Source organism: Burkholderia sola (assembly GCF_905400185.1).
Lineage (GTDB): Bacteria > Pseudomonadota > Gammaproteobacteria > Burkholderiales > Burkholderiaceae > Burkholderia > Burkholderia sola.
Genome location: NZ_FR989676.1, coordinates 1,021,170 through 1,076,349, shown reverse-complemented (window position 1 = coordinate 1,076,349; position 55,180 = coordinate 1,021,170). Strand labels below are relative to the sequence as shown.

Here is a 55,180-nt window from a genome sequence, read left to right as displayed (position 1 = left end):
AACGTAGCCGTACAACGCGACGTCGGCGATGGTCGGCTTCGGCCCGACGATGAAGTCGCGCCCCGCGAGTTCGGCGTCGATGAGCGCGAGGATGCGATGCGCGCGGGCGATCACTTCGTCGGCATTGAACTTCGCACCGAAGACCGTGATGAGCCGCGCGGCGGCCGGCCCGAATGCGATCTCGCCGGCCGCGACCGACAACCAGCGCTGCACGGCGGCTTCCTGCACGGGCGATTGCGGGAGGAAGTCGCTGTTGCCCGACGTGCGGGCGAGATACACGAGGATGGCATTCGAATCGGCGATCACGGTGTCCCCGTCGACCAGCACCGGCACCTGACCGAAGCGGTTCAGCGCCAGAAATTCAGGCGACTTGTGCGCGCCGGCGGCCAGGTCGACTTCGACCAGTTCATGCTCGATGCCGAGCAGCGAGATGAGCAGGCGGGCGCGGTGCGAGTGACCGGAAAGCGGATGAACGTAGAGCTTCACGACTGTGTCCTTTTGGAGGTGCGACGAGCAGGTCTCATCGCTTGAGGCAAGTCTAGAAACTCGGCGGTTGCGACAGAATCCCCGCTGAGGAGAATTGATCGTTCTCGTTTCGCGAATGGTCGGGCGAAAGCCGGCGTTGCGATGCGGACCCACGCGGCGTTTTGCGCGCCGGGCCGCCGGCGAAATCGATCGCGCCGGCACGCGACCCGGCTTGCGGGAGCGACGCGGTCGACGCGATCGACGCGCCGCCCGCGACAGCGGCCGCCCTTACTCGATCGCCTTGAGCGCCTCCAGTCCGGCCGGCAGCTTCGCGTCCGGAAACTGCGTGGACAGCGTGGCGTCCCGCCAGCGCGCCGCCTCTTCCGCGCGCTGCCGTTCCGCCTGCTCGCAGACGAACAGCGCATCGCCGCCGAGCAGCAGGCGCAGCGGCACGTCGTCGCGGCGCGACAGGTCGACGATCAACGCCGCGATCCGCGCGGGATCGCCGACCTCGTGGCCGCCATACGCACCGAGCAACTCGAGAATCTTGCCGACCGACGGCTGATAGTCGGGCAGCAGATCGTCGACGTCGCGCTTCGCCTGCGCGGCCCATTCGGTCCGCATCCCGCCCGGTTCGAGCGTGCACACGCGCACGCCGAACGGCGCGACTTCCTTCGCGAGCACGTCGCTGAATCCGCCGACCGCCCACTTCGCGGCCTGATACGCGGACAACCCGGGCGTCGACGTGCGCCCGCCGACCGACGATACCTGGAAGATGCGCCCCGCGCGTTGTGCGCGCATCGTCGGCAGCACCGCGCGCGTGAGATTGATCACGCCGAACAGGTTCGTTTCGATCTGGTCGCGGAACACGTCGGCGCCCATCTGCTCGAACGGCGCCGTATGGCCGTAGCCCGCGTTGTTCACCAGCACGTCGATGCGGCCGAATGCGGCGCGTGCCGCCGAGACGGCCTGCTCTGCCGCCGCTTCGTCGGTGACGTCGAGCGCGACCGGCAGCAACCGGTCGCCATACCGTTCGGCCAGATCGGCCAGTTGCGCCGGGTCGCGTGCGCCGGCCACCAGTCGGTCGCCCGCCGCCAGCACGGCTTCCGAAATCGCGCGTCCCAGGCCGCGTGCGGCCCCTGTTACCAACCAGACTTTCGACATTTTCCACTCCTTGATCGTGGTGAAACGATGAAAATGAATGATTACTCACTCATTAATATGGACGATAAACCGATCCTTCATGACCCGCATCGCCCTGCCTGAAACTCCGTGCCGGCCGTCGCGGCACGCGCCGCCCGACGGCCGTGCCTGACTCACACCGCGTGCAACACGGCCCACAACGCGCGAAAGCCGGCTTCCTGGTACGCATCGGCGCGCACCGGATCGCGTGCGATCGATTCCATCGCCGTTTCCGCAATCGACGTAAACAACGCCGAGCAGAACGCATGCGCTTCGTCGCGGTTCAGCGCGCCCGACGCGGCGACCTGTTCGCGCAGCAGCGCACGGATCGCGCCGAAGCCTTCGGCGCCGGCCGCGCGATGCGGGTCGTCGATGCGCCCGCTCACGCCGAGCTGCTGCAGCGCGCGCCGGCCGTCCGGATTCGCGACGCCCCACGACACATAGCCGTTCCACGCATGCCGTACCGCCTGCTCGGCCGGCGCGTGTTCCGGAAACCCGGTCATCATCGCTTCGCGCATGTCGGCCTTCAGGCTCACGTACAGCGCGTTCAGCAACGCATCCTTGGTGTCGAAATAGGTGAACACCGTGCCTTCCGCAACGCCGGCCAGCCGCGCGATGCGCGCGGTCGTCGCGGTCGCGCCGTCCTCGGCGAGCGCGCGCGCGGCTGCGGCGAGGATGGCTTCGTGCTTGTCGGGACTGCGCGGTCGGGCCACGTTCGATTCCTTTAATGAGTGAGCACTCAATCATAATCGAGCCATCAACGAGAACGCAAGCCCTGTTACATCCGGGGGAACGCACACGCAAACCATCAAAACGGTGCACTATTGCGTTTTGCCGTACCGGCGCCGGCCATCCGGCGCCCGATTGCCCTCGACGTTCGTTTCACGTTCACCGTTTCAAACCGCGAACCTCCCATGACGAATCAGCCTTCCCAGACGGCGGCCGACCGGCCCGTCGACATGATCATCTTCGGCGGCGGCGGCGACCTGGCCGCCCGCAAGCTGTTGCCCGCGCTGTACATGGCGCACCTGCACTGCAATCTTCCGCCCGAGACGCGCATCATCGCCGTCGGCCGCCGCGACTGGGGCATCGACGGCTATCGCAAGTTCATGGACGAGCAGTCGCGCCCGTTCATCGACGAGAAGGCGTTCGACGCCGACGCGTGGAGCCGCTTCCTCGACCTGTTCAAGTACGTGCTGATCGACGTGAACGCGCCGGACGACTACCTGCGGCTCGCCGAAGCGGCGCGTGGCGACGCGATCCGCGTGTTCTACCTGTCGACGTCGCCGGAGCTGTTCACGACGATCTGCGACAACCTGTCGGCCGCGCACCTCGTCGACGCGCACTCGCGCGTCGTCCTCGAAAAGCCGCTGGGCCACGATCTCGCGTCCGCGAAGGCGATCAATAACGCGGTCGGCAAGCACTTCGAAGAATCGCAGATCTACCGGATCGACCACTATCTCGGCAAGGAAACCGTGCAGAACCTGATGGTGCTGCGCTTCGGCAACCCGATCTTCGGGCCGCTGTGGCAGGCGCCGAACATCCGCAGCGTGCAGATCACGGTCGCGGAAACGGTCGGCGTCGGCAGCCGTGCGGGCTTCTACGACCATACCGGCGCGCTGCGCGACATGGTGCAGAACCACCTGCTGCAGTTGCTGTGCATCGTCGCGATGGAGCCGCCCGTGTCGCTCGACCCGGACGCGGTGCGCGACGAGAAGCTGAAGGTGCTGCGCTCGCTGCGGCCGATGTCGCTGTCGGACGTCGCGCGCGACACGGTGCGCGGCCAGTACACGGCCGGCGCGGTCGACGGGCAGCCGGTCAAGGGCTATCTCGAGGAAGACAACGTGCCGGCGGACAGCCGTGCGGAAACCTTCGTCGCGCTGCGCGCGCACATCAACAACTGGCGCTGGGCGAACGTGCCGTTCTTCCTGCGCACCGGCAAGCGGCTGCAGCGCCGCCAGTCGGAAATCGTGATCGAGTTCGCGGACATGCCGTTCTCGATCATCCCGACCGGCCCGCGCAATTACGGCAACCGTCTCGTGATCCAGCTTCAGCCGGAAGAGTCGATCCAGTTGCAGATGCTCGCGAAAGAGCCGGGCAGCGGAATGAACATGGTGCCGGTGAGCCTGAACCTCGACCTGCAGCAGGCGATTCCGGAACGGCGCGCGGAAGCGTACGAACGGCTGCTGATCGACGTGATCCGCGGCCGCCTCACGCACTTCATGCGCCGCGACGAACTCGAAGCCGCCTGGTCGTGGGTCGAGCCGATCCTCGACGGCTGGAAGCAGCTCGGCGACCGGCCGCGCCTGTACACGGCCGGCACGTTCGGGCCCGCGGCTTCGTCGGCGCTGCTCGCGCGCGACGGAATGTCCTGGGCCGAAGAGGCGTAATCGCCGCACGACGGCGTGCCGCCGCGCGGCACGCCGAACTCGGAAAGGCAGCGCCGCGTCGCTACTGCGACTCCATCCACGCGGCCTTGCGCCGCGCCGGCGCATCGCCGCCGCTGCCACCGCCCAGCACCTCGATCAGGTAGTCGACGAACGACGCGATCCGCGACGAGATCGCGGTATTGCGGTAGTACACCGCGTGAATCGGCTGCCTGACGTCGAGCGTCTGGCGCGCAAGCACCTGCACCAGCCGCCCCGCTTCGCGATCCTGCGCGGTCACGAAATCCGACAGGCACACGACCCCCGTGCCCGCCAGCGCGAGCTGCCGCAGCGTCTCGCCGCTCGACGACCAGACGTCGGGCTCGATGCGGCAGGGCTCGCCGTCCGCGCCAAGGATCGGCCATACGTTCAACGATTCGGGCTGCGTGAAGCCGAGCAGCGTGTGCTTCGGCAGATCCTCGACCTTGCGCGGCTGCCCGTGCGCTTCGATGTAGTCGGGGCTGGCGAGGATGCGCACCCGGCTGTTGCCGATCCGCCGGCTGTGCAGCGTCGAATCCTTCAGCCGGCCGATCCGGATCGCGACGTCGGTGCGCCGCTCCAGCAGGTCGATGATGCCCTCGTTGCTGTTCAGCTCCAGCTCGACCTTCGGGAAGCGCTCGCGGTAGCCGCGCACGAGCGGCACGATCACGTGCAGCATGAACGGCGTCGCGGCGTCGACGCGCAGGCGCCCGGACGGCATCTCGCGCCGCGCGAGCATCTGCTCTTCCGCGTTCTCGACCGATTCGATGATCGCGCGCGCATCCTGCAGGAACGCGCGCCCTTCCTCGGTCAGTTCGAGCCGGCGCGTGGTCCGGCGCAGCAGCGTGGTCTTCAGCTTTTCCTCGAGCCGCGCGAGCGTGCGGCTCGTCGCCGACACGGTGAGGTCGAGCTGCTGGGCGGCGGCCGTGATCGAACCGGTGTCGACCACGGCGGCAAAGGCCTGGAGTTCGTCGAGAGTGATCTTCATTGTTGATCTGAAATCAAAACAATTTGGTTTATAGACCAGTTTTTCCGCAAAAGTAAAGCCGGCACACTGCGATCCATTCCTACTGAAACCCGGATCCCGTCATGCCACTCGCGTTGCTTGCGCTGACCATCAGCGCCTTTGCCATCGGCACCACCGAATTCGTGATCGTCGGGCTGATCCCGACGATCGGCGCCGACCTCGGCGTCAGCCTGCCGTCCGCCGGCCTGCTCGTCAGCCTGTACGCGCTGAGCGTGGCCATCGGCGCGCCGCTCCTCACCGCGCTCACCGGCCGCGTGCCGCGCAAGGCGCTGCTCGCCGGGCTGATGGCGCTCTTCACCGTCGGCAACCTCGTCGCGTGGCAGGCGCCGGGCTACGAATCGCTGATCGTCGCGCGCGTGCTCACCGGCCTCGCGCACGGCGTGTTCTTCTCGGTCGGCTCGATCATCGCGACCACGCTCGTGCCGAAGGACAAGGCCGCCAGCGCGATCGCGACGATGTTCAGCGGGATGACCGTCGCGTTCGTCGCCGGCATTCCGCTCGGCACCTTCATCGGCCAGCACTTCGGCTGGCGCGCGACGTTCCTGATCGTCGCGCTGTTCGGCCTCGTCGCGTTCCTCGGCGCGGTCGCGTTCGTGCCGCGCGGGCTGCCGCAGACGCCGCCCGCGCCGCTCGCCCGCCAGCTGCGCGTGCTGGCCCAGCCGCGCCTGCTCCTCGTCTATGCGATGACGGCGGTCGGCTACGGCGGCTCGCTGATCGCGTTCACGTACATGGCGCCGCTGCTCGAACAGATCGCCGGCTTCACGCCGTCGCAGGTCAGCCTCGTGCTCGTCGGCTACGGCGTGTCGGTCGCGGTCGGCAACGTGTGGGGCGGCAAGCTCGCGGACGCCGTCGGCCCCGTGAAGGCGCTCAAGCGGATCTTCCTGCTGCTCGCGATCGTGCTGCTCGCGCTGACCTTCACGATCCACGTGAAATGGCTCGCGGTGCTGACGATGCTCGCGTGGGGCGCCGTGGCGTTCGGCAACGTGCCGGGGCTGCAGGTGTACGTCGTCAAGCAGGCGCGCCACTTCGCGCCGGACGCCACCGACGTCGCGTCGGGCTTCAACATCGCCGCCTTCAACCTCGGCGTGGCCGGCGGGTCGTCGCTCGGCGGCCTGATCGTCGCGAACGTCGGCCTCGGCCACACGCCGTGGATCGCCGCCGTCGTCACGCTCGGCGCGTTTGCGCTCACCGCGCTGAGCGGCCGTCTCGACAGCCGTCAGGGCCTGCCGGAACGCACGGCCGAACCCGTCGAACTCGCCCATTGAACGTCATCCTTTTGCAGGAGCCACCCGCATGAACGCATCGACCCAACGTCCGCCGTTCGCCGGCAAGACTTTCGAAGTCCGTTACGACGGCCTCACCGCGCTCAACGCGTACGACGAAGACGGCCTCCACATGCGCTACGAGATCACCGAAGGCCCGTACGCGGGCGCGAAGGGTGAAGTGGCCTATACGTGGCAGCCCATCGCCGACGACACCTACGCGATCTCGTGGCAGGAAGCCGATCGCGCCACCGTCGTGCATATCGACGACTTCGCCGCGGGCACGTCGCGCTCGTTCTTCACCGCGCCGTCGCTCGATTTCTACCGGCTCGACGGCAGCCTGCGCGCGATCTGAACGGAGCCCGACCATGTCCACTTCACTCGACACGCTCGCCGCCGGCGGCTTCAGCATCGGCATCGAACTGCCGCTCGACAACGACTGGACCCCGTCCGGCAACGCGAAACGCCGGCATGACGGCCGCCACCCCGGCGTGCCCGACCTCGACATCCACGCGGAGCTCGCGCAACTGGCCGACACGCTCGGCTTTCGCGCGCTCTGGGTGCGCGACGTGCCGGTGTACGACCCGTCGTTCGGCGATGCCGCGCAGGTGTTCGAAACGTTCTCGTATCTCGGCTACCTCGCCGGAATCACGCACGACATCCTGCTCGGCACCGCGGCCGTCGTGCTGCCGCTGCGCGAACCGCTGCTGACGCTGAAATCGGCCGCGACGATCCAGGAACTGAGCGGCGGTCGCCTGCTGCTCGGCGTCGCGAGCGGCGACCGGCCGGTCGAATATCCGCTGTTCGGCCGCGACTTCGCCACGCGCGGCGAAAACTTCCGCGACCAGATCGCGCTGCTGCGAGACGGCGCGCGCGGACACTTGCCGCCCGGCCTGGAAGTGCTGCCCGCCGCCCGTTCACCGGTGCCGCTGCTCGTCGCGGGCCTCGCACAGCAGACGCCTGCGTGGATCGGCGAACACATGGACGGCTGCCTCGCGTATCCGGGAACACCGGCCGATCACCTGCAGCGCGCCGCGAACTGGCACGCAGTGGCCGGCGACAAGCCGTACGTGAGCTTCATCCATCTCGACCTCGCGGAAGATCCGCACGAACCGCTGCAGCGGCACCGCTTCGGCGCCCGCGCGGGGCGCATCGCGCTGACGGAAGAACTCGCGGCGATGCGCGACGCGGGCGTGCAGCACATCGGCCTGCATTTCCGCCGCAACCGGCGGCCGCTCGACGAGACGATGGCCGAAATCGCATCGGACGTGCTGCCCGCGTTCCATCCGAACACGACGCCGCAGACGCGCGCCGCATAAGCGGCGACCACGGTCCGGACGCCCATGGCGCGACCTATATTTGACTTCAAATCAAATATTTTTGACTGATGAACGCGTTTATCTCATCAGTCTCACGCGCCAGAATGACTTCCATACCGCAATCGTTCCCCCTCTTTCAGGAGCACATGATGAGCAAGATTCCCGCATTCGGCCTCGGTACGTTCCGCCTGCAAGGCCAGGTCGTCATCGACTCGGTCCGCAACGGCCTCGAAGTCGGCTACCGCGCGATCGACACCGCGCAGATCTACGGCAACGAAGCAGAAGTCGGCGAAGCGATCGCCGCGTCGGGCGTGCGCCGCGAAGACCTGTTCCTCACGACGAAGATCTGGGTCGACAACTACGCGCCGGAAAAACTGGCGGCCAGCCTCGAGGAAAGCCTGCGCAAGCTGCGCACCGACGTCGTCGACCTGACGCTGATCCACTGGCCGGCGCCGGGCAACGGCGTGTCGATCGACGCGTTCATGACCGCGCTGGCGGACGCGAAGGCGAAGGGCCTCACGCGCCAGATCGGCATCTCGAACTTCAACATCGAACTGACGAAGGAAGCGATCGCGGCCGTCGGCAAGGACGCGATCGCGACGAACCAGATCGAACTGAGCCCGTACCTGCAGAACCGCAAGCTGGTCGAGTTCCTGAACGCCGAAGGCATTCACGTGACGTCGTACATGACGCTCGCGTACGGCAAGGTGCTCGGCGACCCGGTGCTCGGCGCGATCGCGCAGCGTCACGACGCGACGCCGGCCCAGGTCGCGCTCGCCTGGGCGCTGCAGCTCGGCTACTCGGTGATTCCGTCGTCGACCAAGCGCGAGAACCTCGCGAGCAACCTGCTCGCGCAGACGCTGCGCCTGACCGGCGAAGACATGGCGCAGATCGCCGCGCTCGAGCGCAACGGCCGCGAAGTCGACCCGGACGGCCTCGCGCCGAAGTGGGACTGAGCACACGCCGCCTTCATCCGACATGACCCGTCCGCGGCCCGCCGGCCGCGGCACCGACAGGAATCCACCATGACCCAGGACCCGCTTTTCCAACCGCTGCGACTCGGCGCGCTGACGCTGCCAAACCGCATCGTGATGCCGCCGATGACGCGCTCGCGCGCCAGCCAGCCCGGCGACGAAGCCAACGAACTGATGGCCGCGTATTACGCGCAGCGCGCGAGTGCGGGCCTGATCGTCAGCGAAGGCACCTACATCGCGCCGCTCGGCAAGGGCTACGCATGGACGCCCGGCATCCACACGCCGTCGCAGGTCGCCGGCTGGCGCAAGGTGACGGACGCCGTGCATGCCGCGCACGGCCGCATCTTCGCGCAGCTGTGGCACGTCGGCCGGCTGAGCCACACGAGCCTGCTCGGCGGCGCGCAACCCGTGTCGTCGTCGCCGCTCCAGGCGAAGGGCGTGAACGTGTTCATCGCCGGCGAGGACGGCAGCACGCCGGGCTTCGTGCAGGCGTCCGAGCCGCGCGCGCTGTCGATCGACGAGATCCACGAGATCGTCGACCAGTACCGCACCGCCGCCCGCCACGCGATCGAAGCCGGCTTCGACGGCGTCGAGCTGCACGGCGCGAACGGCTACCTCGTGAACCAGTTCATCGATTCGAACGCGAACACGCGCACCGACGCATACGGCGGCTCGCTGGAGAACCGGCTGCGCTTCCTGCGCGAAGTCACGCAAGCGCTGATCGACGGGACCGGCGACGCATCGCGCGTCGGCATCCGCCTCGCGCCGCTGACCACGCTGAACGGCTGCGTCGACGACGATCCGGAAACGACCTACCTCGCCGCCGCGAAGCTGCTCGGCGAACTCGGCGTCGGCTACCTGCACATCGCGGAAGCCGACTGGGACGACGCGCCGCTGATGCCGGTCGCCTTCAAGCAGCAACTGCGTGCCGCGTTCCCGGGCGTGCTGATCTATGCCGGCGCATACACCGCCGAGCGCGCGCGCGAGGCGATCGCCGCCGGCTGGGCCGACCTCGTCGCATTCGGCCGCCCGTTCGTCGCGAATCCCGACTTGCCCGAGCGGCTGCGCACCGGCGCCGCGCTCGCGCCGCACGACCGCAACACGCTGTTCGGCGGCGGCGCCCACGGCCTGACCGACTACCCGACGCTCGCGCAAGCCGCGGCATAACGATCGACAGGAGTCTCGAATGAAAGCGACGCTCGCCCGGCTCGCGCTCGCCGCGATCCTGCCGTTCGCGGCCGCGCAAGCGGCCCACGCCGCCCCGTCCGAGGCGGCGGCGGCCGGCTGGTATCCGTCCGTCTATGGCGCCGATGACGAAATCGGCGCGGCCAACCTGCTGACGCCCGACGTCGTCAAGCAGGCGGTCGGCCTCGTGAAAGCCGGCAAGACCTATCCGCTGGCCGTGCCGGTGGACAAGAACCTGCCGGCGTACCGCCACCGCAGCTTCCGGCTGTACAACGTGCAGGTCGGCCAGCAGGCCGGCAAGAGCCTCGGCCCGAACAAGTTCACGTTCAACGACGAACTCGTCAACGCATGGACCGGCGTCGGCACGCAGTTGAACGGCATCGGCCACATCGGCATCGACAACGTGTACTACAACGGCAACCGCGCGGCCGATTTCGTGACCGTCGACGGCGTGAAGAAGCTCGGCGTCGAGAAGGTGCCGCCGATCGTCACGCGCGGCGTCGTGCTCGACATGACCGCCCACTACGGCAAGCCGATCGTGCCGGGCGGCACCGAGTTCACGGTCGCCGATATCCAGGCCGTGCTGAAGAAGCAGCGGCTGACGCTGCGCAAGGGCGACGTCGTGCTGTTCAACACCGGCTGGCTCGAACTGGTCGGCAAGGACGACAAGCAGTTCCTCGCCGTCGAGCCCGGCATCGGCATGGAAGCCGCGAAGTGGCTGGCCGATCAGGGGATCGTCGCGTTCGGCGGCGACACGTGGGCGTCGGAGGTCTATCCGAATCCGCATACGCAGGACGAATTCCCGGTCAACCAGTACATGCTCGCGAAGCGCGGCATCTACAACCTGGAGCTGGTCGACAGCCGCGCGCTGGTGCGCGACAAGGCATGGGAATTCCTGTTCGTGCTCGGCCAGCCGCTGTACGTCGGCTCCACGCAGGTCAATATCAACCCGGTCGCGATCCGCTGATCGCGCATCCGCCCTCCGGCAATCGCGGCGACTATCGCCGCGATTGTCATTTCCGAGTTGCGGCCTGGGCGATCGGCGTCTAACGTTGACGGGATCGACGCCATACGACCGTCACCCGACCTGAAAGGACGCCCCGTCATGCCAAGCCGCTCCCCGACACGCGACATGCTGCTGGCCCTTGCGGCCGGTTTTTCCCTCGCGGCCTTTACCGCGCCTTCGCACGCCAACGAGGCTGCCGGCCTCACGGCGCCAGCGCCGGCCACGCCGGTGCTGACGACCACCGCGAGCGGCTTGCAGGTCTACACGTGCGAATACGATGCCGAACACCGGCTCGCGTGGACATTCCAGCACCCCGAAGCGCTGCTGTTCGATGCCGGCGGCACGCTCGTCGTCCGGCACGGCGCGGGACCGTCGTGGGAAGCGCTCGACGGCAGCCGCATTACCGGCAAGAAGCTCGCGGAAGTGCCGAGCGCCAGCCCGGCCAGCATTCCGCAACTGCTGCTCGCGGCGACGCCGGCCGCAACCGGCACGCTCGCCGGCGTGCGCTTCGTGCAGCGGCTCGACACGGCGGGCGGCACGCCGCCGGCCGCGACGTGCACGACCGAGCATGCGGTCGGCCGCTTCCCGTACTTCGCGCGCTATGTGTTCCTGAAGTGACGCGCACGGCGTCGCAGCGACGGGGATCATCCCTTCACCTTTCGCCCCGCTTCCGCTTAATCAGTTTTCCTATATTTGATGCGGGGACGCGTGAAATCGTCGACACCCTCGCTCCGTCCGGTCAGCGCAGCCGCATCGACAATTCGACGTCGCCGCCGAACGGCACCGACAGGTAGCCGTGTTCCGGCGCGCGCACGTAAGCAAGATAGTCGGGGCTGTATTCCGCGTTGTCGGCCACGACGAACGCGCCCGCCCTGAGCCGCGGCTCGACCAGCGCGAGTATCTCCGGATACAGCGCCTTCGCCCCGTCGAGCAGCAGCAGGTCGACCGAATCCGGAAGATCGGCGGCCAGCAGCGTGCGCAGCGCATCGCCTTCGCGAATCTCCACGAGATCGGCCAAGCCGGCCGCCGCCAGGTTGGCCTGCGCGCGCACGACCTTCGACGGCTCGAACTCGCTCGTGATCAGCCGGCCGCCGCCGTTGTCGCGCAGCGCGGCCGCGAGATGCAGCGTCGAGATGCCGAACGACGTGCCGAATTCGACGATTGCCTTCGCGCCGCCGCTGCGCGCGAGCATGTACAGCAGCATACCCGTCTCGCGCGACACGGGAAGCGGGTAGTCCTTCAGGCGCGCATACAGATCGGCGTAGTCCGTCTTGCTGCGCATCAGCCGCGCTTGCTCGTCGCGCGACACGTTGGCGAAGGCCGGGCTCGTCGCGGGCGACGACGCGTCGGCTTCGTCGAACAGGCGCGCCAGCAGCGAAGCCAGCGGGTCGAGCATCAGGGTGGTCATGCGATATCTCCGTATCGGGTTGAGTGCATCAGTGCACCCGACTAGAATATGACGAACTATTCAGGTTTTACTATTCGCATTGGCAAACCGCTCATGACCGACCGCCGAAACGCCCCGATCGCCACGCGCAAGCAGCCTCGGCAGGCGCGCTCGACCCGCCTCGTCGAGGACGTCCTGCAGGCGGCTATTCAGGTTTTGGCGAGCGAAGGCGCGCAGCGCTTCACGATGGCGCGCGTCGCCGAGCGGGCCGGCGTGAGCGTCGGCTCGCTGTACCAGTACTTCCCGAACAAGGCGTCCGTGCTGTTCCGGCTCCAGCACGACGAGTGGCGGCAGACGCACGACATGCTGTGCGCAATCCTGCAGGACACGCGCAAGACGCCGCCCGAGCGGCTGCGCGCGGCGGTGCATGCGTTCATCCGTTCGGAATGCGACGAGGCGCCGATGCGGACCGCGCTCGACGATGCCGCTCCGCTCTATCGCGACGCCCCCGAGGCGCAGGACGTGAAGGCCGAGGGCAACCGGGCGTTCAGCGCGTTCATCCGCGAAGCGCTGCCCGACGTGCCCGACGCCACGCATGCGCTCGCGTGCGAGCTGACCCTGACGACGCTCACGACGGGCGGCAAGGCGTTCTCCGAAACCGCGCGCACGCCCGCGGAAATCGACGCGTACTCGGACGCGATGGCCGACATGTTCTGCGCGTATCTCGCGCATCTCGCGCGCAGTTGAAGCCCGCATCGGGACGGAAACCATGCACGCGCGCCGGCCTCCCGGGCCACCTTGAAAGCCATTCGTAACGTCCAACGCCCCCCGCCCGCCGACCCTGCATTCAAATAGTCGCCTTAACGGATTCGAACTAGGCGTATACACGCGTGTCGGCGCGACGGAGCCCCGTTGCACGCCGATATAAGCGCTGCGACATGCGCTGCATGCTCTTCCCCCGATGGGACGTGATGAGCCGCTCGCCTAACCTTCGCTACGGCAAAGCACACGTGACGGGGTCGACCACACCATGCGTCGTCCGACGCGACACCCTCGCGATCGTTTCGATTCGCCCGTCACGACACGCACCGCGCGTCATGCGTCCCCGCGACGTTGCCGATCAATCCAACCAGATACGAGACACCCTGACGACGGTTCGCTGCGAGCCGTTTCAGCATGCTGATAAAGGAGCAAGCTCATGAGTGATACCCCGGTGCAGCCGACGCTCGGCGTCGGCGCGGAAGAAACCGGCTTGGGCGCCAACGGCGCCATCGACCGGTACTTCGGCATTTCGTCGCGCGGCAGCACGCAACGCCGCGAGATCATTGCCGGCGTGACCACCTTCCTCGCGATGGTCTACTCCGTGTTCGTCGTGCCCGGCATGTTCGGCAAGGCCGGCTTCGACACGAGCGCCGTGTTCGTCGCGGTCTGTCTCACCACCGCGTTCGGCTCGCTGCTGATGGGCCTGTGGGCGAAGCTGCCGATCGCGATCGGCTGCGCGATCTCGCTGACCGCGTTCACCGCGTTCGGGCTCGTGCTCGGCAAGGGGCTGCCTCCGACGGTCGCGCTCGGCGCGGTGTTCCTGATGGGTCTCGTGTTCACCGGCATCTCGATCACCGGCGTGCGTTCGTGGATCCTGCGCAACCTGCCCGCGGGCGTCGCCCACGGCACGGGGATCGGCATCGGGCTGTTCCTGCTGCTGATCGCGTCGAACGACGTGGGCCTCGTGATCAAGAACCCGGGCGCCGGGCTGCCGGTGTCGCTCGGCCAGATCACCGCGTTCCCGGTCATCATGTCGGTCGTCGGACTCGCCGCGATCTTCGGCCTCGAAAAACGTCGCGTGCCGGGCGGCATCCTGCTCGTCGTGATCGCGATCTCGGTATTCGGGCTGATCTTCGATCCGGGCGTGAAATACCGCGGCATCTTCGCGTTGCCGTCGCTGAGCGCACCGGGCCACGCGTCGCTGATCGGCGCGATGGACATCAAGGGCGCGCTGTCGATGGCCGTGCTGCCGAGCGTGCTCGCGCTGGTGATGACCGCCGTGTTCGACGCGACCGGCACGATCCGCGCGGTCGCGGGCCAGGCCGGCCAGCTCGACGCGAACGGCCGCATCATCAACGGCGGCCGCGCGCTGACCGCCGATTCGATCAGCTCGATCTTCTCCGGCTTCCTCGGCGGCGCGCCGGCGGCGGCCTACATCGAGTCGAGCGTCGGCGTGGCCGCCGGCGCGAAGACGGGCCTCGCGGCCGCGGTGGTCGGCCTGCTGTTCCTCGTCGTGATGTTCTTCTCGCCGCTCGCGGGCCTCGTGCCGTCGTATGCGACCGCGCCCGCGCTGATGTACGTCGGGCTGCTGATGCTCGGCAGCGTGAGCAAGCTGCACATGGACGACATGGTCGACGCGATGTCCGGCCTCGTGTGCGCGGTGTTCATCGTGCTGACCGCGAACATCGTGACGGGCATCATGCTCGGCTTCTCGACGCTCGTGATCGGCCGCGTCGCCAGCGGCGAATTCCGCAAGCTCAACGTCGGCACCGTGCTGATCGCGGCCGTGCTCGTCACGTTCTATCTCGGCGGCTGGGCGATCTGAGCGCGACACATGCGCGACGTCGCCTGCAGAAGGGCGGCGCGCATCGGGACGATACCGTCTCCTCCACCATCGTCGTTGATGGCCTCGAGCCTGGGAACGCGAGTTTCCAGGCTTTTTTTATCGGTGCGACGCAGCGCGACGCACGGCGCGAAAACGTCGCGGCGCTCATTCGCGCGCGGTGCTACGATCGCGTTTTGCCCCTTCAGGAGTCGCGATGAACCCACTTGGCATCGTCTCCGAATCGACCACCCGGGCCTCGGCGCGCAAGCCGCCGTTCATTCCGTCGTTCGGCTTCCACGAAGTGCATGAATCGCAGCCGATCGACGCGCCGCCCGCATCCATCATCGATGTCGTCGCCTCGCTCGACATGCGCGCCGATCCCGTCATCGACACGCTGCTGACGATGCGAGAATTCCCGGCAGCCGTCGCGGGCGCGCTGCGCCACGCGCCGGCCCGCCCCGAACGCGCGCGTTTCGGCTTCGACACGTTCACGCCGCTCCATCGCGACGACACGTCGCTGTCGCTCGGCCTCGTCGGACGCTTCTGGCGCCCGACGCCCGACGTGCGCGCCGTCGCCGATGCCGACGCGTTCGTCCGGCACGACGACCCGCGCGACGCGAAGCTGGTGCTCCGGTTCGAGGTCGTCGGGCTCGCGTCGGGCGCGCACATCCTGCGCACCGAAACCTTCGTCCATTGCCCGAGCGCGCGCACGCGCTGGCTGTTCACGCCGTACTGGCTCGCGATCCGAGTGGGCAGCGGCTGGATCCGGCGCCGCACGCTGGCAGCGGTCGAGATGGCGCTCGCCTGAACGCGCCGCGTCAGAACGGCTTGATCACGGCCAGCCCGACGACGAGCGCCATCCCGACGATCACCGCGCCCGCCGCGTACCCGAGCCACGGCGCCGGCACGACGACGAGATCGTCGCGCGCCATGCGCCGCAGCGTGCCGGCCAGGATCCCGTGCAGCACCGACAGCGCGACGACGAGCGCGAGCTTCACCGACAGCCACGCGGCGCCGAACCAGTGACCGCTCAGCGCGAGCGCGATGCCGGCGATCCAGACGATCGCGAGCGCGGGCGCCGTCACCGTGCGATCCCAGCGCCGCACCGCGCGATGCACGGCGAGGTTCGCGATCCGGACCGCGACGGACGACAACAACAACCCGCCGACGAACGTGACGACGGCCGCCAGATGCGCCGCCTTCAGCACCAGATAGATCATTGCGCGTGCCGCCTGCGCGCGATCCAGCCGGCGCTCGCGAGCCCCGCGAACGGCACGACGGCCGACAGCACGAGCCGCGCGACCTCGCCCTTGCTCCACAGCCCGCTCGATGCGGTGACGACTACCGCCCACACGTACATCGCGAACGCGATGCCGTGAACCGGGCCCATGATCGACACCGCGACCGGGTAGCCGGCCAGATGCTTGAGCGGCACGGCCACGCAGACCAGCGCGACGAGCGTGGTCGCCTCCAGCAGCGACAGGTATTGCAGGTTCCGCAACGCGTTGCGATCGTCTTGTTTCATCGGCAGGGCTCCAGGTGGTCCGCCGCGATTGTCGCGTGTGGTGCCGGCCCGAGCCATTGGCTAGAATGACATCTTTCAACGGATTCTGGCCACGGCCGCAACGCCATGCACACGGTCGCCGTTCTTGCCTTGCCCGATGTCGTCCCGTTCGATCTGGGCGTCGCCTGCGACACGTTCGTGCGCGTGCGGGCCTCCCATGTCGAACAGGCGTACCGCGTACGCGTGTGCAGCGAACAGCCGCGCGTCGGCGGCGACCTGTTCGAGCTGCGCCCGCCGTTTCGCCTCGATGCGCTGGCCGACGCCGATACGATCATGGTGCCCGGCACGTCGGTGCCGCTCGCGCCGACGTCGCGCCGCGTGCTCGACGCGCTGCGCGCGGCGGCCACGCGCGGGCGCCGGATCGCGTCGATCTGCAGCGGCGCGTTCGTACTCGCGGAAGCCGGGCTGCTCGACGGCCTGCGCGCGACGACGCACTGGCTCGCGGCCGCCGAACTCGCGCGCCGCTATCCGACCGTCGACGTCGACCCGAACGTGCTGTTCGTCGACAACGGCCGGATCCTGACCTCGGCCGGCGCGGCGGCCGGCCTCGATCTGTGCCTGCACATGATCCAGGCCGACTACGGCGCGGCCGTCGCCGTCGACGCGGCCCGCAACGCGGTGGCGCCGCGCGTGCGCGAAGGCGGCCAGGCGCAGTTCATCGCGCCCGAATGGCCGGCCGGCGGCGACGGGCTGCACGACCTGATGGACTGGCTGCACGCGAACCTGCGCCAGCCGCTGACGCTCGACGCGATCGCGCGCAAGGCATCGACGAGCGTGCGCACGCTGACGCGGCGCTTCCAGGAGCAGACGGGCACGTCGCCGGGGCAATGGCTGCAGACCGCGCGCGTCAGGCATGCGCAGCAGTTGCTGGAGGTGACCGAACTGTCGATCGAACATGTGGCGACGGAAGCCGGGTTCGGCTCGGTCAGCGCGTTTCGCGAGCGCTTCTCGCGCATCGTCGGCACGTCGCCGCAGCGCTATCGGCAGGCGTTCCGCACACGCGCCGATGCGTGACCTTCATCGGGCTCGCCGCCTGAACCCGCCGCCCCCGTTCGCGCCAACCGGACCCGACCGATGACCCGCATCCGCAATCCCCTGAACATCGCGCAGCTCCAGGCGTTCGTCTCCGCCGCGCATCTGAAGAGCCTGCGCGCCGCCGCGCGCGAGCTCGGCGTCACGCAGCCGGCGATCACGCACACGATCCGCGAGCTCGAAACGGCGCTCAACGCGGAGCTGCTCGTGCGCAGCGTGCGCGGCGTCGAACTGACCGCCTGCGGCGAGGCGCTGCTGCCGCGCGCCGAGCAGTTGCTCGGCGACGTCCGCCGCACGGTCGAAGCCGTCGAACAGGTGAAAGGCGAGATGTCGGGCCGCGTCGCGGTCGGCACGATGCCGTCGATCGCGCTGACCGCGTTGCCGCACGCGGTGACGGCGTTTCGCCGGTCGATGCCGAACGTGAGCCTGCATCTGGAGGAAGTGACGGTGCCGGACGCGCTCGCGCAGTTGCGCAACGGCACGCTCGACATCGCTGCGATGCACCATGTGCCCGCGCTCGACCGCGATTTCACGCAATTGCCGCTGCTGTCGACCGAATTCACGATCGTGATGCGCGACGGCCACCCGCTCGCGCACGCGCGCCGGTTAGAGGAACTGCTCGACGCCGAGTGGATCGTCACCGTCGGCGCCGAGCAGTTTCCGCACAGCGTGATGGTCGGGATGTTCGAGGCGCACGGGCTGCCGCTGCCGAAACGTTTGCTGCGCTCGCCGATGTCGTTCGCGGTGACGCTCGGGCTCGTCGCGCGCTCGGACGTGATCGGCTGCTTCACGCGCCCGCTTGCCGCGATGGTCGCGCCGCTCGGCATCCGCACGGCCGAACTCGACGAAAGCATGCCGCGCTTCGACCTGTCGATCATCGCGCGGCGCGACCTGCTGCCCACGCCGGCCGTGTCGCACTTCGCCACCTGCCTGCAGCGCGCGGTCAACGAAACGCTCGGCTGAATCGTTCCTGTGTATGAAACGGCCGCGCGTCCGACGCGCCGCCGCCGGGCCCGGTATCGGGGCTTGTCCTAGGCGCCCCGCCGGTATTTTGTCTTGATAATCTTCCGCACGTCGCGCGCCCCCATCGGGCGGGCGAAACGGACTGTCCGACGCGAAGCCGCGGCGGGCCGAAGGCTTACGGCGCGGCACAACCGCGCACCCATCGAACAAAACGAGGAGTCACCGAGTGAAAAAGATTCTTGCGGCAGTGACCGTGGCCCTGCTCGCCGTATCGGCCGGCAGTGCATACGCGAAGGACTGGTCGACCGTGCGGTTCGGCGTCGACGCAAGCTACCCGCCTTTCGAATCGAAAGGCGCCGACGGCAAGGTCGTCGGCTTCGACGTGGATCTCGGCAACGAGATCTGCCGCCGCATCAACGCGAAGTGCGTGTGGATCGAAAACGACTTCGACGGGATGATCCCGGCGCTGAAAGCCCGCAAGTTCGACGGCGTGCTGTCGTCGATGTCGATGACGCCGGCGCGCGCCGAGCAGATCGCGTTCTCGTCGAAGCTGTTCAACACGCCGACGCGCCTCGTCACGAAGAAGGGCGCGAACCTGCAGCCGACGGCCGAATCGCTGAAGGGCAAGTCGGTCGGCGTCGAGCAGGGCACGATCCAGGAAACCTACGCGAAGACGTACTGGGCGTCGAAGGGCGTGAACGTCGTGCCTTACCAGAACCAGGACCAGGTCTACGCCGACCTGATCTCCGGCCGTCTGGACGGCGCGCTGCAGGACGCGGTGCAAGCCGAGATCGGCTTCCTGAAGACGCCGCGCGGCGCGAACTTCGACTTCGCCGGCAAGGACCTCGACGATCCGAAGACGCTCGGCAATGGCGCCGGTATCGGCCTGCGCAAGGAAGACACCGACCTGAAGACGAAGATCGACGGCGCGATCGCCGGCATGCGCAAGGACGGCACGTACGACAAGATCGCGAAGAAGTACTTCGATTTCGACGTCTACGGCAAGTAATCCGGCCGAACGACGCGCGATTCGGCGCGACGGGAACGGGCTCCGCGAGGAGCCCGTTTTTTTTGCGCGCGGCGCGGGCAGCGTTATTTTTTCTGCGCCAACCCGATGATTCTCAACGGAAAACCGAACGCTCCGGCACCGGTTTGATGGCGGCGAGGAAGGCAACGTACAATCGATCTTCCACGCACACGGATCATTCGCGGCTGCGCCGCACTCCCCTCATCATGCAAACGCAGACCCATCCGCTGATTTCCCCCGCCGTCGGCACCGAACGCCAGATCACCAGCTTCCACTACGGCCCGCGCGGCGGCAAGAAGGTCTACATCCAGTCGTCGCTGCACGCGGACGAGTTGCCCGGCATGCTGGTCGCCACGCTGCTGCGTCGCAAGATCGCCGCGCTGGAGACGGCCGGCAAGCTGCAAGGCGAAGTCGTCATCGTGCCCGTGCCCAATCCGATCGGCCTGTCGCAACACGTGTTCGGCGATCACCTCGGCCGCTTCGAGCTCGGCTCGATGCAGAACTTCAACCGCAATTTCCACGATCTCGCGGCGCTCGTGCTGCCGCATGTCGAAAGCCGCCTCACGAACGACGCGCAGCGCAATCTCGCCGTCGTACGCGCGGCGATGCGCGAAGCGCTCGATGAACAGAAGCCGCGCACCGAACTCGACTCGCAGCGTCTTGCGCTGCAGAAGCTGTCGTTCGACGCCGATATCGTGCTCGACCTGCATTGCGACAGCGATGCGGTGATGCACCTCTACACGAATCCCGATCTGTGGGCGGACGTCGAGCCGCTGGCGCGCTACCTCGATGCCAAGGCGTCGCTGCTCGCGCTGAATTCGGTCGGCAACCCGTTCGACGAAATCCACAGCTTCTGCTGGTCGGATCTGCGCAACCGCTTCGGCGACCGCTTCCCGATCCCGAACGGCGCGATTTCCGTCACGGTGGAACTGCGCAGCGAACGCGACGTGTCGTACGAGTTCGCGGAAAAGGACGCGCAGGCGATCGTCGACTACCTGACCGAGCGCGGCATCGTCGAAGGCACGCCGGCGCCGTTGCCGCCGCTCGCGCATCCGGCCACGCCGCTCGCGGGCACCGATCCGCTCGTCGCGCCCGTGTCGGGCGTGATCGTGTTCCGCACGCCGGTCGGCGCGATGATCGAGGCCGGCCAGGCCGTGGCCGACATCGTCGATCCGCTGACCGATCGCGTCGTCACGCTGAAGAGCAGCGTGTCGGGCGTGCTGTACGCGCGCCAGGTCGTGCGCTTCGCGACGGCCGGCATGGAAGTCGCGCGCATCGCCGGCGCGACCGCGATCCGTACCGGTTCGCTGCTGTCTGCCTGAGGCTGAGCGCGCGGCCCGCGCGCCGGGCCGCGGCGCGCATCGCACGCCATCGGCCGCATCAAACGAAATCGCCCGCTTGCGCGGGCGATTTGCTTTCCGGAGCCGGCGTCGGCAGCCGATGCTGCGCCGCCGCGCGCTGCGCGCGAAGGACGTTCAGAACGCCGGCACGATCGCGCCGCCAAACTTCTGGTCGATGAACTTGCGCACGTCGTCCGATTCATAGGCCGCGACGAGCTTCTTCACCCACGGCTTGTCCTTGTCCTGCGCGCGCACCGCGATCAGGTTCGCGTACGGCCCGCGCAGATCCTCGATCGCGATCGCATCCTTCACCGGCGTGAGCCCGGCCTTCACTGCGTAGTCGGTGTTGATCGACGCGGCGTCGAGGTCGGGCAGCGCGCGCGGCAGTTGCGCGGAATCAAGCTCGACGATCTTGATCTTCTTCGGGTTCTCGGCAATGTCGAGCGGCGTCGCGTTCACGCCGTTCGCGCCGACGCCCGGCTTCAGCTTGATCACCCCGTACTTCTGCAGCAGCAACAGCGCACGGTTGCCGTTCGACGGATCGTTCTGGATCCCGACCTTCGCGCCCGCCGGCAAATCCTTCAGCGACTTGAGCTTCGTCGAATAGAAGCCCATCGGCGCGGTATAGGTGAGCCCCACGTTGACGATCTTGTATCCGCGCTGCTTGATCTGGCTGTCGAGGAACGGCTGGTGCTGGAAACCGTTCGCGTCGAGATCGCCGGAATCGAGCGCCGCGTTCGGCTGCACGTAGTCGTTGAATTCGATGACCTTGATCGCGAGGCCTTCGCGCGCGGCGACTTTCGTCACCTCGGTCCAGATCTGCGCGTCGGGGCCGCTCATCGTGCCGATCTTCAGCGTTTGGGAGTCGGCGTGCGCGCCGGGCGCGGCGAATGCCAGCGCGGCGGCGAGTGCGCCGAGGCCGGTCAGAATCGAACGTCGCATGGGGTGTCCTCTTGTCCCGTGTCGTTTGTTGGAGGACGGATCGTGGCACGGGGCGCGGATGCGGCAAACCAAGCTTATTTCATGTGCATATTCCGGTTCGGAATCGAATCTCAGCCGAAATCGGTATAACCCCCGCTATACAACCCGGGCAGAATTCGGTGTCGCATCGGCACCACAGATTCGTCATATGACAGTCGCTGTCATATTCATTACGTGGCCCGCCGATAAAGTTGCGCCGGTCCGTGAAAGCGCTCCATAGAGAGCGCCGGAACCGCAACTGGACACGCCATTCATTCGCTCGGAGAATCCTTTGAACAAGAAACTGTTGACCATCGCCGCCCTCGCAGCAACGGCCGGCACGGCGCACGCACAAAGCAGCGTGACCCTGTACGGCGTCATCGATGCCGGTATCAGCTACGTGAACCACAGCAAGACCGCCAACGGCGGCAGCAGCAAGCTGTTCAAGTACGACGACGGCGTGGCCCAGGGCAGCCGTTGGGGCCTGCGCGGCACCGAAGACCTCGGTGGCGGCCTGAAGGCGATCTTCGTGCTCGAAAACGGCTTCAACAGCGGTAACGGCACGATCGGCCAAGGCGGCGCGATCTTCGGTCGCCAGGCTTACGTCGGCCTGAGCCAGGCGCAATACGGCACGGTCACGTTCGGCCGCCAGTACTCGTTCTCGACCGACATCCTCGGCTCGAACTACTCGACCGGCGGCAACACGGTCGCGGGTAACTACGCTTACCACGTGAACGACATCGACCAGCTGACGTCGAGCCGCATCAACAACGCGGTGAAGTTCCAGAGCGCGAACTACGCCGGCTTCACGTTCGGCGCGTTGTACGGCTTCTCGAACTCGACCGACTTCGCCGGCGCACCGTCGACGACGACGGGCACCACGACGACGGCCGGTTCGTCGCGCGCCTACAGCTTCGGCCTGAACTACGCGAACGGCCCGTTCTCGCTCGGCGCCGCGTACACGGACATCCGCTTCCCGAGCCAGTCGACGCCGGCCTTCTCGACGTCGATCGCGAACATCGCGCTGACGAACATCCGCGACCTGCGCACGTATGGCGTCGGCGGCCGCTATGTCTTCGGCCCGGCAACGGCATGGCTGCTGTGGACGCGCACGCAGTTCACCCCGATCGCGGCAGGCGCATCGGGCACGTTCTACAACGCATACGAAGCAGGCGTGAAGTATGCGTTCACGCCGGCGCTGTCGGCGGCAGCGGGCTACACGTACACGAACGCGACGCAAAGCGGCAGCTCGGCGCACTGGAACCAGGGCAACGTGGGCCTCGACTACGCACTGAGCAAGCGTACGGACGTGTACGGCCTGGTCATCTACCAGAAGGCATCGGGCAACAACGTGCAGGCGCAGATCGGTTCGAGCACGAGCTACTTCAACACGTCGGGCAACGGTTCGTCGAACCAGCTGGCTGCTCGCGTCGGTATCCGTCACAAGTTCTAAAGCATCCGCTTAACTGTCCGCGTCACGCGCGGATCAGGACGGCACGCAGCGCCCCGCTCCACGCGGGGCGCTTTTTTATGCGCTTTTAAGTTTCGCTTAATTCTGGGCTGAGACGATGCTCTCACCCCCCCTGTTGGCCGCCTGAGCATCGGCGGCTTTTTTTTTGAGACTCCCTACGGCACCGCCATCAACTGCCCACAAGACAGGATCGGAGGCCACGATGATCGAAGATACCGTTTTCAGCCATCTGCACGCGATTCTGACGTGCCAACACTCGCTGCCGGTCCAGAGCTGCCGCGTCTCGGTGGAAATGCAGCGGCCATGGGGCCGTCCGTATCGTCTCGTCGAGTGGACGATGCATCTCGATGCACCCGCGCGGCGCCAGATCGTGCCGGCCGAATCGACCGACGAAGAGATCGCCGAGGTCGTCGCGTCGCACGTGCCGGGCCGGCTTTACGGCGACGGCCGGCTGCAGTTCTGAACGCGTTTCCATTCCACCCGCTTCCCGTCCGCCGGCCGCGCCGCACGCATCGTGCGGCAGTCGGTCTCGTTTGACGCGGCAACGAAACCTGCTACGCTGCGCGTTTTCGTCCACGTCACACACGATGGAAAACGCATTCAACGAACGTGGCGTCATGGTCACGCGCAACGGCCTGTCGGCCGCCGGGCAGGTATTCGCACTGCGTGACATCCGCCAGGTCGATGTCGTCAAGATTCCAAAGAACCGTCTCGTGCCGTCGCTGATCTCGCTGATCGGCGCGGCCGTCGCCGTCGCGGGCGGCATCGGCGCATCGAGCGCCGCGCTGGTGGTCGGCGTGATGCTCGTCGTCGTCGGCTATCTCGCGTGGGCCACGCAGGACATCACGTATCGGCTGATGGTCGAGATGCCCGACGGCAAGCGCGAAGCGCTGTCGAGCGTCGACGCCGCGTTCGTCGAACGCGTCGCGCAGGTCGTGCGCGATGCGCAGTCCGCCACCGCCGCCGGCTGATTCCACTCCATTCGTGCACGCTTCGATTCGCGCTTGCCGCACGCCCGCGGCGAGCGTCGGTGTGCGCGGCCTGCCCGTCGAATCGCGTGCCATGCGCCGCTCCACACGCATCTCGCCTCCACGGCGGACGCCAACCGCCTAGTATGGAAAGAGCGGCTCGCCGCCGCATCGTCCGAGGAGGCCAGCATGAACGCTCAATCGCTGTCCGGCATGCTTCGCGCGCAGGAACTGCTGATCGTGTCGATGATCCGCGCGCTTCCCCCTGACACACGTCGCGCGCTCGTCGAGCTCTACACCGAACAGATCGCGTTCGCCGAACAGGCAGGCATCGAAAGCCACAGCGATCGCGCGACGCACGACGCGTTCATCGCGCATGCGCGCAACCTGCTGATTCGCATCGAAGCGCTGGCTTAGCGCCTGTTTCTCTCAAATTTTGCGCCACGGCTCGCCCGAGCCGTGCATGCAAGTGCTCACTCGCATGAGCCGCTTTGCGTTCTTGTATTGATAACAATTCTCATTTACACTGACAAGGTTGTCAGTTGCCTTTCAAATCGCCGTTTGCCGCCTGTCGCGCGCAAACGGGCCAGCCAGGTGAACGCGTCGCCCAGCCAGCCTTCGGGCTTGTTATCGTCAATGGGAGACCACCTGTGCATTGCTATACGCTGGCGCGGCGGCCGATCTGTGCCGCGCTGTTCGGCGCGTTCGGCCTGTCCGCTGCCCCGGCTCACGCCGATTCGTCGCCGCAAGGCGCCAACCCGCCTTCCGCCGTCCTGACCGCCGCCGCGTCCGCGCGCGGCGATGCGGCGCTGCTCGATCCCGTCACCGTCACGGCCACCCGCACCGCCACTGCGGCGAGCCGCACGGCGGCGTCCGTGTCGGTGATCACCGACGAGGATCTCGAAGAACGGCAGGTCACCAACATCAAGGACGCGCTGCGCTACGAGCCGGGCATCACGGTGCGCCGCACCGCGTACCGGCCGGGCAGCGCCGCGCTCGGCGGCGGCCGCGACGGCGATTCGAGCATCAACATCCGCGGCCTCGAAGGCAATCGCGTGCTGCTGATGGAAGACGGCATCCGCCTGCCGAACGCGTTTTCGTTCGGTCCGCTCGAAGCGGGCCGCGGCGACTACGCCGATCTCGACACGCTCAAGCGCATCGAGATCCTGCGCGGGCCGGCGTCGGCGCTGTACGGCAGCGACGGCCTGACCGGCGCGGTGAACTTCATCACGAAGGACCCGCGCGACCTGCTGTCGATCTACGGAAAGCCCTACTACTTCTCGTTCCGGCCGAGCTACGACTCGACCGACCGCAGCATCGGCGCGACCGTATCGGCCGCGGGCGGCAACGATCGCATCCAGGGGATGATCATCGCCGACGGCCGGCGCGGCCACGAGGTCGACACGCGCGGCAGCAACAATTCGGCGAGCACGCTGCGCACGACGTCGAACCCGCAGGACGTCTATTCGGAATCGCTGCTCGGCAAGCTCGTGCTGACGCCCACCGCGCGCGACACGATCAAGTTCACCGCCGAAACGGTGCAGCGGCGCGTGAGCACCGACGTGCTGTCGGCGATCAGCCCGCCGACCACGCTCGGCCTCACGACCTACGACCGGCTCGAGCGCAATCGCTTCAGCGTCGACTACGACTTCCGCGACGACGCGTTCCGCTGGTTCCAGACCGCGCACGTGCAGTTCTACTACCAGGACGCGAAGCAGGACCAGTACGCGTTCGAGACGCGCGGCCGGGCGGCTTCGCGTTCGCGCGACAACCAGTACAAGGAACGCACGTTCGGCGGCACCGCGTTCGCCGAAAGCGGCTTCGCGACCGGCCCGTTCGCACACAAGCTGCTCTACGGCGTGGACGGCAGCGTGTCGCGCGTGACGAACCTGCGCGACGGCACGGTGCCGGGCGTCGGCGAAGCGTTTCCGAACAAGGCGTTCCCCGACACCGACTACACGCTGTTCGGCGCGTTCGTGCAGGACCAGATCGGTTACGGCCGCCTGCTCGTCACGCCGGGCCTGCGCTTCGACACGTACCGGCTGAGTCCGACCGCAAACGATCCGCTGTTCACCGGCAAGGCCGTGTCGACGAGCGCGAACGAACTGTCGCCGCGCGTCGCCGTGCTCTACGAGATCACGCCCGCGGTCATTCCGTACGTGCAGTACGCGCATGGCTTCCGTGCGCCGACGCCCGATCAGGTGAACAGCAGCTTCTCGAACCCGGTGTACGGCTACACGTCGATCGGCAATCCGAACCTGAAGCCAGAAACCAGCGACACGTTCGAAGCCGGCCTGCGCGGCAAGGCCGGCACCGGCTACGGCGTCGTGCGCTACAGCGCGGCCGCGTTCACCGGCCGCTACCGCAACTTCATCTCGCGCACGACGATCGCCGGCAGCGGCCGGCCGGTCGACCCGTTCGTGTTCCAGTACGTGAACTTCGCCGACGCGCGCATCCACGGCCTCGAAGGCCGCGCCGAATGGGTGATGCCGAACGGCATCACGCTGAAGACGGCAATGGCGTTCACGAAGGGCTCGACGCAGGACAACGGCGCGGCCAGCCAGCCGCTCGACACGATCAATCCGTTCTCGGCCGTGTTCGGCGTGCGGTACGAACCGAGCGAACGCTGGTTCGTGCAGACCGACCTGCTGTTCCAGGCCGCCAAACGCGACAAGGACATCCCGGCGAACGCGTGCCCGGGGGCGAGAACGTCGTGCTTCGCGCCACCGTCTTCATTCGTCGTCGACCTGCACGGCGGCTACCGCTTCAACAAGCACGTGAGCGCGACGATCGGCATCCGCAACCTGTTCGACCGCAAGTACTGGAACTGGTCGGACGTGCGCGGCCTCGCGTCCGACGCGCAGGTGCTCGACGCGTATTCGTCGCCCGGCCGCACCGTCGCCGTCAGCATGAAAGTGGATTTCTGATGCGCGTCGCCCGCGCGCCCATCCCAACCGTTACTCGAAGGAGTCCGACATGATGCAATCCGCCCTTCCCGGTCAATCGGCCACGCCGGCCCGCGCGGCCGCCGCGCTGCGCGACGCGTTCGTCAAGCTCAAGACCGAGCGTCAGCTGCGCAACCGCGACGTCGCGCAGGCGCTCGGCGTCAGCGAAGGCGAGGCGCTCGCCGCGTTCGTCGGCGAGCACGTCGTGCGGCTCGACGCGCGCTTTCCGGCGATGTTCGAGGAAATGCCGCGCCTCGGCCGCGTGATGGCGCTGACGCGCAACGACACGGCCGTCCACGAAAAGGACGGCGAATACGCGCAGATGAGCCACGACGGCCCGGTCGGCCTCGCGCTCGGCGACATCGACCTGCGCATCTTCTATCGTCACTGGGTGTCGGCGTTCGCGGTGCGCGACGAGACTGCGCACGGCCCGCTGAAGAGCCTGCAGTTCTTCGATGCGCAGGGCCATGCGATCCACAAGGTCTATCTGCGCGCGCACAGCGATCACGCCGCGTACGACGCGTTCGTCGAACGCTGGCGCGCGCAGTCGCAGGAGCCGGGCCTCGAGGTCGCGCCCGCCGCGCCGAAAATGCCCGAGCGCGCCGATAGCGAGATCGACGTCGCGGGCTTTCGCGCCGCATGGGACGCGATGACCGATACGCACCAGTTCTTCGGCATCACGCAGCGCTTCGGCGTGAGCCGCATGCAGGCGCTGCGCCTCGCCGATCCGCACTACGCGTATCCGGTCGAAACCGCGCATGCGTTGCGCCACGTGCTCGAACACGCGGCGCAAAGCGGCCAGCCGATCATGGTGTTCGTCGGCAACGCGGGAATGATCCAGATCCATACGGGCCCCGTCGCGAACGTGCGCGAGGTCGGCGCGTGGATCAACGTCCTCGATCCGGGCTTCAACCTGCATGTCCGCGAGGACCTGATCGCCGCCGCATGGGTCGTGAAGAAGCCGACGAGCGACGGCATCGTCACGTCGCTCGAGCTGTTCGACCGGCAGGGCGACCACGTCGCGCTGCTGTTCGGCGAGCGCAAGCCCGGCAAGGTCGAGCGCGACGACTGGCGCGCGCTCGTCGCGACGCTGCCGGCGGCCGCACGCGGGGGCGCGCGGTGAGCGCGCGGCCGTTCGATCCGCGCCGCCGGTCGCTGCTGGCCGGTGCGGCGGCCGGTGCGCTCGCGGGCGCACTGCCCGCCGGCGTGCTCGCCCAGGTCGCTGCCGCCGCGCCGAAACGCGTGATCGTGATCGGCGGCGCGCTGGCGGAAACCGCGTTCGCGCTCGGCGGCGCCGAGACGCCGCGTTACCGGCTCGTCGGCGCCGACACGACGTGCACGTATCCCGACGCCGCGAAGCGCCTGCCGAAGGTCGGCTACCAGCGCGCGCTATCGGCCGAAGGGCTGCTGTCGCTGCGGCCCGATCTCGTGCTGGCCTCCGCGGAAGCCGGCCCGCCGACGGCGATCGCGCAGGTGAAAGGCGCCGGCGTCACGGTGACGACGTTCGACGAGCGCCACGACGTCGAATCGGTGCGCGCGAAGATCACCGGCGTCGCGCAGGCGCTCGACGTACGCGATGCCGGCACCCTGCTGCTGCAACGCTTCGATCGCGACTGGCAGGCCGCGCGCGACGCGGTCGCCGCGCGCGCGCCCGGCGGCGCGCAGCCGCCGCGCGTGCTGTTCGTGCTGAACCACACCGGCACCCAGGCGCTCGTCGCGGGCCAGCGCACGGCCGCCGACGCGATGATCCGCTACGCGGGCGCGCGCAACGCGATGCAGGGCTTCGAGCACTACAAGCCGCTGACGACCGAGGCGCTCGCGGCGGCCGCGCCCGACGTCGTGCTGATCTCCGACGAAGGGCTGGCGGCCGTCGGCGGCCACGCCGCGCTGCTCGCGACGCCCGGCTTCGGTGCGACGCCGGCCGGCCGCGCGCGGCGCGTCGTGTCGCTCGACGCACTGTTCCTGCTCGGCTTCGGCCCGCGCCTGCCGCTCGCCGTCACGACCCTGCATCGACGCCTGTCGAATGCGCTCGCCTGATTCCGGATCGACCCGATGCCCGCTCACGCTTCGCCCTTCAACGCGCCGTCGCCCGCCTCGCGCGCCGGCGCCGCCCGTGTTGGCACGTCGCGCCGCTTCGCGCCGTTCGTCCTCGCCGCGCTCGCCGTTCTGGTGGGCGCGATGGCCGTCGTCGCGCTGTGCGTCGGCGCGTACCGCATTCCGCTGGCGCAAGCCTGGGCCGCGCTGAGCGGCGACGCGGCCGCTCAGCAGGCGCGCGCGGTGCTGCTCGACATCCGCGCGCCGCGCGTCGTGCTCGCGCTGCTGGTCGGCGGCGGCTTCGGCGCGACCGGCGCCGCGATGCAGGCGCTGTTCCGCAACCCGCTCGCCGATCCGGGGCTCGTCGGCGTGTCGAGCGGCGCCGCGCTCGGCGCGACCACGCTGATCGTGCTCGGCCCCGCGCTCTTTGCCGCCCACGCGAGTGCGGTCGCACTGCCGGTCGCCGCGTTCGCGGGCGGCCTCGCGGTCGCGGCGCTCGTCTACCGGCTGGCCGCGTCGCGCGGCCGGCTCGCGCTGCCGCTGCTGCTGCTCGCCGGCATCGCGATCAATGCGCTGGCCGGCGCGGCGATCGGGCTGCTCACGTTCGTCGCCGACGACGCGCAGCTGCGCTCGCTGACCTTCTGGAGCCTCGGCAGCCTCGGCGGCGCGCAATGGTCGACGCTCGCGGCCGTCGCGCCGTGCGTGGCGCTCGGCTGCATGCTGCTCGTGCGCGAACGCGATGCGCTGAACGCGCTGCAGCTCGGCGAAACCGAAGCGCTGCATCTCGGCGTGCCCGTGCAGCGACTGAAGCGGCGCGTGCTCGTCGCGGTCGCGCTCGCGGTCGGCGCGCTCGTGTCGTGCGCGGGCATCATCGGCTTCATCGGGCTCGTCGCGCCGCATTGCATGCGCCTTGCGTGCGGCCCCGACCAGCGCATCGTGCTGCCCGGCGCCGCGTTGCTCGGCGCGTTGCTGACGCTCGCGGCCGACCTCGCCGCACGCACGGTCGCCGCGCCCGCCGACATTCCGCTCGGCGTGCTGACCGCGCTGCTCGGCGCGCCGTTCTTCCTCGCGCTGCTGTGGAAGAACCGCGGCGCGCTCGGCGGCTGATCCCTTCTTCACGACGACCATGCTGACTGCCCATCACCTCGACGTCACCCGTCGGCACGACACGATCCTGCGGAATCTGTCGCTGTCGATCGAACCCGGCCGCGTGACCGCGCTGCTCGGCCGCAACGGCGCGGGCAAGAGCACGCTGCTGAAAACCTTCGCCGGCGAGCTGACCGGCAGCGTCGCGCCGAACGGCGTGCGCGTGACGGGCGACGTCACGCTGAACGGCGAACCGCTCGCGCGCATCGATGCGCCGCGGCTCGCGCGCCTGCGCGCGGTGCTGCCGCAGGCCGCGCAGCCCGCGTTCCCGTTCAGCGTCGACGAAATCGTGCTGCTCGGCCGCTATCCGCATGCGCGGCGCAGCGGCGCCCGCCACGTCGTTGCGCACCGCGATCGCGACATCGCGTGGCGCGCGCTCGAACGCGCGGGGGCCGACGCACTCGTCGGCCGCGACGTCACGACGCTGTCGGGCGGCGAACTCGCGCGCGTGCAGTTCGCCCGCGTCCTCGCGCAGCTGTGGCCGGACCACGACGCGACGGAAACCGGCCCGCGCTACCTGCTGCTCGACGAACCGACCGCCGCGCTCGATCTCGCGCACCAGCACCGGCTGCTCGATACCGTACGCGCCGTCGCGCGCGAATGGCAGCTCGGCGTGCTCGCGATCGTCCACGATCCGAACCTCGCCGCGCGACATGCGGATACGATCGCGATGCTCGCCGACGGCACGATCGTCGCGCAGGGCACACCGCGCGACGTGATGACGCCGGCCCATATCGCGCGGTGCTATGGCTTCGCGGTGAAGAGGGTGGAAACCGGCGACGGGACGCCGCCGGTGATGGTGCCCGCGTAGCGCGGGCGTGTGTCGCATGATCGTAGCGTCGTGCGCTGCCGTCAGCGGCGGCGTTCGCTCGAGATCGTTCGTCTGCCCCTTTCGAGGAAACCTCCGTGCCGCTTCCGATGACCCGCATCATCCTGTACGTCCGCGACGTCGCGTTGCTGAAGGCGTTCTACCAACGATATTTCGCACTGCCCGTCATCGAGGAAATCGACGTCGAATGGGTCGTGCTCGACGCAGGCGCGATCGCACTCGCGCTGCATCGGGCCGGGCCGGCGTTCCGTGATGCGGCCGCATTCGCAAACACGAACGCGTACGCAACCACCAGCAACGTGAAACTCGTATTCAGGATCGACGCCGATCTCGACGCGCATCGCAACCGGCTCGCCCGAGATGGCGTGACCGTGCGCGATCCCAAGCGCTACGATGGCTTCCCGTTCCGAATGTATGACGGCGTCGATCCGGAAGGGAACGTCTTTCAGGTAATGCAGCCGGACTGAATGCCGGCACGGCAGGCATGAGCACGAACGCTCAATGCTCGACGTCCGCCGCGCCGAAGGTCCGCATCTTCCAGCCGAGCCGCACCGCGAGCATCCGCATCGAGAAGCCGGCCGCCAGCGCGACGAGCGTCGCGAATCCCGCATCGATGTCGACATGCTGCATCCCGACATACAGCGCGCCCGTGGCGAACGCGACGCTCGCATACAGTTCCTCGCGCAGGATCAGCGGCATCTCGTTGCAGAGTAAATCGCGCAGCATCCCGCCGCACACGCCCGTGATCGCGCCGGCCAGCACGACGATGATCGGCGCCGTGCCGGTCGATGCGCCGATGTCGCAGCCGATGATCGTGAACGCCGCAAGGCCGATCGCGTCGACGGTGACGAACAGCGTCTTCATCCGCGCGACGTGCCGCGCGGCCCATGACGCGACGGTCGCCGCGACGAGCGTGATCACCAGGTATTCGGGATGCGCGATCCAGCCGAGCGGATAGTGGCCGAGCAGCACGTCGCGCACGGTGCCGCCGCCGAGCGCCGTCACCGCGCCGACGAGCGCGAGCCCGAAGCGGTCCATTCCGCGCCGCATGCCCATCAGCGCCCCCGACATCGCTTCTGCGACGATCGCAATCAGATAGAGCGTATGCATCGCGCGCGTCAGTCGTCGGTCCGGAACAGGTCGAGCACGCGTTCGCGCTCGGCCGCATCGACGGCGGCCGGCATCGGTTCGTCGCGCTGGCCGTGGTCGGCCGATGCATCCGGCGCATCGACGGCCGCCGCGCCGCCGCACGCAAAGCGGCTGCGGATATACGCCGGCACGTCGGCCGTGCACGTGCCGCGCGTGTATTCGGCGTAGACGAAATCGCCGTCGACGAGCGCGACGTCCTGCGGCGGCGTCGCATCGACCGGCGTGCGCCCGTCGACGGCCGTCTTCATGTAGTCGAGCCAGACCGGCAGCGCAAGCGTCGCGCCGGTCGCGCGCCCCATCGGGCGCGGCGTGTCGTAGCCGAGCCACGCGACCGCGACGATGCCCGACGAATAGCCGGCGAACCATACGTCCTTCGACCCGTTCGACGTGCCCGTCTTGCCGGCCGCGTCGTCACGCCTGAGCGCGAGCGCGCCGCGCGCGGTGCCGGCACGCACGACGTCGCGCAGCATGCTGTCCATCACGAACGCATTGCGCGCCGACACGACCCGCTCGCCCGCCGGCACGGTCGCCTCGTACATCGCGCCGCCGTGACGCTGCTTCACCGACAGGATCAGGCGCGGCTCCATCCGCGTGCCGCCGTTCGCGAACACGCTGTATGCGCTCGCGAGTTCGAGCGGCGTCACGGCGCCCGCGCCGAGCGCGAGCGGCAGCGACGCCGGATTGCGCTGCGCATCGAAACCGAAGCGCACCGCATGCTGCTGTACGTAGCGCGCGTCGGTGGCCTGCATCAGGCTGACGGCGACCAGGTTCTTCGAGCGCACGAGCCCGCGTCGCACCGGGATGAAGCCTTCGTAGCGATTGCCGAAATTGCGCGGACGCCACGGCCGCGCGCCGGTTTCCGCGTGTGTGAGCGTGCGCTGCGTATCGTCGACGAGCACGCCGGGGAAGTAGCCCTTCTCCAGCGCCGCCGAATAGACGAACGGCTTGAAGCTCGACCCCGGCTGCCGATACGCCTGCAGCGCATGGTCGAACACGTTGCGATTGAAATCCGCGCCGCCGACCAGCGCGAGCATGTCGCCGGTGGCCGCATCGAGCGACACGAGCGCGCCTTCGAGGCCGTTGCGCGCATCGCGTGTCGCGCGCGACTGGCGGCTCAGCGTGCGCTCGAGCGCGGCCTCGGCGGCGCGCTGGTCGCGCATCGAGATCGTCGTCGTCACGTCGAGGCCGAGCGTGTACGCGTCGTCATGAAACCGCTCGACCATCATCCGGCGCGCCCGCTCGGCGACGTACGGCGCCGCGATGATGCCTGGCGGCGGCGTGGTCGCCAGCGCGATCGGCGCGTCGACGGCCGCGCGATACGCCGCATCGTCGAGCTGGCCGAGCGCATGCATCCGGCCGAGCACGTAGTTGCGCCGCGCGGTCGCGCGCGCCGGATTGACGACCGGGTTGAACGCGGACGGCGCCTTCGGCAGCCCGGCGAGCACGGCCGCTTCGCCCGCGCTCAACGCGTCGAGCGGCTTGCCGAAGTACACGTGCGCGGCGGCCGCGAAGCCGTATGCGCGCTCGCCCAGATAGATCTCGTTCATGTACAGCTCGAGCAGCTTGTTCTTGCTGTATGCGCGTTCGAGCTTGGCCGCCATCAGGATCTCGGCGAGCTTGCGGCTCAGCACCTTGTCGCGCGTCAGGTAGAAGTTGCGCGCGACCTGCATCGTGATCGTGCTGCCGCCCTGCCCCGGCTGCCCGGTGACGACGTTCGCGAACGTTGCGCGCGCGAGGCCGCCGACATCGACCGGGCCGTGCTCGTAGAACTTTGCGTCCTCGGCCGCGAGCAGCGCGTGCCGCATCAGCGGCGGGATGCGTTCGAGCGGCACGAACTCGCGCCGCTCGACGCCGTATTCGGCCAGCAGGTCGCCGTCGCGCGAGAAGATCCGCAGCGGCAACGCGGGACGATAGACGGCCAGGTGCTCGACGGACGGCAGTTGCGTCCAGATGCGATCGATCGTCCAGGCGCCGATGCCCGCGCATGCGAGCGTCAGGCCGAGCAGCGCGCCCGCGAGCGTGCGCCATACGCGGCGGCGGCGCGGCGGTGTGGAGGGCGGCGCGGGCGGCGGAGGCGGATTGGCGGTGGGGTCGGTCATGTCGGGCTCCTTCTTCAGTGCCGCGACGGCCGGCGCGAGACACGCGCCGATCGGTCACGAAAGGCGCGCATTGTCGAAGGGATGGCATGAAACCGGAACATTCTTTAGCCAAAGTTTGGCTGGCTAAATTTTATTTAGGAAAGCGCTTTGGAGCCCGCTCGCCCCGTGTATGCGGGTTTGCGGCATTCGTCGCGACGAGCGCGCCGGGCGCGCGAGCCGGTTCGCTTGTACCATCGTCGGATGTTCGATCGATACCTCGACCTGTGGAGCCTCGTCCCCGACGGCGGCCCGATCCTGACCGCAAGCGGCGGCCTGCTGCCGGTCGTCTGGCATGCGCGGCCCGCGATGCTGAAAGTCGCCACTTGCGACGAAGAGCGGCGTGGAAATGCGCTAATGGCGTGGTGGAACGGGCAAGGCGCTGCGCAAGTGTGGCAGCACGACGGCGACGCGATCCTGCTCGAACGCGCGCAACCGGCGCCGACGCTCGCCGTGTTGTCGGCCGCGGGCCACGACGACGACACGATGCGCATCGCGTGCGACGTCGTCGCGCGGCTGCACGCGCATCGTGCGCCGCAGGTGCCGCAGGTCGTGCCGCTGCATGACTGGTTCTATGCGTTGCTGTCGAGCGATGCCGACAATGATGCGCTGCGCCGTTCGGCGGCGGTCGCTCGTCAGTTGCTGGCCGGGCCATCCGTCGACGAAGTCGTGCTGCACGGCGACATTCACCATGACAACATGCTTCATTTCGGCGATCGCGGCTGGCGCGCGATCGACCCGAAAGGGTTGCGCGGCGAGCACGCGTTCGATTACGCGAATCTGTTCTGCAATCCTGCGCATGAGATCGCGGTCGATCCGGTGCGTTTCGAACGGCGTGTCGTGGTCGTGGCCGATGCGGCGCGGCTCGAACGGGGACGGTTGTTGAAGTGGATACTCGCGTGGGCCGGGCTGTCGGCGGTGTGGTTGATGGAGGACGAGCAGCCGGCCGATACGCGGCTGCAGGTTGCGATGCTTGCGGCGGCTGCGCTCGGGCTGTAGCGATACGCATCGACCATGAAAACAGCCCATCGCGAATGTCTGCGGGGAAGCGGCGAAGACCACCGGACGGACGGTGCCGCACAGATAGACGCAAGCGCTGAACTCCGGGCTCGTTCGAAACCGCGGCCATCTGATCGTGGAGTAGTATTCCCCGATATCGAGGTGATTACCCGGCCTCGACGGCGCACCGCCGACCCATCTACGTATAGTGGCAACGGCCGTGACGACGGCATTGATGGAAACGCATCATGTCAACCGAGTGGAAGCACCGCGTCCGACTGTTTATCCAGCGCTTCTGGCAGCCGACCAGCGCGTGCATGACCTGCATGCCCGGGAGCTGGGGAAACGTCATGAGCGTTACCCACTGGACTATCGCCTTTCATACGGGTCTGCTGACCGGGCTCCTGGCGATACTTCTGACTTTCACGCCCGTCTCGAAACTCTACGCGCATCGATACGGCAATGCGCTGATCGTTGGCGTCCTGACGACGTTGGGCGACGCCTACTCGCACACGAGTCATTACCGCATCCCCTATGTCGAGCACATCGTGACGGGTGCGATTTCAGGTCTCTTGGCGCTTGCGGCGTCATATCTCTTCGAAGACCGCGCGCGACGCCTTCGGGCGGTGTGGGCTCGGGTTGTCGGACAGCCTATCCGCTGACTGTCTGACCCTACGCTGAACGCGAAAAAAAACCCGCCGGCAAACACCGACGGGCTTTCATATCCGACCTGCGCCGTGCCTTCAGCGCGCCGGGTTCAGCGTCAGATTCATGTGACGGTTCACATCCTTGTACAGCAGATAACGGAACCGCCCAGGCCCGCCCGAATAGCATGCCTGCGGGCAGAACGCGCGCAGCCACATGAAGTCGCCGGCTTCCACCTCGACCCAGTCCTGGTTCAGCCGATAAACGGCCTTGCCTTCCAGCACGTACAGGCCGTGCTCCATCACGTGCGTTTCGGCGAACGGAATCACGCCGCCCGGCTCGAACGTCACGATGTTCACGTGCATGTCGTGACGCATGTCGCTCATGTCGACGAAGCGCGTCGTCACCCATGCGCCGTTGGTGCCCGGCATCGGAATCGGCTCGACGTCCTGCTCGTTCGTCACGAACGCGTCCGGCAGCGGAATGCCGTCGACCACTTGATAGTGCTTGCGGATCCAGTGAAAACGCACCGCGGCATCGCTGACGTTGTGCAGCGTCCAGTCCGCGCCCGGCGGAATGAATGCGTAACCACCCGGTTTCAGCGTGTGCTGCTTGCCCTGCAGCGTCAGCTCCGCTTCGCCTTCGACGACGAACAGCACGGCTTCGGCGTGCTTGTCCTGCTCGGGCTTGTCGCTGCCGCCGCCCGGATTCACTTCGACGATGTACTGCGAGAAGGTTTCCGCGAAACCCGACAGCGGGCGCGCGATCACCCACAGGCGCGTGTGGGTCCAGAACGGCAGCCAGCTCGTGACGATGTCGCGCATCACTCCCTTCGGGATCACCGCGTACGCCTCGGTGAACATCGCGCGATCGGTCAGCAGATCCGTCTGCGGCGGGTGGCCGCCATGCGGCGCGTAATACGTTGTCTTAGACATAGTGCATCCAGGCAATGGGTTGGTCCGGCCCCGGGCGCAAACGGCGTCGGGCGGTTCGCCTGCGCGTGAAACGCGCAGACGACGGCGGGACGTCGTTGCCGGGGTGGCTTGAAAGCGCATGCGCCTTCGGTCGGTCGGCCAGGCTTCGCATCGGGTCCGTCCGTCGAGCGGACGCGGCGGCCCGGATGGTCGGGCCGGCGGTCAGGCCGCGGCCCTCGCGATCATGCAGCGAGGCGCGGATGGCGGCACGGTTCGACTCGGTACGCGAGCATCGCCGACGATAGCGAAGTCGATCTCGATCGACCAATTAAATGTTGCGATGACATGCATTCGATTTCGCACTACCCACCGGCGCCCGCGATGTGCGGTGGGGAAGCGTTGCGGGGCGCGCCGGCTATCGGGGAAATCCTGACGGTTGCGAACGCTCGCGCGATGGGTCCGTGCACGACAACGCAGCGTGCAAAGCGCCGGTCTCGATGCATCCCGTTACGCGGATCGAAGGCAGTCGAAACGTGCGCGGCAGCGGACCGCTGCGGCAGGGCCGCGAGATACGGTCAGGTCAGAACGAGCCGACGTGTCGAAGGAAAAGTGGACGGCATTCGGCCGACCCTGCCCGCGCACATTCGGACGCGGCAACGGGTGTCGTCGAGAAGCGGAGAAAACAGCGGAAGGAGAATTGCCGGCCCGTCGATCGGGCACATGGCAGCGGCTGATGAAGCCGGAGGAGAATCGCCGGCGTGGCCGGCGAAGCGGCCCGGCAGCGCGCCGGGCTGAGGCTCGCGTCGGGATGCCGACGCCGTCGGCGCGCCGGTGCGCGGGTCGCGCACCGGACCGCGCCAGCGGCGATCAGTCCCAGTCGCGGTGGTGGCGATGCTTGCGGCGATGGTAGCCGCGGTCGCCGTGATCGCGATCGTACGAGCTGCGCGACATGTTGCCGCCGAGTGCCGCGCCGGCGCCGCCGCCGACGGCCGCGCCCAGCAGGCCGCCCGTGCGGCCGCCCATCGCGTTGCCTGCCGCGGTACCCGCGCCGCCGCCGAGGGCGCCGCCGATGATCGCGCCGGTGCGCTCGCGACGGTTCGACGTCACCGCGCCGCCGGCGCCGCCGCCGATCGCGCCGCCGATGACGGAGCCCGTGCTGCCGCCGACCGCGCCGCCGACCGCTGCGCCGGCAACCCCGCCGAGCGCGCCGCCGAGCGCGTTGTTCAAGTCACCGGCCATTGCCGGCAGTGCAGTCGCGCCGGTCAACGCGGCGACGACGAGAGCGGGGGCGATTTTCTTCCACATTCCCGTATTCTTCCTTGTTCGCAATTCTGGTTATCGAGGTCCGCTCGGTACGACGATCTGAATCGATCGACGTCGGGGCAGGCATTGTGCCGAACCGCGGACCAATTCATTTCAACGAGCTTGCGGCGAAGAATAGCACCGGTCCCGCATTCCTGCCGTGGACATTGTGGTAACAAGTTGTTTACGAATAACAGACGATAAACGCACCCGCCGAATCTGGCTGAAACCCTTGCCGGCATTGGCTTCGGCACGGTTCTGGCCCCGCATCGCGACAGGCCGGTGATGCAAGCGGCCGCACATTCGAGACACACGTGGCAACACATCTGCACATGCCGCGGCGTGGGCCTCCGAACGACGGTCAGGGAGAAGATGAAGAGGGTCAGTACACGCCGGGCAGCAACCGCCACGTCCGCGCGCAGTACGCGTCGTACTCGGCGCCGAATTGCGAACGCAGCAATGCCTCTTCCGAGCGGATCCGCGCGACGAGCGGCACGAACGTCAGCACGACCAGCGGCACGCCGACGCCCGAGCGGAACGCCAGCGCCCAGCCGAACGAATTGACGACCAGGCCCCGATAGCTGGGATTGCGGATGCGGCTGTAGATGCCGCCGGTCACGAGCGTATGGCCCGGCTGGATCGCGACGAGCCCGCTGAAGCGCTTGCCGAGCACGAACACGGGCCACATCCGCAGCACGCCGCCCGCGAGGTACAGCGCGACGCCAATCCAGCGCACCGTGTCGCCGCCGAACGTCCAGACGTCGAGCCGGTCGGTCAGCGCGGGCAGGTACGCGAGCAGGAAGCCGCTCACCGCGAACGCCCCGAGCACCCAGCGGTTGTCGCGACGCTCGCGCTCGCCGCTGCTCAGGTTGCCTTCGGTGAACAGCGCGGTGACGGCCATCGCGAGCGTCGCGAGCGCGACGACGGTCAGCTGGGGGATGCGAGAAGAATGCAGCGAACCCGCCGATGCCGAGCACGGCGAGCCCGAGATAGACGAGCGTGGACAGGCTCGACAGAACGATGACCTTGGGGGTGGCTGTCATGACGGCCTCGCGGGGATACGCATTCCTGTGAAGTATAGGAACCGCGCAGCCCGCGCGCCGTGCAGCACCGTGATGCGGCGCGCGAACGCGCGGGCATCGTCCGGCCAACGGCAGCCGACCGGGCCGGTATGGCCGCGGCCGGCGTGCTGCGACGGATCAGCGGATGTGGAAGTGGCCGCCGATGCCGACGGTGACGGGCGGCGCGTAATACGCGGGGGCATAGCCGTAGTAGGCCGGCGCGGGCGCGTAGCCGTACGGCGGCGCGACATAGCAGCCGGACAGGCCGCCGATCAGGGCAAGCGTGATGAGAAGTCTGGACATGGCTCGGTTCCCGGCGCGAAAGACGAACGGCATCTCGCGAAGACCGCGCCGCCGCGTGTCGCCGCACCACGCGACGGCCGGCACGAAGAGGCGATCCGCCCCTCCTGTCGCTCGATGAAACAATGCGCGGAGTCTAGCGCCGGGCCCGGCCGGCCGAGTTTCCCGGGCGGTTACACGTGTTACCTGGTGTGACCGCTGAAACAGGCTCTGGCGGCGCAGCGGCCGGCCGGTGGACGGCCGCCGCGCCGGGTGCGGACGGGTTGTTACACGAAGCGGGCACGAATGCGCTGCGCGAGCGCTTCGAGCGTCGCGGCGTCGGCGATGTCCCGCGCGTGCATCCGCAGCTCCGCGCCTTCCCAGCGCGGAATCACGTGGAAATGCACATGCGGGACCGTCTGGCCGGCTGCCGCGCCGTTGAACTGGCCGATGAACACGCCGTCCGGCTCGAGCGCCGCGCGCACCGCCGCCGCGACGCGCTGCGCCATGCGGATGCCGGCCGCGGCCGCGTCGCCGGACAGCTCGAAGATCTGCGCGGCCGGCTCCTTCGGGATCACGAGCACGTGACCGTCGGCCTGCGGCATCAGATCCATGATCGCGAGCGTCGCGTCGTCTTCGGCGACCTTCACGCACGGCAGTTCGCCGCGCAGGATTTTGGCGAACGGGTTGTTGTTGTCGTAGGACATGGCGTTTTCCGATCTCGATTGGACAGTGGGACTGGGACAACAATGCCGGACGATTATCGGCCGACGGCCGGCCCGATATCAACTCGCGCGACGCGCGACGCGCGCCGAATCGTCGAGCAGGCGACAACGCGACCGCATGCGATCGTCGTCACGCGTCACGCGGCCGCGATTGCAACGCATCGCCCGAACCTGCGACACTGCCGGATCGTTGCCGGCCGGCACGCCACCGAGGACGCTCGCGCATGACGATCCCCCTCAAGAAGCTGATTCTGCGCGGTGTCGCGCTCGCCCTCGTGGCCGCTATCGGCTACACCGGCTACATGCTGTCCCGGCTCGCGCCGATCGCGACCGGCTATGCGGCCAAGGCGCTGTGCTCGGGCGTGTTCGTGTCGGGCCGCCCGGCCGCGTCCGTGATCGACGTCGACATCATGGCCGGCGTCCATCCGCTGCTGAAACTGGTACGCCCGTCGCTCGATCCCGACCATCATCGCGCGATGGCGACCTTCGCCGGCTTCGCCGAACGCGAAGCCGACTTCCGACCCGGGCTCGGCTGCACGCTCGCACTCGGGGCCCCGACCGGTGCGGCGGCGGCCACCTTGCCGGCCGCGTTGCCGCCCCTCCCCGATCCGCCGGTCGCGCCGCCCGACCCACCCGCACCGGCCACGCCGCCCGCCGGCATCGACGCACGCAAGCTGCAGACCGCGCTCGACCGCGCGTTCGACGAACCCGATCCGGCGCGGCCGCGGCGCACGCGCGCGGTCGTCGTGATGTGGCGCGGCCAGGTGATCGCCGAACGCTATGCGCGCGGCTTCACGGCCGACACGCCGCTGCCCGGCTGGTCGATGACGAAAACCGTGACCGCCGCGCTGGTCGGCACGCTGGTCGCGCGGCACAAGCTGTCGCCGGACGCGTCGGCGCTGCTGCCCGAATGGCACGGCAGCGGCGATCCGCGCGCGGCCATCACGCTCGACGAACTGCTGCGGATGACGAGCGGCCTGCAATTCAACGAGGACTACGACGACCCGCTGTCCGACGTCGCGGTGATGCTGTTCACGCAGCCCGATACCGCGCGGTTCGCGTCGGCGAAGCCGCTTGCCGCGACGCCCGGCGCACAGTGGTCGTACTCGAGCGGCACGAGCGCGATCGTCGCGCGCGTGATGCGCGAAGCGCTGGGCGGCAGCGACGCCGACTACCTCGCGTTTCCGCGCCGCGCGCTGTTCGCGCCGCTCGGGATGCGCAGCGCGGTGTTCGAGCCCGATGCGTCCGGCACGCTCGTCAGCGCGTCGTACCTGTATGCGAGCGCACGCGACTGGGCGCGCTTCGGTCAGCTTCTGCTGCAGGACGGCGTGTGGAACGGGCAGCGGCTGCTGCCGGAAGGCTGGGTGCATTACCTGACGCGCGCGACGCCGCAGTCGACGCGGCAGGAATTCGGCGCGCAGCTGTGGGTGAAGGTGCCGGAGCCGTTCAACGATCCCGATCCGCATGCGCGCGCGATGCCGGTCGACGCGTTTCATGCGGTCGGCCATGAAGGTCAGTTCGTGAGCGTGGTGCCGAGCCGCGAGCTGGTGATCGTGCGGCTCGGGCTGTCGCAGCCGGAAGCCGCGTGGAATCACGAGGCGTTTCTCGCGCGCGTGCTCGACGCGGTGCCGGCCCCCGGTGCGTGACGACGGGCGCTTGCCCGCCGCACGCGCTACGGCGGCGGCCGTGACGACGCCGCCGCTTCACGCGCTATCCGTGCTGCATTACGGATTCGCGCTGCCGCCGTACTGCTTGAATCCTTCGCGCGTCGCGAGGCGTTCGATGTAGCGCGACACCGCCGGCAGGTCCGGATGCTCGAACGGCGTGCCGAACCAGCGGTTCACCGACAAACCGATCGGGATATCCGCGAGCGTGAACGTGTTGCCGGCCACGTACGCGCCGGTCTTGTCGAGCTGCGCGTTCAGCACGCGCATGTGCGTCGTCCAGCCCGCGATCGACCGTGCGATAGCGTCCGGATCCTGATGGTCGGGCGACTTGCGCACGAGGCCGAGGAATGCGCCGACCCACGAGCGGTTCAGGTCCGAGCCCTGCCAGTCGATCCACTGGTCGACGCGCGCACGTGCCTGCGGCTCGGCCGGATACAGCGCATCGCCGCCGTAGCGGTTCGCGAGGTAGCGGATGATCGTGTTCGATTCCCACAGCACGAAATCGTCATCCTTGATGACGGGCACGAGCGCGTTCGGATTCAGCGCGAGATAGGCCGGATCGTGGGTCGTGCGGAAGCCCGCGCCCCAGTCTTCCTGTTCGAACGGCAGGTTCAGTTCGGTGCACAACCACAGCACCTTGCGGACGTTGATGGACGGAATCTTGCCGAGGACGTGCAGCATGCAGTCTCCTTGTGAGGTCGGGTGCGGAGCGTTCGGCGCGCACGGCACACGCCGAACGCGTTCACGCCGAATTTATACACGACCTCGCGGGAAACGGCAGACCGCGGGCGCGAAATCGGTGTGCGGCCGGTTCGTCAGGTCGCGCAGCGCGTGCTCGGCCGTCGGGAACCGGAACATGAATCCGTCCTGATGCAGCCGTGCCGGCACCACGCGCTGCCCGTCCAGCAGCAGCTCGGCCATCTCGCCCATCGCGGCGCGCAGCGGCGCGGCCGGCACGTGCAGGAACGCCGGACGGCGCAGCACCTTCGTCACGACCTGCACGAACGCGCGCTGGGTCAGCGGCACCGGTGCGACCGCGTTGTAGACGCCATGCATCACCGCATTGGACATCGCTCGCGCGACGATCCGCAGCACGTCGTCGCGGTGAATCCAGCTCATCACCTGCGCGCCGTCGCCGAATCGGCCGCCCAGCCCGACGTAATGCGGCAGCAGCATCGGGCGCAACGCGCCGCCCGGGCCGAACACGATGCCCAGCCGCAGCACCACCGCGCGCACGCCGTGGCGCTCGAGCGGTTGCACGGCCGCCTCCCACTGCCGGCACAGCTCGGACATGAAGCCGGCGCCGGTACTGCTGCCCTCGTCGAGCCGTTCGTCGCCCGGCCGCACGCCGTAGTAGCCGATCGCGGACGCCTGGATCCACGTGCGCGGCTTGACCTCGGCGGTTTCCACCCAGCGCATCAGCGCCTGCGTGACGCCGACGCGGCTGGCGAGCAGCAGCGCCCGCCGGCGCTTGCTCCAGCGTGCGCCCAGCACCGGCGCGCCGGCGAGATTGATCACCGTGTCGAAGCGCTCGTGCGGCTGCAGCTGCTCGACCGACGTCACGCTGCGCACGCGGCCTTGAAACAGGTAAGCCGCGCACAACGGATCGCGTGCCAGCAACGTGACCGTATGCCCGGCATCGAGCAACTGGTTCACGAGCGTTTCGCCGATGAAGCCGGTCCCGCCAGTAACGAGTACGTTGCCCGGCCGCTGCCGGGCGAACGGGTTGGCGGCCGGCGCGCGTGGCGCGATGCGGTATGCTGCGATCCCGTCGCGTACGCCCGACAGCGTCACGCCGACGGCGAACAGGCTGAGCAACCAGCCACGCCAGCCGACGTCGATCGCGTGCAGCGCGGTCGGTTCGTGCGCCCACACGGCGAGCTGCATCGCGACCATTCCGAACAGCGCGCCGCCGTTGACGGCCAGCAGCGTATGCAGCACGCGCTCGGTCGCCGGCAGCTTGCGGCTCTGGTCCTCGACGACGAAATCCCACAACGTCAGCACCACTTCGACGAGCACGACCGTCGCGAGCGCCGCGACCCACGCGCCGTGAAACGCGACGTTCGCGATCGACGCGAACACGAGGCCGTACAGCACGGATCGCACCGCATGAATCGCCAGCTCGAGCCGCGCGCGCGGGCTGTGCGGCAGGTCCTGCGTGAGTTCGTGGTGATAAAGCGTGTCGAATGCGCCCATCGCGCCCTGCACGATCAGCAGGTTGAGCGCCCAGTCGAAAGCAGGCAACGTGTTCATGCGGTATCCCTCCTCCAAAGCCAGACGAGCGGCGGCGCCATCGCGACGAGTGCGGCAACGTCGATCGCCACGTGACTCCACACCTGCGCCTGCCACGACAACAGCATGTCCTGCGGCGCCCAGACCGACAGGCCGGCCAGCAGCCAGCCCCACACTTCCCGTTTCCGCAGCCGGTTGCCGAGATGGACGAGCGCGAGCATCCAGACCGACGCGCACTGCACCGTCGCGCCGAGCAGCGACATCCACCAGACCTGCTGGGCGCGCGCGGCTTCGGGCGCGGCTCCCGTCCAGAAATGCCACTCGATGTCGCGGTGATACGCGTCGAGCCAAGATGCGCCGGCGATCCACGGAGCGGCTGCGCCGACCAGCAGGTGCGCGATCGCGGCTGCGTACATCCAGCGCACGACGATGCGGCGCGGGGTGAGCGGACATCGCCCATCGAAGTGGAGAACCATTTCACTTGATCCCATGCTTCGCACTCCTTCTTGTTATCGCAAGCATCATGAATCGATCGATTGACTGCTGTCCCGCGTACGCCGCCGCCCCCACGCGACGGCGGCAGACTTACATCGGCTTGACCACCATCAGGAAATACACGGTCAGCATCGCGAAGAACGCCGGATAGCCGAGCAGTTCCCAGCGCTTCGCATAGCGCCAGTAGCGCTCGGGCAACGCGGCATCGCCGTTCGCGTGCGCGAGCTTCGCCATCGATGCAAGTTCGAGCTGCAGCCACACGACCGGCAGCCAGCACACACCGGCGACCGCATACAGCACGATCGATGCGAGCAGCCACGGCGTATGCCACGGCCAGCCGGCCGTGTGCGCGAGCCACAGCCCGGACGCCGGCTGGAAGATCACGGCCGGCGTCGTGAACCACCAGTCCGCGCGCACGACGAGCCGCGACACGGCCGCGATCGCGGGCACCGACCGCGTGCGGTTCGCGAAGAACAGGTAGAACGCGGTGCCGAACCCCGTGCCGACCAGCAGCACCGAAGACAGGATATGAAGCGCCTTGATGACGAGATAGGTATTCATGCGTGTTCTTCTGAATAGAGGATCAACAGGATGGCGAGGATCGGCACGTTCTTGAGCACGGGGCCGAACGGTTCGGCCAGCAGGCCCGGCATCGTGACCGCGATGACCGCCGAGTACGCGACGATCAGCGCCGCCTGCGCGGCCCACAGGCGCCGCGACGGCGCGACGACGGTCGCGATGCCGAACGCGAAATCCAGCGCGCTGGCCGCGTAAAGCGCAATCAGCGCGGGCAGGCCCGTCAGGTGCGCAGGCGCCAGCAGCGCGAGGCTCGCGTGCAGCGGATGGATGAACGCGCTCGCGATCGCCGTCCAGATCCACACGATCGCGAGCGCGCCCACCAGCACCGGGCGCCGCCACATCGCGAGCGCGTCGCGGCGCAATGCGCCGGCTTCCGCGCCGATGAAGCTGCCGAGGCCGCGCGGCGGCCGGCCCAGCACAGCCGTGACGGCCGTCGGGTCGCCGGTGTTGCCGCCGCGCAGCATCGCCCACGTGTCGCGCGTCAGCATCGCCCCCGGCAGCGTGCCGAGCAGTGCGGCCGCCGCGCCGACCAGCGGGCCCGGCAGCGTCACGCGGGCCGCCGGCGGAAATCCGAGCGCGGCGCGGTAGCCGGCCAGCATCTCGCGGTATTCGACTTCGTCGCTGCCGACCACGTCGATCACCCGGCTGTCGGCCGCCCGCGAATCGCCCGGCTGTACGACGAGCCGCGCCACGACTTCGGCGAGATCGTCGACATGCACCGGGCGCAGCCGTTGATGGCCGCCCGCCGGCAACATGTGCACGGGCAGGCTCGCGAGCATCCGGAAAAACCGCGCGGACGCGCCGGCCGCCCCGTAGACGAGCGCGGGGCGCACGATGCGGAAGTCGATCGGCAGCGTCTGAAGGAAACGATCGGCTGCACGCTTGCTCGCGAAGTACCGCGTATCGCCGCGTTCGACGCCGAGCGCCGAGATCTGGATCACGCGCCGCACGCCGGCCAGGCAGCACGCGGTAAAGAGCGCGCACGGCGCGGCGCGATGCACGGCATCGAGCGTCGCGCCGCGTCGATCGGCCAGCATGCCGACCGCGTTGATCACCACGTCGACGCCCTTCAGCCGTGCGAGCCACGCTTGCGGATCGACGTCCTGCGCGAAGTCGATCGCGACGTCGTGCGGGCCGGCCGCGCGGCGCACGCCGCGCAACACGCGATGCCCGCCGGCTTCGAGCCGCGCGCACAGCGCCTGCCCGATGAAGCCGTTCGCGCCGCAGACGAGCACGGTCATGCCGCGTGCGCCGGTGCGATCGGGCGGGGAGGTAGACGGCAAGACTGCGTTCATGCTCATCCTATATTTACAGTTATTTCTGTACAGACAGAAATATCAACCCCGAAAAAAGCGGGCTGCGTGCCCGCTCCGCCGTTACTGCTTACTTCGACGGCTTGCGCCTGACCGTCTGGCTGATCTTCGCGCCGATGCCGAGCGCCTTCATCAGCGTATCGGGCTTGAGCCGCAGCATTTCGTCGGACCAGGTCGTGAGCGTCTCGACGAACTGCAGCGTGTCGCGAATGCGCTGCTCGGTCTCGCGGCTCTCGTTCGCGATGTCCGGATTCGTCAGGCAATCGCGCAGCACCGTGAGCGTCGGCTCGATCTCGCGCTGCCGTCGCCCTTCGACGATCAGCTTGAACAACTCCCAGATGTCGGTCGACGTCTCGAAGTGGTCGCGGCGATCGCCCAGCACATGCACGACCTTCGCGAGCCGCCACGCCTGCAGCTCCTTCAGGCTCGTGCTGACGTTGGAGCGTGCGACGTTGAGCGTCTCGGCGATCTCGTCGGCCGCAACCGGCCGTCCGGCCAGGTAGAGCAGCGCGTGAATCTGCGACACAGTACGGTTGACGCCCCACCGCGAGCCCATTTCGCCCCAGTGGAGAATGAATCGTTCGGCAATCGGCGTGAGTTCCATGGTGGGGAATTTAGTTTTTTCAGTTATTTCTGTCAAGAGAGAAATAACCGGGCGATCCGACGCCTGCCGTCCGTGCCCGCCCGCGATCGGCCGCTTCCTTTACAATGCGCGGGATTTTTCCGATTTCAGGCCGTCCCCGCCTTTCTGACTAGAGGTTCTCCCATGATCATCAAACCGCGCGTGCGTGGCTTCATTTGCGTGACGACTCATCCGGTCGGCTGCGAAGCCAACGTCAAGGAACAGATCGATTACGTGACTTCGCACGGCCCGATCGCCAACGGCCCGAAAAAGGTGCTCGTGATCGGCGCGTCGACCGGCTACGGCCTCGCCGCCCGGATCTCGGCCGCATTCGGCTCGGGCGCGGACACGCTCGGCGTGTTCTTCGAGCGCGCCGGCAGCGAAACGAAGCCCGGCACGGCCGGCTGGTACAACAGCGCCGCGTTCGAGAAATTCGCCGCCGAAAAGGGGCTGTATGCGCGCAGCATCAACGGCGACGCATTCTCCGACGAGGTCAAGCAGGTCACGATCGACACCATCAAGCAGGATCTCGGCAAGGTCGACCTGGTCGTCTACAGCCTCGCCGCGCCGCGCCGCACGCACCCGAAGACGGGCGAAACCATCAGCTCGACGCTCAAGCCGGTCGGCAAGGCCGTCACGTTCCGCGGGCTCGACACCGACAAGGAAGTGATCCGCGAAGTGTCGCTCGAGCCGGCGACGCAGGAAGAGATCGACGGCACCGTCGCGGTGATGGGCGGCGAGGACTGGCAGATGTGGATCGACGCGCTGGCCGACGCCGGCGTGCTGGCCGACGGCGCGAAGACCACCGCGTTCACGTACCTCGGCGAGCAGATCACGCACGACATCTACTGGAACGGCTCGATCGGCGAAGCGAAGAAGGATCTCGACAAGAAGGTGCTGTCGATCCGCGACAAGCTGGCCGCGCACGGCGGCGATGCGCGCGTGTCGGTGCTGAAGGCCGTCGTCACGCAGGCCAGCTCGGCGATCCCGATGATGCCGCTGTACCTGTCGCTGCTGTTCAAGGTGATGAAGGAAACGGGCACGCACGAAGGCTGCATCGAGCAGGTGTACGGGCTCCTGAAGGACAGCCTGTACGGCGCGACGCCGCACGTCGACGCAGAAGGCCGCCTGCGCGCGGACTACAAGGAGCTCGATCCGCAGGTGCAGGCGAAGGTCGTCGCGATGTGGGACAAGGTGACGAACGAGAACCTGTACGAGATGACCGACTTCGCGGGCTACAAGACCGAGTTCCTGCGCCTGTTCGGCTTCGAGATCGCCGGCGTCGACTATGACGCGGACGTGAACCCGGACGTGAAGATCCCGGGCATCATCGACACGACGGTCTGACGGGTCGATCCGCCGCCGCCGCGCTCTCGGCGCGGGGTGGCGGATTCGCACGACCGGCGCCGTCAACGCGGCGCCGGTTCTTCCAGATAGACGCCCGACGACAGCGTGGCCTTCACCTGCCGCGTGAACTCGTCGGTCGACACTTCCTCCGCTCCCGCTTCGATGGCGTCGTATGCCTGGCGCACGACGTCGGCCGGCGTCGCTTTCGGCACGTCGAGGCCGGCCGTCAGGTCGGTATCGATGAAGCCGGCATGCAGCCCGATCACCCGCGTGCGCTGCTCGCGCAGCGAATGGCGCAGCCCGTTGGTCAGCGCCCATGCGGCCGATTTCGATACGCCGTAGGCCGACAGGATCGGCCGGTTCGTCCAGCTCGCGACCGACAGGATGTTCAGGATCGCGCCGCCGCCGTGGGCCGCGAGCGTTCCCGCGAATGCGCGCGACATCGCCAGCATCCCGAACACGTTGGTCTCCAGGTGTGCGCGCAATGCATCGACCGCGCCGTCGTCGGTCAGGCTGCCGAGCCGCGCGATGCCGGCGTTGTTGATCAGCAGCGTGACGTCCCGCGCCGCCTCGGCGGCCGCCGCGACCGCCGCCGGATCGGTCACGTCGAGCTTCACGGGCACGACGCCCGGCAGCGTCACGCTGGCCGGATCGCGTGCGCCCGCGTAGACCTTGCGCGCACCCCGCTCGAGCGCCTGCTTCGCGAACTCGAGGCCAAGCCCGCGGTTCGCGCCCGTGATGAAAACGACTGCACCTTCGATCTTCATGACCCTTCCTTTCGGAGATTGAATCCCGTGCGCGCCGGTTCGCCACACGCCCGGAATCCGGTGAAAAACCACGCTGCCATCGCGTACCGAACCGTTGCACCGCCGGTGCCGCCAGCCGGGCCGTCCCGCCGCCCGCGCCTCGCCGCACCCTGGACGCCGACCGACTTCGATCCATGCTGCGCCGGGTTGCTTCGCTTCGTCCGCGAAGTCGGCTACACTTGAATCTCAATGTCGATCACCATCGTCTTTGCGCAGCATGGTGCCAGTGCGAGGTCGGCACGTCAATGGTGATCACCATTGTGTTTTTCAATCGACGCAATTGCGGGAAAGAGGGAGGGATCGATGGGCGTCTCGAGACAACAGGCCGCGGAAAACCGCAACGCGATCGTCGCGGCCGCCGAGCGGCTGTTTCGCGTGCGCGGCGTCGAGGCCGTCGGGCTGACGGAACTGATGAAGGAAGCCGGCTTCACGCAGGGCGGCTTCTACAACCATTTCAAATCGAAAAATGCGCTGGTCGCCGCGGTGATGGAGAAAGCCATGCAGGACCGCGCGGATTCGCCGAGTGCCGGCAGCGTCGCGAAGCAAGTGACAGCCTACCTGTCGACCGCGCATCGCGACAACGTCGAAGGCGGCTGCCCGCTGTCGGGGTTCGCGGGCGATGCGCCGCGGCTGACCGACGCGGCGCGCGCCTGCTACACGCGCGGCGTCGCCGGCTATCTCGACCGGCTGGAGCGGACGTTGGCCGCCGAAGGCTCGGCAGACGCGCGCCGCGACGCGCTCGCCGTCTTCAGCCAGATGATCGGCGCGCTCGTGCTGTCGCGCGCGATTGCCGGCACCGATCCGGCGCTGGCCGACGAGATTCTCGACGCGGGGCGGCGCACGCTCGTGGGGCAGCCGGACGATCCGACCGTGCCGGCGTAGCGGCATGGCGGGGCCGGTCGCGCGCGATCGTCATTGCCGTCATTCCCGCTATTCCACCACCCGCGCGGCGTCCCACAGCGGCTGCGCGCCGCGCGCCGCATTCCACGCGGCGAACTGCGTGCGCCAGGATTCGAACGGTTGCGCGAGCGGATGACGCGGATCGTCGCTGAGCGCATACGCCATTCCTTCGATCAGCCAGCGCGGCTTCGTCACGACCGCGACGTTGCCGAGCACTTCCGCCTGCCGGTGATGGATCAGCTCGTGCGCGAGAAAGTAGGTCTGCCAGCCGCGCGGTGCGATCGCCACGCCGAAATCGCCGAGCGCCAGAGCTGCGCGCGAGCCGAGGCCGAACGCATCGGCGCACGCGCGCGTCGAGCAGAACACGACGCGCGGCGAAGCCCGGAACGCGCCGACGGCCGCGGCCGCGCGCGCGTAGCCGTCGCGATAGAGCTGCCGTGCGTCGTCGAGCTTCGCGGCATCGTCCGTGCAGATGTCGGCGCTCGGGCACGACACGCCGGGAATCAGCGCGGGCGCGACGACGCGCAGCGGCTTGACGAGCGCATACGCGGCAATCGGCAGCGCGACCAGCAGGCCCGTGAGGGCGAAAGCGACATGGGAGCGTTTCATCGAGGCAGCGGTTTGACGGATGCCGTTACGCGAGCTGCTTGTGGAAATACGTCGTCGCGCACAGCGCGCCGTCGGGCATCAGCGCGTAGTTCGGCACGATGCCGACGCGCTGCCAGCCGGCCCGCTCGTACAGCCGTTCGGCGTCGCCGCCCGTCACCGTGTCGAGCACGAGCACGGTCTTGCCGGCGTCGCGCGCGGCCGCTTCGGCCGCGGCCATCAGGCGCGCGGCGACGCCCTGCCGGCGCGCGTGCCGCGACACGAGCATCTTCGCGATATCCGCGCGATGCGGCTGGTTCTCTGGCTGCGCGGTCACGACCTGCACGGTGCCGACGATCCGCCCGGCCCCGTCCTCGGCGACGAGCAGGATGCGCTCGTCGTTCGCGACGCCTTCGGCCACGCGCGTCCAGAACGCGACGGCGGTCGCCCGCTCGATCGGCAGCATGAAGCTGACGGATGCGCCGCCTTCGACGCAATCGATCAGCACGTCGGCCAGCGCATCGACACAGGCGATCGTTTCGCTCGTGCCGACGCGGCGGACGGTAACAGGTTCGGTCATGCCATCTCCGGTAATCAGGTAGTCAGGTGGGCCGCACGCGCGGGTTCGGCATGGGGCGGGATCGGAACGAACGCCGGCCGGGTGTCGAGGCGCCCACCACGGCGGCCCGCGACAGACGCCCGGCAACGCCGTGCCCGGTCGGCGCGCGTTACCGCCCCATCATCGTACGCGACGAAAATTGTCGTTGCACCGGCGTCGACATCGCCTACACTTAGCCGAATGGATAACCTTCCCCTCCACATCAGCGACGTGTTCCATGCGCTCGCCGATCCGACGCGCTGCGCGATCGTCAGCGCGCTCGGCCATGGCGAGCGGACCGTCTCCGCGCTGGCCGCGCCGTTCGACATGGCGCTGCCGTCGTTCATGAAGCATGTCGCCGTGCTCGAGCGCAGCGGCCTCGTGGAGACCCGGAAAACCGGCCGCTCGCGCACCTGCGCGCTGGTCGGCAGCCGGCTGACCGAGGCCGAGGCATGGCTCGCCGCGCAGCGCGCGCAGTGGGAAGCGCGATCCGATCGTCTCGTCGAATTCGTCGAACGCCGTCACCAGGAGGAGCAAGATGTCAGCCAGCCACGTCGACCCCGCTGAAGCCCACGATCTCGTCATCACGCGCACGCTGCGCGCACCACGCCACGCGCTGTGGCGCGCATGGACCGACCCGGAACTGCTGAAGGAATGGTGGTGCCCGAAACCATGGACCACCGAGGTGCGCGCATTCGACCTGCGGCCGGGCGGCGCTTTCCATACGTTCATGCGCGGCCCCGACGGCGGCACGAGCGACAACCCCGGCTGCTTCCTCGACATCGTGCCGGAATCGCACATCGCGTTCACGTCGATGCTCGCGGGCGGCTGGCGGCCGCAGACGCCGTGGCTGGGCTTCACGGCGATCGTCACGATGGCCGACGACGACGCGGGCAGCCGCTACGAGGCGCGCGTGATGCATCCCGACGCCGCGACGCGCGAGCGCCACGAAGCGCTCGGCTTTTTCGAGGGCTGGAACACCTGCATCACGCAGCTCGACGCGTTCGCCGCCACCCTGCGCTGAACGCCGCTGCGCGTGCGGTCATTGCATGCCGCCGCGCTCGCGCCTAGGATTCCTGAAGGAAGCATGACGACACGCCGGGCGCCGGCGTGCACCGTCTCGCACGCTTCGCGGGAGGCGACATGTTGCACACGCACACGCATTCGACCCGGGTCAGCCGGCACCTGAACGCGCCGCGCGGGCGGGTCTACCGCGCGCTGCTCGACCCGCACGCGGTCGAGCAATGGAAAGTGCCCGACGGCATGACGTGCCGCGTGCATGCGTACGACACGCGCGAAGGCGGCGCGCTGCGCGTGTCGCTGAGCTACGACGCGCCGTCGGGCGGCGCCGGCAAGACGACCGCGCACACCGACACCTATCACGGCCGCTTCGTCACGCTCGTGCCCGACGAGCGGATCGTCGAGATCGATGTATTCGAAACCGACGACCCGATGCTGCGCGGCGCGATGACGATCACGATCACGCTGTCCGACGAGGCGGGCGGCACGCGCGTGGACGCGGTGCACGACGGCGTCCCGCCCGGCGTGCCGGCCGCCGACAACGAGACCGGCTGGCAGATGGCGCTGGCGCGGCTCGCGGCGCTGGTGGAAGCCGGTTGACGCCGCGCATGCGCGTCAGCCGAGCCGGTACGCGCGCGTGACCGTGCCGCGAAACAGCGCGTCGCGCTCGTCCGCGCCGGCCTGCGCGGTCAGGCGCTTGAACGCGTTCCAGCCGTTCACGAACGAATACGAGCCCTTGTCGACCGGGAAATTGCCCTCGAACATGCAGCGCCCGGGACCGAACGCGTCGATGCAGGTCATCATCCACGGCTTCCACGCGTCGGCGAGCTGCGTCGACGACGGCGGCTTCGCGCCTTTCTCGAAATCGAACCCGTTGATGCGCATCCCGAGGCCGCCGACCTTCACGTACACGTTCGGCAATTGCGCGAGCGTGCGCATCGACGCCGACCAGCGCGCGAACACCTCCGGTCGCTTGTCCGCATAGCTGCCGATCCGCACGACGCCGCCGCAATGATTGACGATGATCCGCGTGTCGGGGTTCGCTTTCGCGAGTTCGAACAATTCGGGCAACTGCGGGAAGAACAGCCACGCGTCGTACGACAGCCCGAGCGGCGCGAGCTGCGCGACGCCGGCCCGGTACGCGGAATCGAGCAGCATCCCGCGCGGCACCGCCGACAGCGGATTGGCGAGCGTCGGATCGGCATCCCACGTGCTCAGGTGCCGCACGCCGCGAAACCGTCCGCGCCCGGCTTCGACATGCGCTTCCAGCACGTCGCGCACGCGTTCGCCGAGCCGCAGGTCCGCGTGACCGACGATGCCCTTCGCGACGGCCACCGGGCCGTGCTGCAGCGGCTCGGTCACGCCGGCGACATAGGCCGTCTCGCCCACCGGCTTCAGTTCGGCCGGGCCCGAATCGTGATAACGCGTCTGCGCCTGCATGTAGACGGACGCCTGGATGTTGTGACCCGAGCGCGCGTCCTGCAGATAGTCGTCGAGCAGGTAGATCCAGCCCGGCCGTTCATAGAAGTGATGATGCGCATCGATGATCGGCAGGTCGGGCTCGAGCGCGGGTTCGAGCGCCGACGCGAGCCAGTCGGGACGAACCGCGAGGTAGTTGCTTTGCGTCATGCGTGAAGCTCCATCATGGGCCGCCGTGTCGGCAAACGCAGGCAGCGCGAACGATGCGGCGGCCGCGCCGATCAACCGGCGCCGCGTGATCGAAAAAGTCATGTCATTCGCTCCGGTCGAATGCATACAGCGACAGCGTGAGCAGCGTCGTGATCGCCAGCACGATCGCGAGGCCGAGCATCCCGGCCGTGAAGGTGCCGAAGCTGTCCTTCAGGTAGCCGACGAGATAGGGGCCCGCGAAGCCACCGAGCGCGCCGATCGAATTGATCAGCGCCAGCCCGCCGGCCGCGGCCTGGCCGGACAGGAAGCGCGACGGCAGCGTGTAGAAGATCGTGCGGCCGGCAATCGTGCCGATCAGCGCGAGCGTGATGCCGACGAGCGCCGGCCCGAGCGTCAGGAAATGCGTCGACACGCCGAGCGCCACCGCGCCGATGAACAAGCCGATCGCCAGGTTCGCGATCGGGCCGCCGCGACGGTCCACCCGCTTCGCCCACCACAGCAGCGCGATCGTGGCGAAGAAGTAAGGCACGGCGGACAGCCAGCCGGTCTGCATCGTCGACATCCCGTGCGCCTTCAGCATTTGCGGCAACCAGATGCCGATCCCGTACGAACCCATCGTGAAGCCGAACGAGATCAGCGCGAGCACGTACACGCGCACGTCGCGCAGCGCGACGCCGAAGCGCTTCTTGCGGCCGGCCGCCGCGCCGTCGCGCTCGAACGCGCGCTGCAGCGCGGCACGTTCGTCGTCCGACAGCCACGCGGCATTCGCCGGCGAATCGGACAGCAGCTTCAGCACAAGGAAACCAAGTGCGCACGCGGGCAGCCCTTCGACGATGAACATCCACTTCCAGCCGGCGAGCCCGAGCGTGCCGTCGAGCTGCAGCAGCCACGTCGACAGCGGGCCGCCGATCAGCGACGACAGCGGCGTCGACACGGTGAACCACGCGAGCACGCGCGTGCGGTAGCTCGCCGGAAACCACACGGCGAGGAAGAAGATCACGCCGGGAAAGAATCCGGCCTCGCCGATGCCGAGCAGCAGCCGGATTGCGTAGAAACTCGTCGGCCCGGTCGCGAGCGCGGTCGCGGCCGCCATCAGCCCC

The 55,180-nt window shown here is 68.3% G+C and carries 57 protein-coding genes and 2 pseudogenes (2 of these 59 only partly in view); 33 read left to right on the top strand and 26 right to left on the bottom strand.

The genetic code is table 11. The features are described from left to right. The 3 genes from KR541_RS21445 to KR541_RS21435 form a co-directional block, all read right to left on the bottom strand. A protein-coding gene (locus KR541_RS21445; protein ID WP_050012124.1) for a glutathione S-transferase family protein crosses the window boundary here: on the bottom strand, positions 1–486 show its 5' portion. 132 nt of this gene lie to the left of the window's left edge; only the first 486 of its 618 coding nucleotides appear in the window; it begins with the start codon at positions 484–486; the stop codon falls past the left edge of the window. Positions 487–753: 267 nt separating this feature from the next. Continuing rightward, positions 754–1,629 carry an SDR family NAD(P)-dependent oxidoreductase gene (locus KR541_RS21440; protein WP_050012125.1) on the bottom strand — a complete coding sequence of 292 codons (876 nt, stop codon included), beginning with the start codon at positions 1,627–1,629 and terminating at the stop codon, positions 754–756. Between the two features lie 152 nt (positions 1,630–1,781). After that, positions 1,782–2,360 carry a TetR/AcrR family transcriptional regulator gene (locus tag KR541_RS21435; protein ID WP_050012126.1) on the bottom strand — a complete coding sequence of 193 codons (579 nt, stop codon included), beginning with the start codon at positions 2,358–2,360 and terminating at the stop codon, positions 1,782–1,784. A gap of 201 nt (positions 2,361–2,561) precedes the next feature. On the opposite strand from KR541_RS21435, the gene zwf reads away from it, so the two are divergent. Further along, positions 2,562–4,037 carry a glucose-6-phosphate dehydrogenase gene (gene zwf, locus KR541_RS21430; protein WP_050012127.1) on the top strand — a complete coding sequence of 492 codons (1,476 nt, stop codon included), beginning with the start codon at positions 2,562–2,564 and terminating at the stop codon, positions 4,035–4,037. Between the two features lie 61 nt (positions 4,038–4,098). Here the strand turns inward: zwf and KR541_RS21425 are convergent, their stop codons facing one another. Continuing rightward, on the bottom strand, positions 4,099–5,040 hold the full coding sequence (locus KR541_RS21425) for a LysR family transcriptional regulator (protein WP_050012128.1): 942 nt from the start codon (positions 5,038–5,040) through the stop codon (positions 4,099–4,101). 101 nt (positions 5,041–5,141) lie between these two features. Here KR541_RS21425 and KR541_RS21420 point away from each other — a divergent pair, with 101 nt between their 5' ends. The 7 genes from KR541_RS21420 to KR541_RS21390 all read left to right on the top strand — a co-directional run bounded on the left by KR541_RS21420 (position 5,142) and on the right by KR541_RS21390 (position 11,443). Beyond that, positions 5,142–6,344, top strand: a complete 1,203-nt coding sequence (locus KR541_RS21420; protein ID WP_050012129.1) for an MFS transporter — start codon at positions 5,142–5,144, stop codon at positions 6,342–6,344. A 28-nt stretch (positions 6,345–6,372) separates the two neighbouring features. Further along, positions 6,373–6,696 carry a MoaF-related domain-containing protein gene (locus KR541_RS21415; RefSeq protein WP_050012130.1) on the top strand — a complete coding sequence of 108 codons (324 nt, stop codon included), beginning with the start codon at positions 6,373–6,375 and terminating at the stop codon, positions 6,694–6,696. 13 nt (positions 6,697–6,709) lie between these two features. Further along, entirely contained in the window at positions 6,710–7,660 is a 951-nt protein-coding gene (locus KR541_RS21410; RefSeq protein WP_050012131.1) for an LLM class oxidoreductase, read from the top strand. A gap of 149 nt (positions 7,661–7,809) precedes the next feature. Continuing rightward, positions 7,810–8,616 (top strand): 2,5-didehydrogluconate reductase DkgB, encoded by an 807-nt coding sequence (gene dkgB, locus KR541_RS21405; RefSeq protein ID WP_050012132.1) that lies wholly within the window; start codon positions 7,810–7,812, stop codon positions 8,614–8,616. Positions 8,617–8,685: 69 nt separating this feature from the next. Then, a complete protein-coding gene (locus KR541_RS21400; protein WP_050012133.1) occupies positions 8,686–9,801 on the top strand; it encodes an alkene reductase in 1,116 nt (371 codons plus the stop codon). Between the two features lie 19 nt (positions 9,802–9,820). After that, on the top strand, positions 9,821–10,786 hold the full coding sequence (locus KR541_RS21395; protein WP_089489846.1) for a cyclase family protein: 966 nt from the start codon (positions 9,821–9,823) through the stop codon (positions 10,784–10,786). Positions 10,787–10,924: 138 nt separating this feature from the next. Continuing rightward, complete coding sequence (locus KR541_RS21390) at positions 10,925–11,443, top strand: DUF3455 domain-containing protein (protein WP_050012135.1); 519 nt, start codon at positions 10,925–10,927, stop codon at positions 11,441–11,443. A 121-nt stretch (positions 11,444–11,564) separates the two neighbouring features. On the opposite strand, the gene KR541_RS21385 is transcribed toward KR541_RS21390, so the two are convergent. Further along, positions 11,565–12,233, bottom strand: a complete 669-nt coding sequence (locus KR541_RS21385) for an O-methyltransferase (protein ID WP_216089772.1) — start codon at positions 12,231–12,233, stop codon at positions 11,565–11,567. Positions 12,234–12,281: 48 nt separating this feature from the next. Here KR541_RS21385 and KR541_RS21380 point away from each other — a divergent pair, with 48 nt between their 5' ends. From KR541_RS21380 to KR541_RS21370, 3 genes are all read left to right on the top strand, one after another. Then, the gene (locus KR541_RS21380; protein ID WP_216089771.1) at positions 12,282–12,959 is read left to right on the top strand and encodes a TetR/AcrR family transcriptional regulator; all 678 of its coding nucleotides are present in this window, start codon (positions 12,282–12,284) and stop codon (positions 12,957–12,959) included. 451 nt (positions 12,960–13,410) lie between these two features. Beyond that, complete coding sequence (locus tag KR541_RS21375) at positions 13,411–14,799, top strand: NCS2 family permease (RefSeq protein WP_050012138.1); 1,389 nt, start codon at positions 13,411–13,413, stop codon at positions 14,797–14,799. 214 nt (positions 14,800–15,013) lie between these two features. Further along, positions 15,014–15,607, top strand: coding sequence for a hypothetical protein (locus KR541_RS21370; RefSeq protein WP_050012139.1), 594 nt, complete (start codon positions 15,014–15,016; stop codon positions 15,605–15,607). A 10-nt stretch (positions 15,608–15,617) separates the two neighbouring features. On the opposite strand, the gene KR541_RS21365 is transcribed toward KR541_RS21370, so the two are convergent. Beyond that, positions 15,618–16,019 (bottom strand): CopD family protein, encoded by a 402-nt coding sequence (locus KR541_RS21365; RefSeq protein ID WP_089489849.1) that lies wholly within the window; start codon positions 16,017–16,019, stop codon positions 15,618–15,620. Next, entirely contained in the window at positions 16,016–16,324 is a 309-nt protein-coding gene (locus KR541_RS21360) for a DUF3817 domain-containing protein (protein ID WP_050012141.1), read from the bottom strand. The genes KR541_RS21365 and KR541_RS21360 overlap by 4 nt, the downstream gene beginning before the upstream one ends. 105 nt (positions 16,325–16,429) lie before the next feature. On the opposite strand from KR541_RS21360, the gene KR541_RS21355 reads away from it, so the two are divergent. From KR541_RS21355 to KR541_RS21340, 4 genes are all read left to right on the top strand, one after another. Next, on the top strand, positions 16,430–17,377 hold the full coding sequence (locus KR541_RS21355) for a GlxA family transcriptional regulator (RefSeq protein WP_050012142.1): 948 nt from the start codon (positions 16,430–16,432) through the stop codon (positions 17,375–17,377). A 60-nt stretch (positions 17,378–17,437) separates the two neighbouring features. After that, the gene (locus tag KR541_RS21350) at positions 17,438–18,358 is read left to right on the top strand and encodes a LysR substrate-binding domain-containing protein (protein WP_050012143.1); all 921 of its coding nucleotides are present in this window, start codon (positions 17,438–17,440) and stop codon (positions 18,356–18,358) included. A gap of 226 nt (positions 18,359–18,584) precedes the next feature. Further along, a complete protein-coding gene (locus tag KR541_RS21345) occupies positions 18,585–19,367 on the top strand; it encodes an ABC transporter substrate-binding protein (RefSeq protein WP_050012144.1) in 783 nt (260 codons plus the stop codon). Between the two features lie 224 nt (positions 19,368–19,591). Then, on the top strand, positions 19,592–20,707 hold the full coding sequence (locus KR541_RS21340) for a succinylglutamate desuccinylase/aspartoacylase family protein (protein WP_050012145.1): 1,116 nt from the start codon (positions 19,592–19,594) through the stop codon (positions 20,705–20,707). Between the two features lie 153 nt (positions 20,708–20,860). Here the strand turns inward: KR541_RS21340 and KR541_RS21335 are convergent, their stop codons facing one another. Beyond that, positions 20,861–21,667 (bottom strand): MetQ/NlpA family ABC transporter substrate-binding protein, encoded by an 807-nt coding sequence (locus KR541_RS21335; protein WP_050012146.1) that lies wholly within the window; start codon positions 21,665–21,667, stop codon positions 20,861–20,863. A gap of 310 nt (positions 21,668–21,977) precedes the next feature. On the opposite strand from KR541_RS21335, the gene KR541_RS21330 reads away from it, so the two are divergent. The 10 genes from KR541_RS21330 (at position 21,978) to KR541_RS21285 (ending at position 31,545) form a co-directional block, all read left to right on the top strand. Continuing rightward, the gene (locus tag KR541_RS21330; protein WP_050012147.1) at positions 21,978–23,138 is read left to right on the top strand and encodes a porin; all 1,161 of its coding nucleotides are present in this window, start codon (positions 21,978–21,980) and stop codon (positions 23,136–23,138) included. 220 nt (positions 23,139–23,358) lie between these two features. Then, positions 23,359–23,619, top strand: a complete 261-nt coding sequence (locus KR541_RS21325) for a DUF2866 domain-containing protein (RefSeq protein WP_011548992.1) — start codon at positions 23,359–23,361, stop codon at positions 23,617–23,619. 124 nt (positions 23,620–23,743) lie between these two features. Continuing rightward, entirely contained in the window at positions 23,744–24,127 is a 384-nt protein-coding gene (locus KR541_RS21320; RefSeq protein WP_050012148.1) for a DUF6232 family protein, read from the top strand. Between the two features lie 186 nt (positions 24,128–24,313). Next, the gene (locus KR541_RS21315; protein WP_012339294.1) at positions 24,314–24,541 is read left to right on the top strand and encodes a hypothetical protein; all 228 of its coding nucleotides are present in this window, start codon (positions 24,314–24,316) and stop codon (positions 24,539–24,541) included. A 233-nt stretch (positions 24,542–24,774) separates the two neighbouring features. Then, positions 24,775–27,051 carry a TonB-dependent hemoglobin/transferrin/lactoferrin family receptor gene (locus tag KR541_RS21310; protein ID WP_050012149.1) on the top strand — a complete coding sequence of 759 codons (2,277 nt, stop codon included), beginning with the start codon at positions 24,775–24,777 and terminating at the stop codon, positions 27,049–27,051. A 49-nt stretch (positions 27,052–27,100) separates the two neighbouring features. Beyond that, positions 27,101–28,192 carry a hemin-degrading factor gene (locus KR541_RS21305; protein WP_050012150.1) on the top strand — a complete coding sequence of 364 codons (1,092 nt, stop codon included), beginning with the start codon at positions 27,101–27,103 and terminating at the stop codon, positions 28,190–28,192. Beyond that, positions 28,189–29,106 (top strand): heme/hemin ABC transporter substrate-binding protein, encoded by a 918-nt coding sequence (locus KR541_RS21300; RefSeq protein ID WP_050012151.1) that lies wholly within the window; start codon positions 28,189–28,191, stop codon positions 29,104–29,106. Before KR541_RS21305 ends, KR541_RS21300 begins: the two co-directional genes overlap by 4 nt. A 15-nt stretch (positions 29,107–29,121) precedes the next feature. Next, positions 29,122–30,210 carry a FecCD family ABC transporter permease gene (locus tag KR541_RS21295; RefSeq protein ID WP_050012152.1) on the top strand — a complete coding sequence of 363 codons (1,089 nt, stop codon included), beginning with the start codon at positions 29,122–29,124 and terminating at the stop codon, positions 30,208–30,210. A gap of 19 nt (positions 30,211–30,229) precedes the next feature. Beyond that, on the top strand, positions 30,230–31,060 hold the full coding sequence (locus KR541_RS21290; RefSeq protein WP_050012153.1) for a heme ABC transporter ATP-binding protein: 831 nt from the start codon (positions 30,230–30,232) through the stop codon (positions 31,058–31,060). Positions 31,061–31,155: 95 nt separating this feature from the next. Further along, positions 31,156–31,545 carry a VOC family protein gene (locus KR541_RS21285; RefSeq protein WP_216089770.1) on the top strand — a complete coding sequence of 130 codons (390 nt, stop codon included), beginning with the start codon at positions 31,156–31,158 and terminating at the stop codon, positions 31,543–31,545. A gap of 31 nt (positions 31,546–31,576) precedes the next feature. Here KR541_RS21285 and KR541_RS21280 read toward each other — a convergent pair whose 3' ends face one another. Both KR541_RS21280 and KR541_RS21275 read right to left on the bottom strand, forming a co-directional pair. After that, the gene (locus tag KR541_RS21280) at positions 31,577–32,188 is read right to left on the bottom strand and encodes a trimeric intracellular cation channel family protein (RefSeq protein WP_050012154.1); all 612 of its coding nucleotides are present in this window, start codon (positions 32,186–32,188) and stop codon (positions 31,577–31,579) included. 8 nt (positions 32,189–32,196) lie between these two features. Beyond that, on the bottom strand, positions 32,197–34,326 hold the full coding sequence (locus tag KR541_RS21275; RefSeq protein ID WP_216089769.1) for a penicillin-binding protein 1A: 2,130 nt from the start codon (positions 34,324–34,326) through the stop codon (positions 32,197–32,199). 240 nt (positions 34,327–34,566) lie between these two features. Here KR541_RS21275 and KR541_RS21270 point away from each other — a divergent pair, with 240 nt between their 5' ends. Next, positions 34,567–35,361, top strand: a complete 795-nt coding sequence (locus KR541_RS21270; protein WP_216089768.1) for an aminoglycoside phosphotransferase family protein — start codon at positions 34,567–34,569, stop codon at positions 35,359–35,361. A 248-nt stretch (positions 35,362–35,609) separates the two neighbouring features. After that, a complete protein-coding gene (locus KR541_RS21265) occupies positions 35,610–36,023 on the top strand; it encodes a hypothetical protein (RefSeq protein ID WP_050012157.1) in 414 nt (137 codons plus the stop codon). Between the two features lie 81 nt (positions 36,024–36,104). On the opposite strand, the gene KR541_RS21260 is transcribed toward KR541_RS21265, so the two are convergent. The 5 genes and pseudogenes from KR541_RS21260 to KR541_RS21240 form a co-directional block, all read right to left on the bottom strand. Beyond that, complete coding sequence (locus KR541_RS21260) at positions 36,105–36,941, bottom strand: bifunctional allantoicase/(S)-ureidoglycine aminohydrolase (protein WP_050012158.1); 837 nt, start codon at positions 36,939–36,941, stop codon at positions 36,105–36,107. Between the two features lie 846 nt (positions 36,942–37,787). Further along, positions 37,788–38,225 (bottom strand): hypothetical protein, encoded by a 438-nt coding sequence (locus tag KR541_RS21255; protein WP_050012159.1) that lies wholly within the window; start codon positions 38,223–38,225, stop codon positions 37,788–37,790. Positions 38,226–38,604: 379 nt separating this feature from the next. Then, positions 38,605–39,265, bottom strand: a pseudogene (locus tag KR541_RS21250) (methyltransferase family protein). A gap of 156 nt (positions 39,266–39,421) precedes the next feature. After that, a complete protein-coding gene (locus KR541_RS21245; RefSeq protein ID WP_162838116.1) occupies positions 39,422–39,586 on the bottom strand; it encodes a hypothetical protein in 165 nt (54 codons plus the stop codon). Between the two features lie 263 nt (positions 39,587–39,849). Then, the gene (locus tag KR541_RS21240; RefSeq protein ID WP_050012161.1) at positions 39,850–40,269 is read right to left on the bottom strand and encodes an HIT family protein; all 420 of its coding nucleotides are present in this window, start codon (positions 40,267–40,269) and stop codon (positions 39,850–39,852) included. 242 nt (positions 40,270–40,511) lie between these two features. Here KR541_RS21240 and KR541_RS21235 point away from each other — a divergent pair, with 242 nt between their 5' ends. After that, positions 40,512–41,933 (top strand): serine hydrolase domain-containing protein, encoded by a 1,422-nt coding sequence (locus tag KR541_RS21235; protein ID WP_216089767.1) that lies wholly within the window; start codon positions 40,512–40,514, stop codon positions 41,931–41,933. Between the two features lie 78 nt (positions 41,934–42,011). On the opposite strand, the gene KR541_RS21230 is transcribed toward KR541_RS21235, so the two are convergent. The 6 genes and pseudogenes from KR541_RS21230 to KR541_RS21205 form a co-directional block, all read right to left on the bottom strand. Further along, positions 42,012–42,635 carry a glutathione S-transferase family protein gene (locus KR541_RS21230; RefSeq protein ID WP_050012163.1) on the bottom strand — a complete coding sequence of 208 codons (624 nt, stop codon included), beginning with the start codon at positions 42,633–42,635 and terminating at the stop codon, positions 42,012–42,014. Between the two features lie 72 nt (positions 42,636–42,707). After that, positions 42,708–44,207: a TIGR01777 family oxidoreductase gene (locus KR541_RS21225; RefSeq protein WP_089489855.1), complete on the bottom strand. Its 1,500-nt coding sequence runs from the start codon at positions 44,205–44,207 to the stop codon at positions 42,708–42,710. Then, a pseudogene (locus tag KR541_RS21220) lies at positions 44,204–44,626 on the bottom strand (DUF393 domain-containing protein); the annotation flags it as partial. The gene KR541_RS21225 and the pseudogene KR541_RS21220, both read right to left, overlap by 4 nt. A gap of 145 nt (positions 44,627–44,771) precedes the next feature. After that, positions 44,772–45,242, bottom strand: coding sequence for a DUF2269 family protein (locus KR541_RS21215; RefSeq protein WP_089489857.1), 471 nt, complete (start codon positions 45,240–45,242; stop codon positions 44,772–44,774). Continuing rightward, positions 45,239–46,555: an SDR family oxidoreductase gene (locus KR541_RS21210; protein WP_089490016.1), complete on the bottom strand. Its 1,317-nt coding sequence runs from the start codon at positions 46,553–46,555 to the stop codon at positions 45,239–45,241. The genes KR541_RS21215 and KR541_RS21210 overlap by 4 nt, the downstream gene beginning before the upstream one ends. Before the next feature lie 88 nt (positions 46,556–46,643). Then, a complete protein-coding gene (locus KR541_RS21205; protein ID WP_050012168.1) occupies positions 46,644–47,177 on the bottom strand; it encodes a GbsR/MarR family transcriptional regulator in 534 nt (177 codons plus the stop codon). Between the two features lie 162 nt (positions 47,178–47,339). Here KR541_RS21205 and fabV point away from each other — a divergent pair, with 162 nt between their 5' ends. Then, positions 47,340–48,542: an enoyl-ACP reductase FabV gene (gene fabV, locus KR541_RS21200; protein ID WP_050012169.1), complete on the top strand. Its 1,203-nt coding sequence runs from the start codon at positions 47,340–47,342 to the stop codon at positions 48,540–48,542. Positions 48,543–48,604: 62 nt separating this feature from the next. Here the strand turns inward: fabV and KR541_RS21195 are convergent, their stop codons facing one another. After that, positions 48,605–49,309, bottom strand: coding sequence for an SDR family oxidoreductase (locus KR541_RS21195; protein WP_089489858.1), 705 nt, complete (start codon positions 49,307–49,309; stop codon positions 48,605–48,607). A gap of 342 nt (positions 49,310–49,651) precedes the next feature. On the opposite strand from KR541_RS21195, the gene KR541_RS21190 reads away from it, so the two are divergent. Then, positions 49,652–50,230, top strand: coding sequence for a TetR/AcrR family transcriptional regulator (locus tag KR541_RS21190; RefSeq protein WP_050012171.1), 579 nt, complete (start codon positions 49,652–49,654; stop codon positions 50,228–50,230). 48 nt (positions 50,231–50,278) lie between these two features. Here the strand turns inward: KR541_RS21190 and KR541_RS21185 are convergent, their stop codons facing one another. Together KR541_RS21185 and KR541_RS21180 are read right to left on the bottom strand one after the other, a co-directional pair. After that, complete coding sequence (locus tag KR541_RS21185) at positions 50,279–50,857, bottom strand: hypothetical protein (protein ID WP_089489860.1); 579 nt, start codon at positions 50,855–50,857, stop codon at positions 50,279–50,281. A 25-nt stretch (positions 50,858–50,882) separates the two neighbouring features. Further along, entirely contained in the window at positions 50,883–51,413 is a 531-nt protein-coding gene (locus KR541_RS21180) for a GNAT family N-acetyltransferase (RefSeq protein ID WP_089489861.1), read from the bottom strand. Positions 51,414–51,632: 219 nt separating this feature from the next. On the opposite strand from KR541_RS21180, the gene KR541_RS21175 reads away from it, so the two are divergent. From KR541_RS21175 to KR541_RS21165, 3 genes are all read left to right on the top strand, one after another. Further along, complete coding sequence (locus tag KR541_RS21175) at positions 51,633–51,998, top strand: ArsR/SmtB family transcription factor (protein ID WP_124555265.1); 366 nt, start codon at positions 51,633–51,635, stop codon at positions 51,996–51,998. Then, positions 51,970–52,455, top strand: a complete 486-nt coding sequence (locus KR541_RS21170) for an SRPBCC family protein (RefSeq protein WP_124555264.1) — start codon at positions 51,970–51,972, stop codon at positions 52,453–52,455. Before KR541_RS21175 ends, KR541_RS21170 begins: the two co-directional genes overlap by 29 nt. A 119-nt stretch (positions 52,456–52,574) precedes the next feature. Then, complete coding sequence (locus KR541_RS21165; protein WP_050012440.1) at positions 52,575–53,051, top strand: SRPBCC family protein; 477 nt, start codon at positions 52,575–52,577, stop codon at positions 53,049–53,051. Between the two features lie 15 nt (positions 53,052–53,066). Here the strand turns inward: KR541_RS21165 and KR541_RS21160 are convergent, their stop codons facing one another. Next, the gene (locus KR541_RS21160; protein WP_176016283.1) at positions 53,067–54,182 is read right to left on the bottom strand and encodes an amidohydrolase family protein; all 1,116 of its coding nucleotides are present in this window, start codon (positions 54,180–54,182) and stop codon (positions 53,067–53,069) included. Between the two features lies 1 nt (position 54,183). After that, a protein-coding gene (locus KR541_RS21155; protein ID WP_050012177.1) for an MFS transporter crosses the window boundary here: on the bottom strand, positions 54,184–55,180 show its 3' portion. 311 nt of this gene lie beyond the right edge of the window; only the last 997 of its 1,308 coding nucleotides appear in the window; its start codon lies off the right edge, out of view; it ends in the stop codon at positions 54,184–54,186.

Excerpts from the sequence above, each read along its gene's own strand:
- KR541_RS21440 (WP_050012125.1), bottom strand. The coding sequence starts at position 1,629 with ATGTCGAAAGTCTGGTTGGTAACAGGGGCCGCACGCGGCCTGGGACGC.
- zwf (WP_050012127.1), top strand. The coding sequence starts at position 2,562 with ATGACGAATCAGCCTTCCCAGACGGCGGCCGACCGGCCCGTCGACATG.
- KR541_RS21425 (WP_050012128.1), bottom strand. The coding sequence starts at position 5,040 with ATGAAGATCACTCTCGACGAACTCCAGGCCTTTGCCGCCGTGGTCGAC.
- KR541_RS21420 (WP_050012129.1), top strand. The coding sequence starts at position 5,142 with ATGCCACTCGCGTTGCTTGCGCTGACCATCAGCGCCTTTGCCATCGGC.
- KR541_RS21415 (WP_050012130.1), top strand. The coding sequence starts at position 6,373 with ATGAACGCATCGACCCAACGTCCGCCGTTCGCCGGCAAGACTTTCGAA.
- KR541_RS21410 (WP_050012131.1), top strand. The coding sequence starts at position 6,710 with ATGTCCACTTCACTCGACACGCTCGCCGCCGGCGGCTTCAGCATCGGC.
- dkgB (WP_050012132.1), top strand. The coding sequence starts at position 7,810 with ATGAGCAAGATTCCCGCATTCGGCCTCGGTACGTTCCGCCTGCAAGGC.
- KR541_RS21400 (WP_050012133.1), top strand. The coding sequence starts at position 8,686 with ATGACCCAGGACCCGCTTTTCCAACCGCTGCGACTCGGCGCGCTGACG.
- KR541_RS21395 (WP_089489846.1), top strand. The coding sequence starts at position 9,821 with ATGAAAGCGACGCTCGCCCGGCTCGCGCTCGCCGCGATCCTGCCGTTC.
- KR541_RS21390 (WP_050012135.1), top strand. The coding sequence starts at position 10,925 with ATGCCAAGCCGCTCCCCGACACGCGACATGCTGCTGGCCCTTGCGGCC.
- KR541_RS21385 (WP_216089772.1), bottom strand. The coding sequence starts at position 12,233 with ATGACCACCCTGATGCTCGACCCGCTGGCTTCGCTGCTGGCGCGCCTG.
- KR541_RS21380 (WP_216089771.1), top strand. The coding sequence starts at position 12,282 with ATGACGAACTATTCAGGTTTTACTATTCGCATTGGCAAACCGCTCATG.
- KR541_RS21375 (WP_050012138.1), top strand. The coding sequence starts at position 13,411 with ATGAGTGATACCCCGGTGCAGCCGACGCTCGGCGTCGGCGCGGAAGAA.
- KR541_RS21370 (WP_050012139.1), top strand. The coding sequence starts at position 15,014 with ATGAACCCACTTGGCATCGTCTCCGAATCGACCACCCGGGCCTCGGCG.
- KR541_RS21365 (WP_089489849.1), bottom strand. The coding sequence starts at position 16,019 with ATGATCTATCTGGTGCTGAAGGCGGCGCATCTGGCGGCCGTCGTCACG.
- KR541_RS21360 (WP_050012141.1), bottom strand. The coding sequence starts at position 16,324 with ATGAAACAAGACGATCGCAACGCGTTGCGGAACCTGCAATACCTGTCG.
- KR541_RS21355 (WP_050012142.1), top strand. The coding sequence starts at position 16,430 with ATGCACACGGTCGCCGTTCTTGCCTTGCCCGATGTCGTCCCGTTCGAT.
- KR541_RS21350 (WP_050012143.1), top strand. The coding sequence starts at position 17,438 with ATGACCCGCATCCGCAATCCCCTGAACATCGCGCAGCTCCAGGCGTTC.
- KR541_RS21340 (WP_050012145.1), top strand. The coding sequence starts at position 19,592 with ATGCAAACGCAGACCCATCCGCTGATTTCCCCCGCCGTCGGCACCGAA.
- KR541_RS21335 (WP_050012146.1), bottom strand. The coding sequence starts at position 21,667 with ATGCGACGTTCGATTCTGACCGGCCTCGGCGCACTCGCCGCCGCGCTG.
- KR541_RS21325 (WP_011548992.1), top strand. The coding sequence starts at position 23,359 with ATGATCGAAGATACCGTTTTCAGCCATCTGCACGCGATTCTGACGTGC.
- KR541_RS21320 (WP_050012148.1), top strand. The coding sequence starts at position 23,744 with ATGGAAAACGCATTCAACGAACGTGGCGTCATGGTCACGCGCAACGGC.
- KR541_RS21315 (WP_012339294.1), top strand. The coding sequence starts at position 24,314 with ATGAACGCTCAATCGCTGTCCGGCATGCTTCGCGCGCAGGAACTGCTG.
- KR541_RS21305 (WP_050012150.1), top strand. The coding sequence starts at position 27,101 with ATGATGCAATCCGCCCTTCCCGGTCAATCGGCCACGCCGGCCCGCGCG.
- KR541_RS21295 (WP_050012152.1), top strand. The coding sequence starts at position 29,122 with ATGCCCGCTCACGCTTCGCCCTTCAACGCGCCGTCGCCCGCCTCGCGC.
- KR541_RS21290 (WP_050012153.1), top strand. The coding sequence starts at position 30,230 with ATGCTGACTGCCCATCACCTCGACGTCACCCGTCGGCACGACACGATC.
- KR541_RS21280 (WP_050012154.1), bottom strand. The coding sequence starts at position 32,188 with ATGCATACGCTCTATCTGATTGCGATCGTCGCAGAAGCGATGTCGGGG.
- KR541_RS21275 (WP_216089769.1), bottom strand. The coding sequence starts at position 34,326 with ATGACCGACCCCACCGCCAATCCGCCTCCGCCGCCCGCGCCGCCCTCC.
- KR541_RS21270 (WP_216089768.1), top strand. The coding sequence starts at position 34,567 with ATGTTCGATCGATACCTCGACCTGTGGAGCCTCGTCCCCGACGGCGGC.
- KR541_RS21265 (WP_050012157.1), top strand. The coding sequence starts at position 35,610 with ATGTCAACCGAGTGGAAGCACCGCGTCCGACTGTTTATCCAGCGCTTC.
- KR541_RS21260 (WP_050012158.1), bottom strand. The coding sequence starts at position 36,941 with ATGTCTAAGACAACGTATTACGCGCCGCATGGCGGCCACCCGCCGCAG.
- KR541_RS21255 (WP_050012159.1), bottom strand. The coding sequence starts at position 38,225 with ATGTGGAAGAAAATCGCCCCCGCTCTCGTCGTCGCCGCGTTGACCGGC.
- KR541_RS21245 (WP_162838116.1), bottom strand. The coding sequence starts at position 39,586 with ATGTCCAGACTTCTCATCACGCTTGCCCTGATCGGCGGCCTGTCCGGC.
- KR541_RS21240 (WP_050012161.1), bottom strand. The coding sequence starts at position 40,269 with ATGTCCTACGACAACAACAACCCGTTCGCCAAAATCCTGCGCGGCGAA.
- KR541_RS21235 (WP_216089767.1), top strand. The coding sequence starts at position 40,512 with ATGACGATCCCCCTCAAGAAGCTGATTCTGCGCGGTGTCGCGCTCGCC.
- KR541_RS21230 (WP_050012163.1), bottom strand. The coding sequence starts at position 42,635 with ATGCTGCACGTCCTCGGCAAGATTCCGTCCATCAACGTCCGCAAGGTG.
- KR541_RS21225 (WP_089489855.1), bottom strand. The coding sequence starts at position 44,207 with ATGAACACGTTGCCTGCTTTCGACTGGGCGCTCAACCTGCTGATCGTG.
- KR541_RS21215 (WP_089489857.1), bottom strand. The coding sequence starts at position 45,242 with ATGAATACCTATCTCGTCATCAAGGCGCTTCATATCCTGTCTTCGGTG.
- KR541_RS21210 (WP_089490016.1), bottom strand. The coding sequence starts at position 46,555 with ATGAACGCAGTCTTGCCGTCTACCTCCCCGCCCGATCGCACCGGCGCA.
- KR541_RS21205 (WP_050012168.1), bottom strand. The coding sequence starts at position 47,177 with ATGGAACTCACGCCGATTGCCGAACGATTCATTCTCCACTGGGGCGAA.
- fabV (WP_050012169.1), top strand. The coding sequence starts at position 47,340 with ATGATCATCAAACCGCGCGTGCGTGGCTTCATTTGCGTGACGACTCAT.
- KR541_RS21195 (WP_089489858.1), bottom strand. The coding sequence starts at position 49,309 with ATGAAGATCGAAGGTGCAGTCGTTTTCATCACGGGCGCGAACCGCGGG.
- KR541_RS21190 (WP_050012171.1), top strand. The coding sequence starts at position 49,652 with ATGGGCGTCTCGAGACAACAGGCCGCGGAAAACCGCAACGCGATCGTC.
- KR541_RS21185 (WP_089489860.1), bottom strand. The coding sequence starts at position 50,857 with ATGAAACGCTCCCATGTCGCTTTCGCCCTCACGGGCCTGCTGGTCGCG.
- KR541_RS21180 (WP_089489861.1), bottom strand. The coding sequence starts at position 51,413 with ATGACCGAACCTGTTACCGTCCGCCGCGTCGGCACGAGCGAAACGATC.
- KR541_RS21175 (WP_124555265.1), top strand. The coding sequence starts at position 51,633 with ATGGATAACCTTCCCCTCCACATCAGCGACGTGTTCCATGCGCTCGCC.
- KR541_RS21170 (WP_124555264.1), top strand. The coding sequence starts at position 51,970 with ATGTCAGCCAGCCACGTCGACCCCGCTGAAGCCCACGATCTCGTCATC.
- KR541_RS21165 (WP_050012440.1), top strand. The coding sequence starts at position 52,575 with ATGTTGCACACGCACACGCATTCGACCCGGGTCAGCCGGCACCTGAAC.
- KR541_RS21160 (WP_176016283.1), bottom strand. The coding sequence starts at position 54,182 with ATGACTTTTTCGATCACGCGGCGCCGGTTGATCGGCGCGGCCGCCGCA.